This window comes from Parasediminibacterium sp. HNIBRBA5674, from assembly GCF_056745525.1.
In genome coordinates, this window is sequence record NZ_JBQWIE010000024.1 from 1 (window position 1) to 57,671 (window position 57,671).

46 protein-coding genes, 5 tRNA genes and 1 CRISPR repeat array (1 of these 52 running past the window's edge) are annotated in these 57,671 nt (G+C 36.4%); of the genes, 25 read left to right on the forward strand and 26 right to left on the reverse strand.

Annotation, left to right across the window (positions count from 1 at the left end; all coding sequences use genetic code 11):
* Positions 1-261: 261 nt before the first annotated feature.
* Positions 262-3,849: a CRISPR direct-repeat array (repeat unit 47 nt; unit sequence GTTGGTATCAAAGAACGTTAATCTAAAGTTTGAAAGCAAATCACAAC).
* Between the two features lie 218 nt (positions 3,850-4,067).
* The 9 genes from ACT9TX_RS12245 to ACT9TX_RS12285 all read left to right on the forward strand — a co-directional run bounded on the left by ACT9TX_RS12245 (position 4,068) and on the right by ACT9TX_RS12285 (position 11,843).
* Positions 4,068-5,339: a dihydroorotase gene (locus ACT9TX_RS12245; RefSeq protein WP_481338586.1), complete on the forward strand. Its 1,272-nt coding sequence runs from the start codon at positions 4,068-4,070 to the stop codon at positions 5,337-5,339.
* A 30-nt stretch (positions 5,340-5,369) separates the two neighbouring features.
* The gene (locus tag ACT9TX_RS12250; RefSeq protein WP_481338587.1) at positions 5,370-5,882 is read left to right on the forward strand and encodes a DUF4199 domain-containing protein; all 513 of its coding nucleotides are present in this window, start codon (positions 5,370-5,372) and stop codon (positions 5,880-5,882) included.
* A gap of 15 nt (positions 5,883-5,897) precedes the next feature.
* On the forward strand, positions 5,898-6,845 hold the full coding sequence (locus ACT9TX_RS12255) for a glycosyltransferase family 2 protein (RefSeq protein WP_481338588.1): 948 nt from the start codon (positions 5,898-5,900) through the stop codon (positions 6,843-6,845).
* Positions 6,846-6,909: 64 nt separating this feature from the next.
* Positions 6,910-7,287: a GxxExxY protein gene (locus tag ACT9TX_RS12260; RefSeq protein ID WP_481338589.1), complete on the forward strand. Its 378-nt coding sequence runs from the start codon at positions 6,910-6,912 to the stop codon at positions 7,285-7,287.
* Between the two features lie 51 nt (positions 7,288-7,338).
* A complete protein-coding gene (locus tag ACT9TX_RS12265; protein ID WP_481338590.1) occupies positions 7,339-8,460 on the forward strand; it encodes a glycosyltransferase in 1,122 nt (373 codons plus the stop codon).
* A gap of 82 nt (positions 8,461-8,542) precedes the next feature.
* Positions 8,543-9,565: a GHMP family kinase ATP-binding protein gene (locus ACT9TX_RS12270; RefSeq protein ID WP_481338591.1), complete on the forward strand. Its 1,023-nt coding sequence runs from the start codon at positions 8,543-8,545 to the stop codon at positions 9,563-9,565.
* A 33-nt stretch (positions 9,566-9,598) separates the two neighbouring features.
* Positions 9,599-10,174: a D-sedoheptulose-7-phosphate isomerase gene (locus ACT9TX_RS12275; RefSeq protein ID WP_481338592.1), complete on the forward strand. Its 576-nt coding sequence runs from the start codon at positions 9,599-9,601 to the stop codon at positions 10,172-10,174.
* A 52-nt stretch (positions 10,175-10,226) separates the two neighbouring features.
* Entirely contained in the window at positions 10,227-10,781 is a 555-nt protein-coding gene (locus ACT9TX_RS12280; protein ID WP_481338593.1) for a D-glycero-alpha-D-manno-heptose-1,7-bisphosphate 7-phosphatase, read from the forward strand.
* 75 nt (positions 10,782-10,856) lie between these two features.
* A complete protein-coding gene (locus ACT9TX_RS12285; RefSeq protein ID WP_481338594.1) occupies positions 10,857-11,843 on the forward strand; it encodes a hypothetical protein in 987 nt (328 codons plus the stop codon).
* Between the two features lie 3 nt (positions 11,844-11,846).
* Here ACT9TX_RS12285 and ACT9TX_RS12290 read toward each other — a convergent pair whose 3' ends face one another.
* From ACT9TX_RS12290 to ACT9TX_RS12370, 17 genes are all read right to left on the reverse strand, one after another.
* Positions 11,847-12,128, reverse strand: coding sequence for a DciA family protein (locus ACT9TX_RS12290; protein ID WP_481338595.1), 282 nt, complete (start codon positions 12,126-12,128; stop codon positions 11,847-11,849).
* Positions 12,129-12,221: 93 nt separating this feature from the next.
* Positions 12,222-12,827, reverse strand: coding sequence for a transcription termination/antitermination protein NusG (gene nusG, locus ACT9TX_RS12295; protein WP_481338596.1), 606 nt, complete (start codon positions 12,825-12,827; stop codon positions 12,222-12,224).
* A 5-nt stretch (positions 12,828-12,832) separates the two neighbouring features.
* A complete protein-coding gene (gene secE, locus ACT9TX_RS12300; RefSeq protein WP_481338597.1) occupies positions 12,833-13,030 on the reverse strand; it encodes a preprotein translocase subunit SecE in 198 nt (65 codons plus the stop codon).
* Between the two features lie 50 nt (positions 13,031-13,080).
* A tRNA-Trp gene (locus tag ACT9TX_RS12305) sits at positions 13,081-13,151 on the reverse strand.
* Positions 13,152-13,246: 95 nt separating this feature from the next.
* Entirely contained in the window at positions 13,247-14,437 is a 1,191-nt protein-coding gene (tuf, locus tag ACT9TX_RS12310) for an elongation factor Tu (protein ID WP_481338598.1), read from the reverse strand.
* Positions 14,438-14,573: 136 nt separating this feature from the next.
* Positions 14,574-14,645, reverse strand: a tRNA-Thr gene (locus ACT9TX_RS12315).
* A 79-nt stretch (positions 14,646-14,724) separates the two neighbouring features.
* Positions 14,725-14,797 (reverse strand) — tRNA-Gly (locus ACT9TX_RS12320).
* A 49-nt stretch (positions 14,798-14,846) separates the two neighbouring features.
* Positions 14,847-14,929: transfer RNA gene (locus ACT9TX_RS12325), tRNA-Tyr, on the reverse strand.
* A 9-nt stretch (positions 14,930-14,938) separates the two neighbouring features.
* Positions 14,939-15,011, reverse strand: a tRNA-Thr gene (locus ACT9TX_RS12330).
* Positions 15,012-15,255: 244 nt separating this feature from the next.
* Positions 15,256-15,738: a TlpA disulfide reductase family protein gene (locus ACT9TX_RS12335; RefSeq protein WP_481338599.1), complete on the reverse strand. Its 483-nt coding sequence runs from the start codon at positions 15,736-15,738 to the stop codon at positions 15,256-15,258.
* A gap of 17 nt (positions 15,739-15,755) precedes the next feature.
* Positions 15,756-16,346, reverse strand: a complete 591-nt coding sequence (locus ACT9TX_RS12340) for a TrmH family RNA methyltransferase (protein WP_481338600.1) — start codon at positions 16,344-16,346, stop codon at positions 15,756-15,758.
* 1 nt (position 16,347) lies between these two features.
* Entirely contained in the window at positions 16,348-17,364 is a 1,017-nt protein-coding gene (locus tag ACT9TX_RS12345; RefSeq protein ID WP_481338601.1) for a dipeptide epimerase, read from the reverse strand.
* 522 nt (positions 17,365-17,886) lie between these two features.
* The gene (locus ACT9TX_RS12350; protein WP_481338602.1) at positions 17,887-20,601 is read right to left on the reverse strand and encodes a 4-alpha-glucanotransferase; all 2,715 of its coding nucleotides are present in this window, start codon (positions 20,599-20,601) and stop codon (positions 17,887-17,889) included.
* Positions 20,602-20,946: 345 nt separating this feature from the next.
* Positions 20,947-22,227 carry a TolC family protein gene (locus tag ACT9TX_RS12355; RefSeq protein WP_481338603.1) on the reverse strand — a complete coding sequence of 427 codons (1,281 nt, stop codon included), beginning with the start codon at positions 22,225-22,227 and terminating at the stop codon, positions 20,947-20,949.
* 176 nt (positions 22,228-22,403) lie between these two features.
* Entirely contained in the window at positions 22,404-23,987 is a 1,584-nt protein-coding gene (locus tag ACT9TX_RS12360; RefSeq protein WP_481338604.1) for a DHA2 family efflux MFS transporter permease subunit, read from the reverse strand.
* A gap of 84 nt (positions 23,988-24,071) precedes the next feature.
* Positions 24,072-25,112 (reverse strand): HlyD family secretion protein, encoded by a 1,041-nt coding sequence (locus tag ACT9TX_RS12365; RefSeq protein WP_481338605.1) that lies wholly within the window; start codon positions 25,110-25,112, stop codon positions 24,072-24,074.
* A gap of 24 nt (positions 25,113-25,136) precedes the next feature.
* The gene (locus tag ACT9TX_RS12370; RefSeq protein WP_481338606.1) at positions 25,137-25,760 is read right to left on the reverse strand and encodes a TetR/AcrR family transcriptional regulator; all 624 of its coding nucleotides are present in this window, start codon (positions 25,758-25,760) and stop codon (positions 25,137-25,139) included.
* Positions 25,761-25,938: 178 nt separating this feature from the next.
* On the opposite strand from ACT9TX_RS12370, the gene ACT9TX_RS12375 reads away from it, so the two are divergent.
* Positions 25,939-27,276 carry a GH1 family beta-glucosidase gene (locus ACT9TX_RS12375; RefSeq protein ID WP_481338607.1) on the forward strand — a complete coding sequence of 446 codons (1,338 nt, stop codon included), beginning with the start codon at positions 25,939-25,941 and terminating at the stop codon, positions 27,274-27,276.
* Between the two features lie 98 nt (positions 27,277-27,374).
* Here the strand turns inward: ACT9TX_RS12375 and ACT9TX_RS12380 are convergent, their stop codons facing one another.
* Positions 27,375-27,839 (reverse strand): SET domain-containing protein, encoded by a 465-nt coding sequence (locus ACT9TX_RS12380; protein ID WP_481338608.1) that lies wholly within the window; start codon positions 27,837-27,839, stop codon positions 27,375-27,377.
* A 3-nt stretch (positions 27,840-27,842) separates the two neighbouring features.
* Here ACT9TX_RS12380 and mgtE point away from each other — a divergent pair, with 3 nt between their 5' ends.
* On the forward strand, positions 27,843-29,234 hold the full coding sequence (gene mgtE / locus ACT9TX_RS12385; protein WP_481338609.1) for a magnesium transporter: 1,392 nt from the start codon (positions 27,843-27,845) through the stop codon (positions 29,232-29,234).
* 416 nt (positions 29,235-29,650) lie between these two features.
* On the opposite strand, the gene ACT9TX_RS12390 is transcribed toward mgtE, so the two are convergent.
* Both ACT9TX_RS12390 and ACT9TX_RS12395 read right to left on the reverse strand, forming a co-directional pair.
* Entirely contained in the window at positions 29,651-30,274 is a 624-nt protein-coding gene (locus ACT9TX_RS12390; RefSeq protein ID WP_481338610.1) for a hypothetical protein, read from the reverse strand.
* 525 nt (positions 30,275-30,799) lie between these two features.
* A complete protein-coding gene (locus ACT9TX_RS12395) occupies positions 30,800-31,057 on the reverse strand; it encodes a hypothetical protein (protein ID WP_481338611.1) in 258 nt (85 codons plus the stop codon).
* A gap of 254 nt (positions 31,058-31,311) precedes the next feature.
* Between ACT9TX_RS12395 and carA the strand changes: the two genes are divergently transcribed.
* The 8 genes from carA to ACT9TX_RS12435 all read left to right on the forward strand — a co-directional run bounded on the left by carA (position 31,312) and on the right by ACT9TX_RS12435 (position 42,245).
* Positions 31,312-32,412: a glutamine-hydrolyzing carbamoyl-phosphate synthase small subunit gene (gene carA / locus ACT9TX_RS12400; RefSeq protein ID WP_481338612.1), complete on the forward strand. Its 1,101-nt coding sequence runs from the start codon at positions 31,312-31,314 to the stop codon at positions 32,410-32,412.
* Between the two features lie 123 nt (positions 32,413-32,535).
* A complete protein-coding gene (locus ACT9TX_RS12405; protein WP_481338613.1) occupies positions 32,536-34,041 on the forward strand; it encodes a GH3 auxin-responsive promoter family protein in 1,506 nt (501 codons plus the stop codon).
* Between the two features lie 33 nt (positions 34,042-34,074).
* The gene (locus tag ACT9TX_RS12410) at positions 34,075-35,229 is read left to right on the forward strand and encodes a 1-deoxy-D-xylulose-5-phosphate reductoisomerase (RefSeq protein ID WP_481338614.1); all 1,155 of its coding nucleotides are present in this window, start codon (positions 34,075-34,077) and stop codon (positions 35,227-35,229) included.
* 203 nt (positions 35,230-35,432) lie between these two features.
* The gene (rseP, locus tag ACT9TX_RS12415) at positions 35,433-36,788 is read left to right on the forward strand and encodes an RIP metalloprotease RseP (protein ID WP_481338615.1); all 1,356 of its coding nucleotides are present in this window, start codon (positions 35,433-35,435) and stop codon (positions 36,786-36,788) included.
* 530 nt (positions 36,789-37,318) lie between these two features.
* Entirely contained in the window at positions 37,319-37,948 is a 630-nt protein-coding gene (locus ACT9TX_RS12420) for a response regulator (protein ID WP_481338616.1), read from the forward strand.
* 14 nt (positions 37,949-37,962) lie between these two features.
* Positions 37,963-39,849 carry a PAS domain-containing sensor histidine kinase gene (locus tag ACT9TX_RS12425; RefSeq protein WP_481338617.1) on the forward strand — a complete coding sequence of 629 codons (1,887 nt, stop codon included), beginning with the start codon at positions 37,963-37,965 and terminating at the stop codon, positions 39,847-39,849.
* A gap of 90 nt (positions 39,850-39,939) precedes the next feature.
* Positions 39,940-40,308 carry a response regulator gene (locus ACT9TX_RS12430; RefSeq protein WP_481338618.1) on the forward strand — a complete coding sequence of 123 codons (369 nt, stop codon included), beginning with the start codon at positions 39,940-39,942 and terminating at the stop codon, positions 40,306-40,308.
* A 788-nt stretch (positions 40,309-41,096) separates the two neighbouring features.
* Complete coding sequence (locus ACT9TX_RS12435; RefSeq protein ID WP_481338619.1) at positions 41,097-42,245, forward strand: DUF3800 domain-containing protein; 1,149 nt, start codon at positions 41,097-41,099, stop codon at positions 42,243-42,245.
* Between the two features lie 134 nt (positions 42,246-42,379).
* Here ACT9TX_RS12435 and sov read toward each other — a convergent pair whose 3' ends face one another.
* Together sov and ruvA are read right to left on the reverse strand one after the other, a co-directional pair.
* Entirely contained in the window at positions 42,380-49,768 is a 7,389-nt protein-coding gene (gene sov / locus ACT9TX_RS12440) for a T9SS outer membrane translocon Sov/SprA (RefSeq protein WP_481338620.1), read from the reverse strand.
* Between the two features lie 40 nt (positions 49,769-49,808).
* A complete protein-coding gene (gene ruvA, locus ACT9TX_RS12445) occupies positions 49,809-50,390 on the reverse strand; it encodes a Holliday junction branch migration protein RuvA (protein ID WP_481338621.1) in 582 nt (193 codons plus the stop codon).
* A 234-nt stretch (positions 50,391-50,624) separates the two neighbouring features.
* Here ruvA and upp point away from each other — a divergent pair, with 234 nt between their 5' ends.
* Both upp and ACT9TX_RS12455 read left to right on the forward strand, forming a co-directional pair.
* The gene (gene upp, locus ACT9TX_RS12450; protein ID WP_481338622.1) at positions 50,625-51,278 is read left to right on the forward strand and encodes a uracil phosphoribosyltransferase; all 654 of its coding nucleotides are present in this window, start codon (positions 50,625-50,627) and stop codon (positions 51,276-51,278) included.
* Positions 51,279-51,353: 75 nt separating this feature from the next.
* Positions 51,354-52,364: a PorP/SprF family type IX secretion system membrane protein gene (locus ACT9TX_RS12455; protein WP_481338623.1), complete on the forward strand. Its 1,011-nt coding sequence runs from the start codon at positions 51,354-51,356 to the stop codon at positions 52,362-52,364.
* 78 nt (positions 52,365-52,442) lie between these two features.
* Here ACT9TX_RS12455 and ACT9TX_RS12460 read toward each other — a convergent pair whose 3' ends face one another.
* Entirely contained in the window at positions 52,443-52,664 is a 222-nt protein-coding gene (locus ACT9TX_RS12460) for a DUF2795 domain-containing protein (RefSeq protein ID WP_111293716.1), read from the reverse strand.
* A 139-nt stretch (positions 52,665-52,803) separates the two neighbouring features.
* On the opposite strand from ACT9TX_RS12460, the gene ACT9TX_RS12465 reads away from it, so the two are divergent.
* A complete protein-coding gene (locus ACT9TX_RS12465) occupies positions 52,804-53,457 on the forward strand; it encodes an ABC transporter ATP-binding protein (protein WP_481338624.1) in 654 nt (217 codons plus the stop codon).
* A gap of 44 nt (positions 53,458-53,501) precedes the next feature.
* Here ACT9TX_RS12465 and ACT9TX_RS12470 read toward each other — a convergent pair whose 3' ends face one another.
* Complete coding sequence (locus tag ACT9TX_RS12470; RefSeq protein ID WP_481338625.1) at positions 53,502-54,068, reverse strand: cob(I)yrinic acid a,c-diamide adenosyltransferase; 567 nt, start codon at positions 54,066-54,068, stop codon at positions 53,502-53,504.
* Positions 54,069-54,279: 211 nt separating this feature from the next.
* Here ACT9TX_RS12470 and ACT9TX_RS12475 point away from each other — a divergent pair, with 211 nt between their 5' ends.
* Both ACT9TX_RS12475 and ACT9TX_RS12480 read left to right on the forward strand, forming a co-directional pair.
* Positions 54,280-54,666, forward strand: a complete 387-nt coding sequence (locus tag ACT9TX_RS12475) for an HU family DNA-binding protein (protein WP_481338626.1) — start codon at positions 54,280-54,282, stop codon at positions 54,664-54,666.
* A 230-nt stretch (positions 54,667-54,896) separates the two neighbouring features.
* Positions 54,897-55,466, forward strand: a complete 570-nt coding sequence (locus ACT9TX_RS12480) for a hypothetical protein (RefSeq protein WP_481338627.1) — start codon at positions 54,897-54,899, stop codon at positions 55,464-55,466.
* A 282-nt stretch (positions 55,467-55,748) separates the two neighbouring features.
* On the opposite strand, the gene ACT9TX_RS12485 is transcribed toward ACT9TX_RS12480, so the two are convergent.
* Together ACT9TX_RS12485 and ACT9TX_RS12490 are read right to left on the reverse strand one after the other, a co-directional pair.
* Positions 55,749-55,922, reverse strand: coding sequence for a hypothetical protein (locus tag ACT9TX_RS12485; RefSeq protein WP_481338628.1), 174 nt, complete (start codon positions 55,920-55,922; stop codon positions 55,749-55,751).
* Positions 55,923-55,956: 34 nt separating this feature from the next.
* Positions 55,957-56,970, reverse strand: coding sequence for a LacI family DNA-binding transcriptional regulator (locus ACT9TX_RS12490; RefSeq protein WP_481338629.1), 1,014 nt, complete (start codon positions 56,968-56,970; stop codon positions 55,957-55,959).
* Positions 56,971-57,194: 224 nt separating this feature from the next.
* Between ACT9TX_RS12490 and kduI the strand changes: the two genes are divergently transcribed.
* Positions 57,195-57,671, forward strand: the 5' portion of a protein-coding gene (kduI, locus tag ACT9TX_RS12495; protein WP_481338630.1) for a 5-dehydro-4-deoxy-D-glucuronate isomerase. The gene runs 372 nt beyond the window's last position; 477 of the gene's 849 nt are visible here — the first part of the coding sequence; its start codon is at positions 57,195-57,197; its stop codon lies off the right edge, out of view.

The window sequence follows — 57,671 nt, forward strand, 5'->3', positions numbered from 1 at the left end:
GAATCTGCTGTCATCCTGAGCTTGCGAAGAATCTGCTGTCATCCTGAGCTTGCGAAGAATCTGCTGTCATCCTGAGCCTGCGAAGGAACTGCCGTGCAGCGGTACAAAACCCAGCAGATTCTTCCTTCGTCAGAATGACAATGCTGATGTTCAGAATGACAAAAAGCCGTTCTGAATATGTATCAGAACGGCTTTTTAGTAGATTTTTCAATTCTAAGAAACCAACCAAAGCATTGCTACCACTACGTTTCAGCTAAGTCTGTTGGTATCAAAGAACGTTAATCTAAAGTTTGAAAGCAAATCACAACCTTTGCGCCGCCACAAGCTCGGCAGCCTATGTTGGTATCAAAGAACGTTAATCTAAAGTTTGAAAGCAAATCACAACTAGGGAATATTACAATAAGTTTCTTCAAAAGTTGGTATCAAAGAACGTTAATCTAAAGTTTGAAAGCAAATCACAACTGCAAATAATTTGCCCGGCTGTTCTATAAAGTTGGTATCAAAGAACGTTAATCTAAAGTTTGAAAGCAAATCACAACTGCTAAAAAGAAATATGGACAAAATGCAGGGTTGGTATCAAAGAACGTTAATCTAAAGTTTGAAAGCAAATCACAACTTTGTGTAAATAATGAGGTAGCGAATTTTCGTTGGTATCAAAGAACGTTAATCTAAAGTTTGAAAGCAAATCACAACGTGGCATCTGCTACGCTGTAATAAATATTAGTTGGTATCAAAGAACGTTAATCTAAAGTTTGAAAGCAAATCACAACTTGGTATCTATGGTGCTTTCAAATTCGTCAGTTGGTATCAAAGAACGTTAATCTAAAGTTTGAAAGCAAATCACAACCTACATCTACCATTTTCCACCGCATTGCCCGTTGGTATCAAAGAACGTTAATCTAAAGTTTGAAAGCAAATCACAACGAACGAGTAGCATTGATACAAAAACACGAAGTTGGTATCAAAGAACGTTAATCTAAAGTTTGAAAGCAAATCACAACCGATTGCTGTATTCAGCTGGTGGCCTTTGAGTTGGTATCAAAGAACGTTAATCTAAAGTTTGAAAGCAAATCACAACCAATAAATACCAAACTAAAGACGATGCTGCGTTGGTATCAAAGAACGTTAATCTAAAGTTTGAAAGCAAATCACAACAAGGAACTGTTTGCTATCCTCTCTAGCAATGTTGGTATCAAAGAACGTTAATCTAAAGTTTGAAAGCAAATCACAACAGTTGCTGCATAGGCTCTTTCTTCATCTTGGTTGGTATCAAAGAACGTTAATCTAAAGTTTGAAAGCAAATCACAACTACGAAGCAAAAAAGGTAGCAGTAATATGAGTTGGTATCAAAGAACGTTAATCTAAAGTTTGAAAGCAAATCACAACCGCTGTACATGGTGCAGGTAGAATTCAACCGTTGGTATCAAAGAACGTTAATCTAAAGTTTGAAAGCAAATCACAACGATGAATAAGTACCAGCTGTAGTATTATTTGTTGGTATCAAAGAACGTTAATCTAAAGTTTGAAAGCAAATCACAACATATCTTCACCCACTTCAATAATTTGCCTTGTTGGTATCAAAGAACGTTAATCTAAAGTTTGAAAGCAAATCACAACATTTGGTACATGTATCAAGTCACTTTTCTAGTTGGTATCAAAGAACGTTAATCTAAAGTTTGAAAGCAAATCACAACGCCCACTTGTACTTTTTCTTACCTACCTCTGTTGGTATCAAAGAACGTTAATCTAAAGTTTGAAAGCAAATCACAACTTCTCAGGGTCTTTATTCTTTTCAAATCCAGTTGGTATCAAAGAACGTTAATCTAAAGTTTGAAAGCAAATCACAACAGTAAAAATGTGTCCTTTTGCTCTTTGGGTGTTGGTATCAAAGAACGTTAATCTAAAGTTTGAAAGCAAATCACAACATCTAGCGGCAAACTAAAATCACCCGTACTGTTGGTATCAAAGAACGTTAATCTAAAGTTTGAAAGCAAATCACAACGTTTTTATCAAAGTAATTTTCTATGGCCACGTTGGTATCAAAGAACGTTAATCTAAAGTTTGAAAGCAAATCACAACGGGTGAGAGTAAATGACGACGAACTAAAAAGTTGGTATCAAAGAACGTTAATCTAAAGTTTGAAAGCAAATCACAACGTATAGTCAAATGTTAAACCTTCGTTCACAGTTGGTATCAAAGAACGTTAATCTAAAGTTTGAAAGCAAATCACAACAGCTAAAGCCATCTATATACAGTTCTCTAGGTTGGTATCAAAGAACGTTAATCTAAAGTTTGAAAGCAAATCACAACATATGCTACTCGTGGCCTTCAAGAAGATATGTTGGTATCAAAGAACGTTAATCTAAAGTTTGAAAGCAAATCACAACATCTCTCGCTTATTCATGTGTACACAATACGTTGGTATCAAAGAACGTTAATCTAAAGTTTGAAAGCAAATCACAACCTAAAGACACAACACGATTAAGTGAAGTATGTTGGTATCAAAGAACGTTAATCTAAAGTTTGAAAGCAAATCACAACCCCTAATATATTTTGGTTGCAATCTTATTTGTTGGTATCAAAGAACGTTAATCTAAAGTTTGAAAGCAAATCACAACAACTGTGTTAATTTTTTTGCTAATTCCTGTGTTGGTATCAAAGAACGTTAATCTAAAGTTTGAAAGCAAATCACAACCGATGGATTGTACAGCCAAAGCATGTTAAAGTTGGTATCAAAGAACGTTAATCTAAAGTTTGAAAGCAAATCACAACATCTAAAGTTTTACTGGTAATACTGGCGGTGTTGGTATCAAAGAACGTTAATCTAAAGTTTGAAAGCAAATCACAACTGTGTATTAGGGGGTAATTAAATTACTTGTGTTGGTATCAAAGAACGTTAATCTAAAGTTTGAAAGCAAATCACAACACTTACATCAAAATAATAAGCGTATTCTTTGTTGGTATCAAAGAACGTTAATCTAAAGTTTGAAAGCAAATCACAACTCATTTTCTGCGGCAAGTAAAAATTCTAATGTTGGTATCAAAGAACGTTAATCTAAAGTTTGAAAGCAAATCACAACGAGAAAATATACCAAATGAGTATTTATTTGTTGTATCAAAGAACGTTAATCTAAAGTTTGAAAGCAAATCACAACATCACATTGCGGCATTCGTGTAGTAAATTTGTTGGTATCAAAGAACGTTAATCTAAAGTTTGAAAGCAAATCACAACGTTGCGCCCAAGGCTGCAGTACAAAAATTTGTTGGTATCAAAGAACGTTAATCTAAAGTTTGAAAGCAAATCACAACGCGAAATAATCTATCGTCATTAAAAAGTAAGTTGGTATCAAAGAACGTTAATCTAAAGTTTGAAAGCAAATCACAACTTCTATGTCACCGCATGCGTTAGCATGATACGTTGGTATCAAAGAACGTTAATCTAAAGTTTGAAAGCAAATCACAACAGGTGTAATGTTTCTAAAAGCACGGCTGTTGTTGGTATCAAAGAACGTTAATCTAAAGTTTGAAAGCAAATCACAACAAAACCCTAAATACACTGAACAACAAAGACGTTGGTATCAAAGAACGTTAATCTAAAGTTTGAAAGCAAATCACAACCCTATTTTTAACACATGTGTATCGTAAAACGTTGGTATCAAAGAACGTTAATCTAAAGTTTGAAAGCAAATCACAACTTAATTACAGTACTACCAAATGTACCAACAGTTGGTATCAAAGAACGTTAATCTAAAGTTTGAAAGCAAATCACAACACAGGATTGTAGATAGTAATTGCCGGCGAAGTTGGTATCAAAGAACGTTAATCTAAAGTTTGAAAGCAAATCACAACTTTAGTAGTGGCGGCAATAACTTTCAGAAAGTTGGTATCAAAGAACGTTAATCTAAAGTTTACGGATAATTCTTTTATCGTTTTAGGCATCCGTGTATAATATTTGAAAACAAATCACAACGTATTTCAACAGATTCTTCCTTCGTCAGAATGACAACAAGCCAATTATGCAACGTTGTCAATTTCAAACTATATTGCACCAAATTTTCAGATTCTACATGAGGGTGCTGCTTCAACAAGTATTTATTGCCGATACACATTCGCCATACAATGGCCAAGTAAAAGATATTTTAATAGTAGATGGTATTATTGCTGAAATAGCTGATAGCATTGATGCTACAAATAGCAACGCTACCGTAGTTGCTGCTAGTGAAGCGGTAGTAAGTAGCGGTTGGGTAGATGTATTTTCTCACTTTTGCGACCCCGGTTTTGAGTACAGAGAAACGCTTGCAACAGGCGCAGCAGCAGCAGCAGCAGGTGGTTTTACACAAGTGTTTACCTTGCCCAATACACAACCTGTGGTTACCTCTAAAACACAAGTTGAGTATGTGGTAGAAAAATCAAAATCGCTACCAGTAACCGTAAGGCCTTTAGGTGCAGTAACCAAGCAAATTGAAGGTAAAGAACTAGGTGAAATGTATGATATGCGCCTAAGTGGTGCAGTGGCTTTTAGTGATGGCTTGCAAACCATTCAATCATCAGGTTTATTGCTAAAAGCATTACAATACATTAAAGCCTTTGATGGTGTAATTATTCAATTGCCACACGATAAAAGCATTGGTTCTTTTGGTTTGGTGAATGAGGGCATAGTATCTACACAGCTAGGCTTGCCGGGCATACCTGCTATTGCAGAAGAATTGATGATAAAAAGAGATATTGACTTACTAGAATACACTGGTAGCAAACTGCATATTACTGGTATTACTACGGCTAATAGCGTGGCTTTGATTACTGCCGCAAAATCCAAAGGCTTGCAGTTAACTTGTAGCGTAACGCCTTACCACTTATTGTATTGCGATGAAGATTTGGTAGATTATGATACCAATTTAAAAACCAATCCGCCACTACGTTCAAGAGCCGATATGATGGCATTGAGACAAGCAGTGGTTGATGGGCAAATTGATTGCATTGCATCGCACCATTTACCACAAAACTGGGATAGCAAAACCTGCGAGTTTGAATATGCAAAACATGGTATGATTGGCTTACAAACGGCTTATGCAGTGATTAATGCCTTGCTTCCAAGTTTATCAAACGTACAGTTAAGCAATTTATTCAGCAATAACGCAAGGCAAATATTCGGCTTGCCTTCAACTACCATTAAAGAAGGTGCTTGTGTAGAACTGACTATTTTTAGTAGAACTGGCGAAACAATACTTACAAAAGCTACTAATAAGAGTAAATCGGCCAATTCACCATTATTAAATACTGCTTTAAAAGGCGAAGTGATTGGTATTATTCATAAATCGCAGTTACATTTGAACAAATAACCTCTTTTTCCAAAACAAAACAAACCACACATGGAAACGAAAGTAACATCACCTGCATTGAAAGGTACATTGATAGCTTTGGTATTGATTGTAATAGGTTTAGCCACCTATTTTACAGGGCAAACACAAAATAAAGCTGTTGGTTCTATTGGTATGATACTTTACCTTGTTGCTATTGCGTATTCTACAATATTGTATGCAAAACAAAAAAATGGCAATGTAACTTTTGGTAACGCGTTTGCAGATGGCTTTAAAACCTCTGCAGCAGCTACAGCCTTATTTGTTGTTTATACATTTCTTGCTTTTAAATTCATAATGCCAGATGTAGTTGATATATCAATGGAAGAAGCGAGAAAAAATATGGTTGAGAAAAAAATGTCTCAAGAACAAATTGATGCAGCCATTGCTATGACGCAGAAATTTTTTATACCATTTGCTATTGGTGGTGCATTGTTTGTGTACCTAATCGTAGGTCTTATTGCTTCATTAATTGGCGCAGCCATTGCTAAAAAGAATCCAGAAGTTTCACCTTTCGATCAATAGACATTATTAGATTTTATGGATGTTTCTATAGTTATACCCTTACTAAACGAAGACGAATCGCTACCAGAACTGTGTGCGTGGATAGAACGTGTGGTTACGGCACATCAATTAAGCTACGAAGTAATTTTAATTGATGATGGTAGCACTGATGATAGTTGGGAAGTAATTCTACAATTAGCTGCCAAAAATTCTGCGCTTAAGGGTATTAAGTTTCAAAGAAATTATGGTAAAAGTGCTGCCCTAAATGAAGGTTTTAAGGCCGCTCAAGGTGATGTGATTATTACCATGGATGCAGATATGCAAGATAGTCCTGATGAAATACCAGAACTACGACGCATGATTATTGAAGAGAAGTATGACATTGTAAGCGGTTGGAAACAAAAGCGTTTTGACAATAAATTCACCAAGAACATACCTTCTAAGTTGTTTAATGCGGCTGCAAGGCAGAGTTCTGGTATTTACCTACACGACTTTAACTGTGGCCTGAAAGCTTACCGTAAAAAAGTAGTAAAAAGCATTGAGGTATTTGGTGAAATGCACCGCTATATACCTGTATTGGCCAAATGGGCAGGCTTTAAAAAAATAGGTGAAAAAGTAGTAGAGCACCGTGCTAGAAAGTATGGCGTTACTAAGTTTGGTTGGGAAAGATTTATTAATGGCTTCTTAGACTTAATGACCATTACTTTCTTAAACAAGTTTGGTAAAAGACCGATGCACTTTTTTGGTTTGTATGGTACGCTAGCTTTTATGCTTGGCTTTGCAACAAGTGGTTATTTAGTTATTTCAAAATTGATAGACAGAGAATTTTCATTAACTAACAGACCATTCTTTTACATAGCGCTTACGTTTATGATTATTGGTGTGCAGTTGTTTGTAACAGGTTTTATAGCAGAATTGGTTACACGTAATGCAGCCGAAAGGAATGTGTATTTAATAGAAGAGAAATTGGGCTTAGAAGCATGATAGCAACGCTGATGACACAGATAAAGCAGATGAGAACTGATTTTATGTTTTAAAAGAACGCTTTATGTTATTGCACCAAGAAATAACTGATAAAATTCTTAAGTCATTCTTCAACGTTTACAATACACTTGGTTATGGTTTTCTTGAGAAAGTGTATGAAAATTCATTAAGTATTGAGCTATTAGAAAGTAATTTATCAGTAAAGCAGCAAGTACAAATTCCTGTTTACTATAAAGAACAAAATGTAGGAAATTACTTTGCAGATTTATTAGTTGAAAATAAAATTATCATTGAATTAAAAGCTTGTGAGTCAATAGTTGAAGAACATGAAACGCAATTATTGAATTACTTGAAAGCTACCAATTACGAAGTTGGTTTACTATTAAACTTTGGCAAGAAGCCAGAATTTAAACGCAAGATTTTTGCCAACCATTACAAATAATCAGTCAAAATCCGCATTATCAGTTAAATCAGCGTTCCCATCCATTCGCATATGCAAAAAGTAATAATCATTGGTCCAGCACATCCATTGCGTGGTGGTTTAGCGTCTTTTGATGAACGCTTGGCTAGGCAGTTTCAAAACCAAGGCTACGATACCACTATTTATACGTTCTCTTTACAATATCCTAACTTTTTATTTCCTGGTACTACGCAATATTCAAGCGAACCAGCACCCACTGATATCAAGATAAAGGTCTGCATCAATTCGATGAACCCTTTAAACTGGCTAAAAATTGGTACTGAATTAAAAAAACTACAACCAGATATTATTGTAGTACGCTATTGGCTACCTGTAATGGGCCCATGTTTGGGTACTATTTTGCGATTGGTAAAAGGCAATCGTTTTACTAAGGTGATTTGCATTGCAGACAATGTAATACCACACGAAAAACGCCCAGGCGATACACCTTTTACAAAATACTTTTTTAAGCCCATTGATGCTTTTGTAACCATGAGCGAAAAGGTGTTGAAAGACTTAAGCACATTTACTAGCAAACCTGCACAACAAATTGTACATCCTTTATACGATAATTTTGGCGAAGCAATAGACAAAACAGCAGCTAGACAACAATTAGGTTTACCAACAGATGCACCCATTATTCTGTTCTTTGGGTTTATTAGAAACTATAAAGGCTTGGATATTTTGTTACATGCTATGGCTATTCTTAAGTCTCAAATACCACAATTGAAACTATTAGTTGCAGGTGAGTTTTATGAAGATAGAAAGCCTTACGACGATTTAATTGCTGAACTAGGTATTCAAGAACAACTATTGCTAAGAACAGATTTTATTAATGATAGTGAAGTGCGTTTTTATTTAAGTGCTGCAGATTTCGTGATTCAGCCATATAGAAATGCCACACAAAGTGGTGTAACGCCCCTAGCCTACCATTTTGAAAAGCCAATGCTTGTAACCAATGTAGGTGGTTTGCATAGCCTTGTACCAGATGGTAAAGTAGGTGTAATTGCTGAACCAAATGCAGCAGCTATTGCTGAGAAAATACAAGAATTGTATACGTTAGGCGAAGACCATTTTTTACCGCATCTTCGCAGCGAAAAGAAAAAATATAGCTGGCAAATTTTAGCCGATACAATTATTGGACTTTCAAAATGATGCATACAGTACCAGACGTACAAGTGTGCGACGCAACGAAGTTTAATAGTAGTACAACAGCTTGTTCCATAAATAATCAACAATGATTTATCGTAGTAAAGCACCTTTAAGGATTGGTTTGGCTGGCGGCGGTACAGATGTGAGCCCTTATAGTGATGAGTTTGGTGGTGCTATTTTAAACGCTACGTTGTCGTTGTATGCACATGCTTCAATAGAGCCAATTGAAGGCGATAATATAATTATTCAAGCGCTTGATAGAAAAGAGGAAGAACGATATGAGTGGGCAAATGCGCTGCCAATAAATGGCAAACTTGATTTGCTAAAGGGTGTTTACAATCGCATACAAAAAGATTATGGCTTGCCTTTAACGAGCTTTAAGCTAAGTACGTTTGTAGATGCGCCTGCTGGTAGTGGATTGGGTACATCGTCAACGCTTGTAGTGGCTATTATTGGGGCTTTTGCAGAAATGTTGAAATTGCCTTTGGGTGACTACGATATTGCCCATTATGCGTACGATATTGAGCGTAATGATTTGCAATTAAGTGGTGGTAAGCAAGACCAATATGCGGCAACTTTTGGTGGCGTGAACTTTATGGAATTTTATGGTGACAATGTAATTGTAAATCCGTTAAGAATTAGGCCTGAATACTTGAACGAGCTAGAAAATAATTTGGTATTGTATTACACAGCCACAAGCCGTGAAAGTGCTACCATTATTAAAGAACAGCAGAGTAATGTGGTGGCTAAAGACAATAAATCGGTTGAAGCCATGCATCATTTAAAAGAACAATCGAAAATGATGAAGGAAGCTTTGTTAAAAGGTCGCTTACACGAAATAGGTGAAATATTAGATTATGGCTTTCAGCAAAAGCGTTTAATGGCAAAAAGCATTAGTAACAACTTAATTGAAGATATTTACAGCGCAGCAAAAAAAGCTGGTGCAACAGGTGGTAAAATCAGTGGTGCTGGTGGTGGCGGTTTTATGACGTTTTATTGCCCTGGTAATAACCGGTATAAAGTAATTGACGCCTTGCAGAAATTTGGTGGCGAAGTGAAACAATACCAGCTAACACAACATGGCTTAACTACGTGGACGACGAATTAGTTTGAGATTTGTAGTTTGAAATTATTGAACAACATGCAAGACAAAATACAAAGTTTAATACAAGAATCGATAGATGTAAAGCAACAATTACTTCAAGATGCAGCTATTTTAGCCACGCTAGAAAAAGTAGTTGATCTAATTACAGATGCCTTTAATGCTGGCAATAAAGTATTGTTTTGCGGTAATGGTGGCAGCGCTGCTGATGCACAACATTTAGCAGCAGAATTTAGCGGTAGATTTTATAAAAATAGAAGAGCATTACCAGCTGAGGCTTTGCATTGCAATACATCCTATTTAACTGCTGTAGCAAACGACTATAGTTACGATGTGATTTATGCAAGATTACTTGATGGCATAGGTGTAAAAGGAGATGTGATTTTAGGTTTTAGCACTTCAGGCAACTCGGTGAACATAATTAAAGCATTTGAAGTGGCAAAAGAACGTGGCATAGTAACTATAGGACTAACTGGTGCAAGTGGTGGTGAGATGAAAGCTGCAAGCGATTATTTGTTTAATGTGCCGTCTAAAATAACACCTCGCATTCAAGAAAGCCATATTTTAATTGGCCATATCATTTGCGAATTGGTAGAAGAGAAAGTATTTGGCTAAATAATTTTTCAAACAAATTCGTGTAATTCGTAAAAATTTGTGATTTCAAAGTATGATTGATTTAACTGCGATAGATAAAACTTGGACATTGTTTTTAGATAGAGATGGTGTAATTAATGAGGAATCATTGACTGAATATGAATACATTCTTAGTTGGGAAGAATTCAGATTTATGAAGGGTGCTAAAGAAGCAATTAAAATTTTTACTGAAAAGTTTGGTTTGATTGTGATTGCTACTAATCAACGTTGCATAGGTTTAGGCTTACTTACACATGAAGGTTTAAAAGTAATTTTGAACAATATGGCTGAAGAAGTAGCCAAAGAAGGTGGCAAAATAAATGGCTTTTACTACGCACCAGATCAAGATAGAGAATCCATTAATCGTAAACCAGAAATTGGTATGGCGTTACAAGCAAAAGCTGATTTTCCGCAAATAGATTTTTCCAAAAGCATCATGGTGGGTAATCGCGTTTCAGATATGGCTTTTGGTAAAAATGCTGGTATGAAAACTGTCTTTTTAGCTACCACTGATCCTGAAGTTTCAGATCCGCATCCATTGATTGATTTGCGTTTTGATGACTTAATTGGCTTTGCAAAAGCATTATAATTTATTCTTAAAGTTTTGTTTGTTAGACTAAATAGTCAACAGAATTGTAACTTTCAGTTTCATATTAATAAAAAGATGAGATACGCATTTTTATGCCTGCTTGTATTTGCTACAATACATCTGTCTGCTCAAAAAATAAGCAAAGACAATTATAAGCAAATACAAAAAGCTGAAGCCAATATTAAAGAATATGGTAAAGCTATGATTACTGAAAATGAGTGGATTGATAGATTTAGAGCCGATAGTTTTTTTACAAGAGGTTTTGTACAAGCCTTGAAAGTGCAGAATTCATTTTACTATCCTTTCGATTCTCTACAAACGATATCAAAGTTGTATTCACCTGATAGTACATTTAGAATATTCACTTGGCAAGTAGTTAGAGATTTTGAATACAATCGTCAACGTGGTGCTATACAAATGCAAACCGATGACGGTAGCTTAAAACTGTTTCCTTTATTTGATTATTCCGATTTCACAAAAGCACCTAACGATTCTTTGAGAGATAATCAACATTGGATTGGCGCTATTTACTATAAAATTCTTCTGAACACTTTTAACGATAAAAAAATCTACACACTACTTGGCTATGACGATAATAATGCAAGAAGTAATAAAAAGTGGATTGAAATACTAACGTTTAATGCAGAAGGCAAGCCACAATTTGGTGGTAAATATTTTCAATACAAAGTTGATAGTATTAAAACTACTCAACCTGCTTACAGGTTTAACTTAGAATATAAAAAAGAAGCTAAAGCAAGACTAAATTATGATGATGACGCACAGATGATTGTATTTGATCACTTAACAAGTGAATCCAATGAAATTCAAAACAAGTATACCTTAATACCTGATGGCACTTATGAAGCATTTAGATGGCTGAATGGTAAATGGCAGCATATTACTAAATTAGATAACCAAGTGCTAGGTAATGGTAACGCCCCCCTAGAACAGCCACTATACGATGAAAATGGAAATATAAACCAGAAAAAACTAGATGAGCAATCTCAAAAGAATAAGCAGAAAGAACAAATTCCAGCTAAATCAATTAGAAAGAAGCCTTAATTCTTAATTAATAACAACTTCTCTTATTACCTTTTCACCAAAAGCTTCATTTATTCTTTGAATAATTTGCACTTTCTGAAATGACAATTCATTTTTTAACGGCCCAATATGAGTAGTGATAAATAGTGTTTGATTTACTATCTTAATTTTATCAGTGTATTTTGAGATAGTTTTTCCCATTAATTGTTCCCATACTTCTTCTATTTGCACAGCTCTTACACCATTTCGTAAGTTACTTTTACTTACCATACCTTTTATTGCGTCGCCAATATGATACTCACCCATAATGCTATAAAGATACTGTTGATTTTAAATTAAACGGCAATAAAAAAGCTATTGTTTTCACAATAGCTTTAATTATTTTAAAATCAGTATTACTTATGATAATTTCTCAACTTGCATGTAGTTAAGCTCAACAGGTGTACTTCTACCAAAGATTTTTACCGTTACTTTTAATTTCTTCTTATCGTCATTTACTTCTTCAATTACACCATTGAAATCGTTGAAAGGACCTTCGATAATTTTAATGGTTTCACCAATAATAAATGGTTCACTCATTGTCCCACCTTGGTCGTTCATCTCATCAACTTTACCAAGCATTTTGTTTACTTCGCTTTTTCTTAATGATATAATATTACCTTTACTGCCTTTTCCATCGGTTAAGAAATGCATTACGTTGGTAATGTTACTAATGTGCTGAACAATATCGTCAGTTAATTTACCATTAAACACTTCGAGAAAAATATATCCAGGATACAAATTTTTCTCACGCATTATCTTTTTACCAGCTTGTACTTTATAAATTTTTTCTGTAGGCAAAAAAACCTGCTTTACAATATTCGTCCACCCATTACGGCTAATATCCTTATCGAGATATTCCTTAATGCTACGCTCTTTACCACTAACTACACGAAGTGAATAGTATTTAGTATTATCTAACTCTACTGGAACTTCTACTAACGGCTGTACTATTACTTCTTCCATTGTTTTTATCCCTTAAAAAATGAGTAAATCAACTTTAGTAACTGATTGCTACTAAAATCCATAATCCATACCATGGCAGTAATTAATATGGTACCTACAAGTACAATCAATGTACTTTGTTGTAACTGCAACCAAGTAGGCCAAGTTACCTTTTCAACTAGTTCATGGTAACTGTCCTTAAAATATGCTGACACTTTATTCATTGTGTGTTGATTAATGGTTTTAAGACTTTATGAGTCTTCAATATAATCAGCACGGGCACTAGGATTCGAACCCAGATCAAAGGTTTTGGAGACCTGCATGCTACCGTTGCACCATGCCCGTAGAAAACTAAAAGCTATTAGCAATTTTTGCTAACAGCTTTTAGTTTGTGTTGTAAATATAAGGTATTTACTAAAGCCATAGCCTATTTAGCTAGCTTATTTTACAATTTCAGTAACCTGACCAGCACCTACTGTTCTACCACCTTCACGAATAGCAAACTTTAAACCTCTTTCCATCGCAATTGGTTGAATAAGTTTAACAGAGATACTAACGTTATCACCTGGCATAACCATTTCAGTACCCTCTGGTAATACAACTTCACCAGTTACATCAGTTGTACGGAAATAAAACTGAGGACGGTATTTGTTGAAGAATGGCGTATGACGACCACCTTCATCTTTTGATAATACGTAAACCTCTCCTTTAAACTCAGTATGTGGAGTGATAGATTTTGGTTTACAAATTACCATACCACGACGGATTTGAGATTTTTCAATACCGCGTAGTAATAAACCTGCGTTATCACCAGCTCTACCTTCATCAAGTAATTTTTTAAACATTTCAACACCAGTACAAGTCGAAGTAAGTGCAGCTTCCATTAGACCAACGATTTCAACAGCTTCACCAACTTTTACAATACCACGCTCAATACGACCTGTAGCAACAGTACCACGACCAGTGATTGAGAATACATCCTCGACGCTCATCAAGAAAGGCATATCAACTGGACGAGGAGGCAAAGGTATGTAGCTATCAACTGCAGCCATTAATTCTTCAACTTTAGCAACCCAGGTTGGTTCTTCAGCTAAAGCACCAGTTGCAGAACCTTGAATGATTGGTGTATTATCACCATCAAAACCATTCTTAGTTAATAATTCACGAATTTCCATTTCAACTAGTTCTAACAATTCAGGATCGTCAACTAGATCAACTTTATTCATGAAAACAACCATACTAGGTACACCTACCTGACGAGCAAGAAGGATGTGCTCTCTAGTTTGAGGCATAGGACCATCAGTAGCAGCTACTACTAAAATAGCACCGTCCATTTGAGCAGCACCAGTAATCATATTCTTCACATAGTCAGCGTGACCTGGACAGTCAACGTGTGCATAGTGACGGTTATCAGTTTGATATTCTACGTGCGCTGTATTAATAGTGATACCACGTTCTCTTTCCTCAGGAGCCCCATCAATTTCGTCATATTTCTTAGCAACGTTACCCATACCTTTTTTTGATAAGATATTTGTAATGGCCGCTGTTAAAGTAGTTTTACCGTGATCCACGTGACCAATGGTACCAATGTTAACGTGAGGTTTGTCCCTCAAGAAGCTCTCTTTTGCCATTTTATTTGTTTTTTATTTTGTGTTTTTAAAAGTAAAAGTTCATGACTATTGGTCACAAACAGTATTATTCGTGCTAAGCACATTGTATTTTTTCAACATCCTCACTTAACCAACATCACTATTCAATTTCTAAATGAGCCGTTGGTGAGAATCGAACTCACGACCTCTTCCCTACCAAGGAAGTGCTCTACCCCTGAGCTACAAAGGCTTTTTTCAAAGTCTAAGTTCAGGAAGTCAAAATCATCAAGAAAAATGACCAGCAACCCAATGACTGTGACATAAAAATGAGCGGAAGACCAGGCTCGAACTGGCCACCTGAAGCTTGGAAGGCTACCGCTCTACCAAATGAGCTACTTCCGCTTGTCAAAATTTCAAATTTGAAATTTCAAATCTGAAACTCAAAGAACTGTGGGCAGAGTAGGGTTCGAACCTACGTACTCGTGAGAGAACAGATTTACAGTCTGTCGCCTTTAACCACTCGGCCATCTACCCAAAACAAAGAGCCGAAAACTGGAGTCGAACCAGCGACCTACTGATTACAAATCAGTTGCTCTACCAACTGAGCTATTTCGGCTTGTTTTTTTACTTAAAGAACATTCCCTTTTTTTCGGGATTGCAAAGGTAGGAGAAAAGTTTATTTTTCAAAATTTAGTACAAACTTTTCTTGAAGATTTTCAACTTTTTTTTTTGATTGTGCTAAAACCCTTACCAGCGTTGATTTTTAAAGGGTAAAAAAAAAAGGAAAAAAGTGGCAAACAAAATCTATTCCTCAAAACTCAAAACATATTAAATAAAAAATACTAAAAATATCCTAAATTTCATTCAACCAATTTATTTAGAGCAAGCTTTAATTGCCCTTCAGGTAGTTGATGATCGTAAAATTCTCTGTAACCTTTTGCATTATTAACCATTAAGGTTACAGGTATTGTGCCTTGCCATTTTTTATCTACTTTAGCACAAAACATATTGGCATCAGTTTCATTCAACCATACAATTGGTGCCTTATACCCCTTACTTTTAGCAAACTTGGCTATCCCATTAGGATAATCCTCACCATAATCTAAACTCACCAACAGAATATTTACATTTTTATCCTTGTATTCTGCAATGGTCTTCTCAAACCATTTTAATTCATTTACACATGGCCCACACCAAGTTGCCCAAAAATTAATAACCAAAGGGCTTGTAGTTGTATCAGCCATTTTAAGCACATCGGCTATTTTTACTTTTTTTATGGTTTGGCCAAAGCTTAAACTGCTAACTAATAACACTGTTGCTAAAAACAAGCTTATCTTTTTCATTGTTGAATATCTTTAAATTATTTATTCTTATCAAAACCCCACTGCTTTCTTAATTCGCGCATTTGAGGCTCTGGCATGGTAGATTGTTGATAATGACCCGCAATATGCTTTTGTCGGTAAGCCTCGTAAATACTTACAGCGCAAGCTACCGAAATGTTTAAACTCTGTATAATGCCCATTTGTGGGATGATAAAATTACCATCTGCCAAGCTATTGGCTTCATCGCTTACACCGCTATGTTCATTACCAAAAACCAAAGCAATACTTTTTGTAAAATCAATACTATACAAATCAATGGATGTTGATGATAAATGTGTTGTTAATATCATCTCAAACTTGGTACGTAATTCTGTAAAACAATCTGCAACACTATCAAATTGGTGAATAGTTAGCCATTTACTAGAGCTGCTACCACTTTTGTAGCCAAATTTTTCTAGGGTTGGCGCCTTGGTATTTATAATGAAAATATCCTGAATACCAACTGCCTCACAAGTACGCATCACTGCTGTAATATTTCTTGGGTCATGCACATTTTCTAGCACCACTGTTAAGTTGGCTTGCCTTTGGCTTAAAACCTTTAATAATTTTTCGCTTCTTTCTGGTGTCATACTACAAATTTACTTGAATACCCAAACCTGCTTTGCCCAACAATGTTACTTCGCCAAAATTGTATTCTATACCTTTTGCCAAATCTTCTGTTTGCAGCAACGGCCCGTCCATATCTACATGGTCTAGTTGGGGTAAAAAATTAGCGATAGCTGCTGAACCAATAGTGCACTCATTCATGCTGCCCATCATTATTTCTAAGCCAAGTTTTCTGGCTTGTTCTATCATTCGTAATGCAGGTGTTATGCCACTACATTTGGTAAGCTTTATGTTGATACCATGAAAATGACCTGCACATTTTTCTACATCTTGTTCAAATACACAACTTTCATCGGCAAATAGCGGCAAAGGCGATTGTTCATACAATACTTTCATGCCATCCCAATTGTCTTTGGCCAATGGTTGTTCTATGTATTCAACACCTAAATCTTTCAGTAAAGGAATTTTATGCAGGGCTTCTTCAAGCGTCCAACCAGCATTTGCATCTATTCTAAATCTTGCATCGGTGTGTTGCCTCAGGGCTTCCATAATAGCAATATCTTCATCGGTGCCTAGTTTTATTTTGTAAATAGGCCAAGGCTTTGCTTGCATTTTCTCCACCATTTTTTCAATGGTATCTATGCCAATAGTGTAATCAGTTGGTGGTGTGTTTTCCCATTTTGTTTCCCACAATTCGTATAATAGTTTCCCTTTCATTTTGCCAAATAAATCCCAACAAGCCATGTCTAAAGCACATACTAAAAAAGGATTTTTAGGAAATAAATGGTGCAAATAATGCCAATAACGCTGCGGTTCTGTCAATGCAAATTTTTCTATAAACGGCTTTTTGGCTTCCATATCAGCTATCATGTCGTCTACAGTAATGTTGTAGTAAGTAATGGCTGGCGCTTCGCCAAAGCCAATGAAATTGCCTATTTGTAATGCCACCACCAAAGTTGGTTGGTGCGTTTTGGTACGGCCATTAGAAATGGTAAATGGATATTGAAAAGGTAGTTCGTGTTTGCTATAGTAGAGTTTCATTATTAACGCTTTTTGATTGCACGAATTTGAGCGAATTACACGAATTATAAGCTGCTAATTATATTTACACAATTACAAATAGACTTTCCTGATTAAAAAGCAGACTTTAATTATTTATCACCTCACTTTAATGATTTGTCGCTTAACTTTTATGATTTGTCAATGCACTTTTATAGTTTGTCACCTCACTTTAGTCAATTGTCAGTACACTATAATAGTTTGACAGTAGACTTTTATACATTGGTGATACACTTTTGTAATTTGACAGTCAACTTTTGTACTTTGGAAGTAAACTTTTATACTTTGACAGTTAGCTTATATTCTTTCATACCTAGGCTTAATACTTTGATTTAAACCAAAACACCTTACTTGACGGTTTCAAGTAAGGTGTTTTATAAATACGCTTCGATAAAAGCCGCATAGCGAACAGAACGTACAAGTGTAGATGCTTCGTAAACTCAGCACAGGCTACACAGAAGCCAAATGTAGTACTACTGCTAGTTACATAAAAATACTTCGCACCTATGCCCTACCGCTTTGCTGTATGCTATTGGTTAGTTCTTCGTTGAAATTGTGGCTGTTGAGTAAATCTTCTAGCGACAAATGCATTCTGTAACGCCAGTAAAACGGTGTAATGGCGGGCACATTGATGCGCTCATCATTAGGGTTTTGTCTGCGAATGCCTTCGTTGATGCCAAGCAAATCTTGCAATTGAAAAATACTCCACATAGCCGGTGAATACAAGTGCTGGTTGATGATGGCTTTGTTGAGCCAGCCGCTGCAAAATGTAGGCGCAATGCCCCACTGCCCTAGCTGATGGTTGAAAAATTTCTGTATGCGTGGTTTGTCTTCTTCCCACCAACCACGAATGGTGCTCATGTCGTGGGTAGATGGCGTAACCACGCTGAGGTAAGGCGCATCGTTGGGGTGAAAAAATTCGGTGGCAGGGTCTTTAGGCATGCGCTGAATTTCTAAACTGAGCAAGCCTAGTTGCTCCATTACATCTGACACGCAATCTGGCACCAAGCCTAAATCTTCGCCACAAATGAGCATATTGGTGGTACGCTTTAAAGCTGGTAATTTTTGTAGGGCTTCTTCTTTCCAAAAAGCATCTTGGCGGCGGAAGAAATAGTTGACATACAAGGCATTGAGTTTTTCCTGTGTATCGCTAGCCAATTGCTTAAACGATGTGGTATGTGCCATTGAAAAACGGAAATGAAATTGCTGGCCATTACTGCCTTCAACTTCAAATAAAATCACGTTGCTGATTAAGTCATACAAATGTTGCTTAATCACTTGGTTAAAATGCGATGCTTCTTGTGCGGCAAAATATTGCTCAACCTTGCGCTGTGTGTTAAACTCAGTTTTTAACGTATAGTTACCAAAGCCATCGTAATGCAAAAAGTTGTCTTTAATGTAGTCGTTGTTATGACCGCAAATATCCCATAAAGAACCTTCGTTGATTAATGGTTTGGTGTAGCGTTGCAAATCGAACCAAATACCACGTTCGTTAAACTCATTTTTAAACACAGGAAATGCTGGTACAAAATAGCCCATAATGCCTTCAACCGCATGTAAAGGAATGCTCCAAATGCGGAAGAAACCAAGAATATGGTCAATACGAAAGGCATCGAAATAGTGGCTCATTTGCTCGAAACGTTGTTTCCACCAGGCAAAGCCATCTTGTTTCATGCGCTGCCAATTGTAGGTAGGAAAGCCCCAGTTTTGGCCTTTAACGGCAAAATCATCTGGTGGTGCGCCTGCTTGTAATGCCATGTGAAATAACTCTGGTTGCTGCCAAGCATCTACACTATCACGGTAAATACCAATGGCAATATCGCCCTTAACCACCACACCATTTTGGTGGGCATATTGTGTAGCAGCCTTTAATTGTTGGTGCAAATGAAACTGTACGAAATAATTGATAGCCACGGCATCGTAAGTAGGTGCGGCTTCATCTACCAAAGCATCAATATCTGCTTGTACAAATTGGTTATTGGCAGGCCATTGGGTAAATACAGGTGAACCATATTGGTCACGGTAGTAACAGAAGCTAGCATATGGCACTAGCCAATGTTTGTTTTGCTGAAAGAAGGCTTTGTATTCAGCACTCTTAAAAGTAGCTACTTTTTGTAGTGGATATAACTGCCTAATAATAGCTGTTTTTGCCGCCATTACTGCTTCGTAATCTACATCAGCTAAGTAATTGATTTGCCTGCGCCGTTCTTCATAAGCAGTTACAATGTGTTGATTAGCTGCATCAGCAACTTGCGATACATTCAAGTAAATAGGATGCAATGCAAATGCAGAAATAGCTGCATAAGGGTAAGAATCCATCCACTTATAAGTAGCTGTAGTATCGTTTATTGGTAAAATTTGGATGAGCTTTAAGCCTACTTTTTTAGCCCAATCTACCAGCAAATGCATATCGGTAAATTCACCTACACCAAAGCTTTTGTTAGACTTTAAACTGAATACAGGTATAGCCACACCTGCGCCTTTCCATTGGTTATTAGTCAATATAGCAAAGCCATCGTTTACAATGGTTTGCCTGCTTTTAGAGGCTTCGTTAAATAGCAATCTGTTGCTGCCGCCTTCGTAGTATGCAAATTGTTTTTGCTCTACGTTGTACACACCATATTTGTAGCTTAATGGAAAAGTTGCGGTAGATAAATCAATAGCTGCTTCGTAATACGCATCGCCCTCTGCCCTACGCATCAATATTGCTTTTGAGGCGTCCCATTTACCCAAAGCTTTATCATTACCTAGCAAACAAAGTGTTTGTCCTTTAGCAAGCAAAGGTGCTTTTACTTTAAAAATGTGTGTCGCTTTTTTAGGTGCTTTAACGGCAACATCGGTATGATTAGCTTTTAGCAATACTTCTTGAAATGGCACTGTATAAAATGCATTTTCAAAATAACCTGCGTGATTCCAAGCATCAATAATTACCACATCATTTGTGGTGAATGCTGCTGGATTAAAGGTTTTATCGTTACCCCAATCTGTTACAGTGCTGCCATCGCTATTTTTAAGAACGTAATTGTAAGTAATTAACGCATCAATATTGGCTAGTTGCGCTTCTGTAAAACTTACCGACCAGAAATTACCATCTTGGTATTGCATTGGTACGGCTTTATCAAGAGAATGATTGCCTAATAATTCGTGATTACCTGTTATATATAAAGTTTGACCAAACTGAGTACGATACCGAAGTTTAAAGGTTAGTTGTAAAGCCATTGCTAAGTGTTTTCTGTTTCAGACAATCGTTAGAAATTGTTAGGTACAGCAATTAAAATTGCCATATCTAACAAATAATGTGTAAAAAAAACACATTAAAACGATAATCCCAATTTTTTTTCTAAATCTTCAATAACAAGCAACGGATTTTTTAGGATAAAGACGGCTGCGAAACACAACCATAAAGACTTTGATGGTCACGAAAATAGGGAAACGTAAGTAAAGATTTCGTAATTATTTAAGCAAATAGATTTTATAAAGACACTTTATTGCATAAAAAAGGGCTGCATTGCTGCAACCCTAATTACCAATCAAACACAACCAATCTTTAATAATCTTAATTCCTTACCAATATTTATAACCTATCAATTTTGCTAGTTCAACTTTTGCTAAACACAATTGGTATTGGTATTGCAACTTGGTTAACTCTGCACGTTGTACATTGGTACTAGCATTGGTTAACTCTAAATTGGTACCTACACCATTTTTAAAACGTGTAGCAGCTATGGTTTGTGCGTATTTAGCTTGTTCAATTTGGCCTTGTGTATTTTTAATACGTTCAAGGTTAGATTGCACATCGGCTAAAGCCTGTTCAAGGTCTTTTTTATAATTGTTGTTAAGCGTTTCAATGTTTAGTTCATTTTGCTTTACCAATGTTTCAGACAGCTTTACTTGCTTTTTGGTTTTACCGCCTTCGTAAATTGGTATGCGTAAAGCCACACCAGCATTGTAGTTAAAACGAATTTCTCCCACTTTAGGTACATAACCGTTTTTGAAACCTGCACCTGCACCAACACTTACGGTTGGTTTATCGCCAAGCTTACTAATGGCAACATCGCTTAAGGCTTGCTTAATTTTATCTTTCGCCAAAATATAATCTACATTGTTAGCTTGTGTTTCAGCTAAAGCAGCGTCTACATCTTTTAAAGCCACTTCAAAGTCGAAAATATTACCGCTAGATTGCTTAGAACCTGTGGTATAGGCTAATAAGTTTTGTTGTTTTTGAAGACTGTTTTGAAGGTCTACTTTGCGGTTTTCTTCAGCATCTATTTGTGCTTTTATGTTTAGTTGGTCAAACTTTAACGCATCACCATTTTGGTATTTGTTATCAATAACCGTTTTGTTTTCGGCTAAAAAACGCAACACACTATCTTGAATAGCGATGGCATGTTGAAGGTAAATGATGTTGTAGTAAATAGTAGATACTTGTGTAGCCAATTGGTATTTTACAGCATCAACATTGTGTTCTGCCAATAAAATATCTGCTTTTGCTTTTTCGATGTTGGCTTTTAAGCGACCAAAATCGTATAAAGTGTAACTAGCACCAACATTTGCATCAACATTGTGTACTGGTGCAAACTGAAAGTTTTCGCCATTGATAGGAATTTGAATTTTAGGCTCTACAAAACGGTACGATAAGTTACCATCTACAGTAGGTGTATTGGTACTTACCACATCAAGCTTTTGTTTTGCTGTGGTAACGGTATTTTCTACTTCCTTAATTTTTGGGTAATAAGTGAAGGATTTATTAATGAGACTCTTTAACTCACTGTTAACCTGCACTTGCGCTTGTAAGCCACTAGCAGCAAGGCTTGTAAAGAGGGTGATGAAAATTAGTTTTTTCATTGTTTTATGTTTTAATGTTCTGTTGTTCTGGGTTTTGTTGTTTTGAGTTCTATGTTTTGTGTTCTGCGTTTATAGTCAGATGTGTTGTTACTAATCATGACGAACAAAGAACAAAACGATGCAGTGTGGACGCAACGATGTAACATAGTAGTACAAAAGCTGGTTACATACATCTTCTAATGCGCTTCTGACGCGGCTTTCATGGCTGCGGCGGCTTCTTCTTTAGTTTTCTTTTTTACCTTTAAAAAGGCTACCAAAGGCAAAACGATTAAGAAGAAAATACCGATTAAACGAAACGTATCGAGATAAGCCAAGTAATACGCTTGACGCTCTACAGTACCATTCAAAATGCCCAAAGCCTTACCTGCGGCTGTTGCAGCATCGCCAGTACGTGCAATAATACCCTGTGTTATGGTATTCAAACGCTCGGTTAAAGCCGGCGAACCACTAGGCATAGCACTTACAAGATTGCTTCTATGATTGGCATAACGATTAGACACATAGTTATTGGCCATAGCAATACCAAACGCACCACCAAGCTGACGAATCATGTTGTTTAAACTAATACCTGTGGCGTAATCTTTTGGCTGTAAACCAACCACAGCTTGATTTATAAGCGGTAGCTGACAAAATGCAATACCCATGGCACGAACCAATAGTGGCAAAAAGAAATCGCTTTTACCAACATCTGGGCTAACACTTGCACTCATAAAACTGTACACAGAAAACAAGATATAACCGAGAATTACAAATGGTATGGGCGAAACGCCTTTACTCATCAACCTACCAATTATTGGCATTAAAATAACAGCTGCTAATGTTGGTAATAGCAAGGAAGAACCTGTTTCGTAGGCTGTGAAACCTAGTACACGCTGCGCTAATACTGGATAGATGAATACAGAGGTGTACAAGCCAAAACCTGCTACGAACGTGAACACAGTAGTAAAAGCGAGGTTACGATTGCCCATTACTCGAAGGTTTACCGCAGGCTGCTTAATACTGAGTTCGTAAAAGATAAAGGCTATTAAACCAACAGCAGCGATGACAGAGCAAACACGAATAATTTCGCTACTAAACCAATCTTCGCTTTCGCCACGCTCAAGTACAAATTGCAAGCAACCAATACCAGCCATCAGTAACAGAATACCAGTGTAATCAATTTTTATGCTCTCTTTCTTTTTGCCCTCACCTTCTTTTTTATCTATAAATAAGAAGGATAAAACTGTAGCGATAATACCAATTGGAATATTAATCATGAAGATTAATGGCCAAGAAGCATGGTCTATAATATACCCACCAAGTGTAGGGCCAAGTGTAGGCCCAAGAACGATACCCATACCAAACAACCCTGAAGCCATTGGTCTATCTTTTGGTTCAAAAGCATCGAACAAAATAGCTTGAGAAGTTGATAATAAAGCACCACCACCAATACCTTGTATAAAGCGCCAAATAATAATTTCAATTAAAGAATGCGACTGACCACACATGTATGAAGCCAACGTGAATATGATCATTGAGACGATGTAATAATTTTTTCGTCCGAAATAATCACCTAAAAAACTGGTGAGCGGAATGATAATAACGTTAGCAATTGCATAAGATGTAATTACCCAACTAATATCCTCGATGCTTACACCCAAACTACCACTCATATCGTTCAAAGCCACATTTACAATGGAAGTATCTACTAATTCCATAATTGCAGCGGTGATAGTGGTAATAACAATTATCGCTCTCGCAAAACCTTTAGGGGTTGCCATTCGATTTATAATTTATGATGTACGATTTACGATTTGATATTCTTATACTATCGGAAATTTCAAATCAGAAATCTCAAATTGTTTTTACTTCTTTGCCACTACGTACACACTTAAGCCAGCACGTAAAATATTTTTGTACTTAGCCACATCGTTAATCCAGATTTTTACTGGTACACGTTGGGTTACTTTCACAAAGTTGCCACTGCTGTTATCTGGTGGTAATAGCGCAAATTTTGCACCTGTTGCATCGCTAAGGCTAGCTACTGTACCTGTAATTTTTTCATCAGGAAAAGCGTCTACACGTAGTTCTACCGTTTTGCCTGGTGTTAAAGCAGCAATTTGGTTTTCTTTAAAATTGGCAACAACCCAGTAAGTACTATCGTTTACAATAGAAAACAAGGGTGTACCAGCTTGTATAAATTGTCCTTCACTCACATTCTTCTTACCGATTTTGCCAGCTTGTGGTGCGTATACTTTGGTGTAAGTCAACTTTAATTTTACTTGATCAATCTTGGCTTGCTTAACAGCCATAGCTGCTTCTGCTTTTTTTACAGAAGATTCTAAAACTGCGATACGACTTTGTGCAGAACCTAAATCGTTTTTACTGTTGTCTGTAGTTTTAAGAGATGCTTCGTAGTTAAACTTGCTGTCGTCTAATTGTTTTTTGGTAATGGCTTCAGCAGCATACAAAGCTTTGTCTCTATTGTAATCTGCTAAGGCTTTGGCTTGTCTTACATCGCTTAAATCAATATTGCCTTTGTTTACTTTTAGCGATACAATGGCATTGTTTAAAGCCGCTTTAGCATTAATAATATCTACTTCTGCTTGTGCATAATCTGCAGTTAATTCTTGTAATTGACTTTGCAATTCTGCATCATCTAATTCTACTAATAATTGCCCTGTCGTTACACTATCGTAATCTTTCACGGCAATGCTTTTTACATAGCCAGCTACACGTGGTAGTACTGGTGTAATTTGTGTTTCAATCTGTGCATTATCGGTGCTTTCGTGTGTTAAAGCAAAACTGATTTGCTTATAACCAAAATACCCACCTACTAATAATACAACGCCTAAAATGATAGGGCGAATTGGGAAACCTTTTTTTTGATTTGGTGCTTGTTCCATCAGTTAAATTGTTATGTTTTGATATTATTGATTGATTAATAAGTGCGATTGCATCATTTGTTGAATGTGCTTTACCAATCGCTTTTTAAATGCTTCATCTGTGTATGGCTCGTAATCTTGTGGCTTTTCCATTAGTTGGTTACACATGTTTTTCGACATCATTATTTGTGTAATAGAACCAATAATTGATGCCACTGTTAACATTGTATCAACTTTTTTAAATACCTTTTTCTTAATGCCATTTTCAATAATCTTAGCAAAGTTTTTAGTGTTTCTAGCAAATGTGTTTGTCAGTAACTGATTCAAATTCTCCCTATTGCTGCCCATTAATTCTTTGTACAAAAGCTTGTGAAAATTTGGGTTAGACACAATCCTGTTCACATAATCCTCTATCAAAGCGTTCACTTTATCTATTTCAGAAATAGAATTATTGGCATTTAATTCCTCTATTCTGTCCTTCATATAAGCAGCCTTCTCTTCTATTATTGCTTCCATCAACTTCTCTTTACTACCAAAATAGTAATTCACCATTGCCACATTTACATCGGCCACTTTTGCCAAGTCTCTAATACTTGTTGCCTCAAAACCCTTATCTGCAAAGAGTTGCATGGCATGACTTATAATATGTTGCTTCTTATCTACAGCCATTGGTTTTATAATTTGATGGGACAAAATTAAACAACTGTTTAAAACCAAACAAACGTTTAATTAATTTTTAGTAACAATTTCTATTTTCGAAAGTTCACAACTGGCTTTACTTTCTTAAAATTTAATCTTATGGTAATACAGCTTGCCTCAACTTTGATAGTTGTACTAACCAATAATTATGCAGGCCAAACAATTTGGAAACGATTTTTTATGGGGCGTTGCTATTGCCGCTGCGCAAAATGAAGGTGCTTACAATATTGATGGCCGTGGCTTATCTATTTGGGACGCTTTTGCAAGACGCCAAGGCAAAATAAAAGGTGGTGATAAGCCCTTTGTGGCCTGCGATTTTTACCACCGCTATAAAGATGATTTGCTACTTGTAAAAGCACTTGGCTTTAAAGTATTTCGCTTCTCTATTTCATGGAGCCGCATTTTACCAGAAGGAATTGGTAGAGTAAATAAAGAAGGCATTGCCTTTTACAACAAAGTGATTGATGAATGTTTATTGCTAGGCTTAACGCCTTATGTAACCCTGTATCATTGGGATTTGCCACAAGCTTTAGAAAAAGAAGGCGGCTGGGCAAGCCACCAATTATTAAAATGGTTTAACCGTTTTGCAACAGTTTGTGCTGAAGAATTTGGTGACCGTGTAAAAGATTGGATTGTACTGAATGAACCCATGGGCTTTACAAGCCTTGGCTACATGATAGGCAAACATGCGCCTGGCAAAATAGGGCTTGAGTATTTTTTACCAGCCGTACACAATGCAGTAATGGCGCAAGCAGAAGGTGGTAGAGTATTAAGAAACTTGGTGTCTAAAGCACACATTGGTACAAGCTTTTCGTGTAGTGAGGTGATGCCTCTTACTAACAGAGATATAGACGTGCAAGCTGCAAAACGTGCAGATATTTTACTCAATAGATTGTTTATAGAACCTACACTAGGCCGTGGCTATCCAAGCGATGTCGATTTTCCATTAATTGACAAGTTGGTATTGCACAATAAGGCATGGAAATACACCGATAAAATGACTTTTAACTTCGACTTTATTGGTGTTCAGAACTATTTTGCTTTAACGGTAAAACACAATCCATTGATACCTTATGTACAACTGAGTGAGGTTAACGCAAAAACCAGAAAAGTACCTACTACCGATATGGGCTGGGAAATAAATGCAGACAGTTTTTACCGCATGATTAAACGCTTTTGGCTATACGGTAGCGTTAAAGAAATCATCATTAGCGAGGGCGGTGCATTTTTTAAAGACACATTGGTAAATGGCGTTATTAACGATGCGCACCGCATACAATACTTTCAAGATTATTTACAGGCTATGCTAAAAGCCAAGCATGAAGGCGTGAATGTAAAAGGCTATTTTGCCTGGACCTTGATGGATAATTTTGAATGGAGCGAGGGCTACAAAGCTAGATTTGGTCTAGTACATGTTGACTTTAAAACGCAATTACGCACCATTAAAAACTCAGGCTATTGGTGGAGGAGTTTTTTAACGAAATAGTCAGTTCTTAATACCACAAATTAGTACGAATTACACGAATTGTTTTGCTAAAAAGATACATCGCAGTTATTCATTCCCCTTTAGGGGCTAAGGGGTAACTATTTCGCATCAAACCACACCTTGTTTTTGTTATCTGCCTCTGCATTGTAGTTTATAAAAAGTTCCTCGCCTTTTTTAATAGGCTTTACCACTTTAATAGTCATTAAGTTATTATCAAAATCCATTTCGTACTCGCAATTGGCGCTGTAACTGTGGTTGTACATGCTGATGTAACCAAGTGCTAGTGCGGCTTTCTTACGTGTTGGTCCCCATTCAAATACATAGTTGTACAACATGGTTTCTGCTAGATGCAAATACTCTTTGCCAGTGAACACCAATACTGGCGAAATTTCTACAATGGTGCCTACTTTAAATGCCTTGGTGGTAAATACGCCCTTGCCGCCTTTACCACCCTTTTCTGATGGTGCTATTACTAAGTCAGGTAAAATCATAGTGGTAAAAATAAGTGATACATTGATAACAACATACAGTTCTTTAAAACCACTAATCGGCGTAAATTGCACCCCATGAGTTTAGAATTTGAAAATGAGGACATTATGGAGCAATTTGAAAACGTAATTGCTACCGATGATAAGCTACAAATTGCCGACTTTTTAAACGATCAGAACATAAGCGATGTTGCTGAGCTAATAAACGAATACCCTGAATACGAGGCACATATTATTGGTAATATGGCCATCCATCGTGCCGCTAGCGTATTTAAAATTCTAGACATTTCTCAGCAGAAAGACATTGTAAAAGAACTACCCTCTTTTAAAACCGCTGAGCTACTAAACGAATTACCGCCTGATGATAGAACCGACTTTTTGGAAGAACTACCCAAAAATGTGATTCGTGATTTAATAAAACTACTTGACCCAGAAGAGCGTAAAATTACCCTTACACATTTGGGCTATCCAGAAGATAGTGTAGGCCGTTTAATGACGCCTGACTATGTGTATGTGTATGAGCATAATACCATTGAAGAAGTATTTGTAACTATTAGGCGCTTTGCCAAAGGCAGTGAAACCATTGATGTAATTTATGTCATCAACGAGGCTGGCGAACTGATAGACGATATAAGAATTAGAGATGTGATTTTGGCCTCGCCAGATAAGCTTGTGAGCGAAGTAATGGACGACCGTGTGGTAGCCCTAAACGTTACTGACGACCAAGAACATGCCAGTCAGGTATTTAAAATGAATAACCGTGTGGCCCTACCGGTTACTGATGATAACAACATTCTACTAGGTATTGTAACCATAGATGATATGCTTTGGGTAGCTAATGAAGAGTTTAGCGAAGACATACAAATGATTGGTGGTACCGAAGCCTTAGATGAGCCTTATTTGGACATTGCACTACACAAATTATTCCGCAAGCGCATAGGCTGGCTAGTAGTTTTGTTTTTGGGAGAAATGCTCACAGCAACAGCTATGGGCTACTTTCAAGGCGAAATAGAAAAAGCCGTAGTGCTTGCCCTTTTTGTACCATTAATTATAAGTAGTGGTGGTAATAGCGGTAGCCAGGCAAGTACTTTAATTATACAAGCCATGGCTGTAGGCGATATAAGCCTTGCAGATTGGTGGCGTGTTTTAAAGCGAGAATTACTTAGCGGTGTAATGCTAGGTGGTGTGCTTGGTCTTATAGGTTTTATACGTGTAGTAGCGTGGCACAGCATCTCGCCAGCCATGTATGGTCCACATTGGCTAATGATTGCTTATACTGTAGGTTGCAGTTTATTAGGTGTGGTTTTGTGGGGCACGCTCAGCGGCTCTATGTTGCCCATTGTACTTAAAAAACTCGGTGCCGACCCGGCCGTATCTTCTGCCCCATTTGTTGCCACATTGGTAGATGTAACTGGCTTGGTAATATATTTTAGTGTGGCCTTATTGTTTTTAAGCGGTACGTTGTTGTAAGTAGGTTGCTGGCTACAGGTTACTAGTTGCTAGTTTTATCAAGTAGTATTTCCCTTTGGTTACTGCTTTTCTACTACTATTTAGCAGTTATTGCGTCGCACTACCGATAGCGGCTGTACAATATTTGCTGTGCTCTACGAAATTTTCAGTCACAGGTGTTCGAAACATCTAAAATCCCGTAAGGATTAAATATTTGTAGAAGCATTTATACCAATTTGTTCGACCCCTATGGGGTTAAAGATGCTGTTTATTCACAAATTGGCTATAAATATTTCACTCCGATGGAGTGATGAATTATGGTTTCGAATACTTATAACTTGCAGTTTCGTAATTGTTTACTATTACTTTCGGCAATATTGTATTGTTGCTAAAAGCAACTTAATAGTACTTGCGAAACTACAAATTTCACTGAGCTACTACGTCAATAGTTGTGTAATTTGTCCAATGATAACTGGTGTAATTGCATTGCCTGCTACACTTTCTAATAATGCCCTTACAGTTTTTAGTGATTCTGTTATTATAATATTTTTAGGTCGTGGTGATTGCTGTTGAATTTCCAAAGTTTGAATTTCACTTATCAGTTCTCTATGTAAGTCAGTAGAGATTTCTAAAGTGTCTTGAATACTTTTTAATGAATTAATTACTCCTTCTAGGTCAGCAATTTTATTGTTATCAAAATGGTAGTTTATTGTAGAGTTGGTTGTTGATTGTTGCAAGGTAGAATTTTGCATTGTACCAATGTTAATAATATTTATTGGCAAAAAGTGTTCAGTCGGTTTGTCGGGACTATCAAGTGCCTGTTCTACTTCTTTAATACCCCAATGTGTCAATGCAATTCCTCCACCTAAAGCTCTCGGCTCAATTAAGTTTTCGCCAGTTAAATAATCAACAATTTGACTTGTTTCGTTTCTATCAAGTTTTAATTCTTCGCCAACTTCCCACATATTAAACATCGCACCACTGTCGCCATTAGAGTCTGTATAAAGTAGTTTTAAGAATAAAAATCTGTTTATTTTCTTTTGTTTTAAATCTGTTGTCATTTACTTCTATAAATTTAATTATTTACAATTTTTGGTTTCTTAATTAGTAATTTTTGACTAGGTTAATTTCTAGTCAAAAATTATCCCCTGCAATATACACACTTTCTTCTATGGCAAATAGCCTTTTACCACCATATTTCGCATTTGGAACTAAGTCTTAGATGTGGTGAGTTATACTTTTCTTTCCCTTACCCTAATTTTAAAATAGCTGTAGCTTTTAACTACCATTTTTTTCAAGTTGCAATTGTACTTGTAAGTGAGAATAAATTATTGTAAGCTTTGGTAGCAAGCGCCTTTCTTTTAAAATTTGGCTCGTATGCTTATTTGCTAAATGGGTTAGCCTATTTATTTGTATTCTTCAAATAAAAAGTATTAAAATACTACTTTGAAGTATTAAAACACTACTTAAAAGTATTAAAATTATAATTGTAAGTATTAAAATAATACTTTTAAGTATTCGAATTATATCTAAAAGTATTAAAAATATATTTTAGAGTATTAAAACAATACTAATGAGTATTAAAATTATACTTTCTTACAGTTAAATATCTGTGTGGTATTAACCAGCTTTTTCTGATAGGTTTCAATATGCTCGTTTACGGCATTTTGAAAGTTTAGATTTATATAAAAAACCGCCAAAGCCGCTAAAGCTTTGGAGGTTTTTTTTATGAATTTACTGCAATTAAAAACTTTTCTATTAGAGCCATCTATGATAATCATACTAACTAAAAACTCATCTAAGTTTATAAATGTTTCTCTCGTGCCATGAATGAGTAGTGCCATAGAATTTTATTTGTAATAAAACTAAGTGATTGAATAATAAAATTTCAAAGTGAGTAGTGTTTTTTATCTCATTCTTCTTACACCAAATTTTCATTTTGGGTATAAGTTTTAAACTTTAATAGGTATTGTTTAAAAATATGGGGCTTAATTTGCAAAAATTTTGCGCAGCCTAATCGGTCTTGATTTTTCGATAATCATTTTATCATTAAAATCACGCAAATCACAAATAGCAAATCTCAAATCATAAATCAGTAATGGCTACTACACAACAACCTGCAATTTTAGTTTTGGCCGACGGGCACGTTTTTCATGGTAAAGCTTTTGGCTTAATAGGCACTACCACTGGTGAAATTTGTTTCAATACCGGCATGACGGGCTATCAGGAAGTATTTACAGACCCAAGTTACACTGGTCAGGTATTGATTATGAACAATGTACACGTGGGTAACTATGGTGTAAAACCTACCGATGTAGAAAGCGACACCGTAAAAATTAGAGGCTTAATAGCTAGAAATTTAGAAGAATTGTTTAGCCGTTTTCAAGCAATAGGCTCGTTAGATAAATACTTGGTTGAGAATAAAATTGTAGCCATTGAAGATATAGATACAAGAGCTTTAGTAGCCCATGTACGTGAAAAAGGTGCTATGAACTGCATTATCTCATCTGAAATTTTAGATGTAGACCAATTAAAAGCACTACTAGCAAGCTGCCCTAATATGGATGGTTTAGAGCTTGCTAGCACCGTAAGTACCCAAACAGAATACGAACTAGGCGATATAAATTCTGCCATCAAAGTATCTGTACTAGATTTTGGTGTGAAAAAACATATTTTAAACTGCTTAGTAGAGCGTGGTGCGCATGTACGTGTGCATCCTGCAAAAACACCTTTGGCTCGCTTAAAAGAATTTAACCCTAACGGTTATTTTATTTCAAATGGTCCAGGTGACCCTGCTGCTATGCCTTATGCAGTAGCAACCATTAAAGATATTTTGCAAGAAGAAAAACCTGTGTTTGGTATTTGTTTAGGTCACCAATTATTGGCTTTGGCAAATGGTATTCCTACGTTTAAAATGCACCACGGTCACAGAGGTTTAAACCACCCTGTAAAAAATATTATTACTGGTAAATGTGAAATTACCACACAAAACCACGGTTTTGGTGTAGACCCAGAAGCGGTTAAAAACCACGAAAACATTGAGGTAACACACTTAAACCTAAACGATAATAGCATAGAAGGTATTCGTTTAAAAAACAAGCCTGCGTTTAGCGTACAATATCACCCTGAAGCAACACCAGGCCCACACGATAGCCGCTACTTATTTGATGATTTTGTGGCTATGATGACCGCTAATTAATTTTATAGAACGCAGATTATCATGCTTGTCAAGATAAAACAAGATTTATCATCAAAATCATGAAAATCTGCGTTCCATACCTTCGCTAGGTTAATTAGTTTAATCAGCGGTTATATTTGTAACATGAACTTGAAGTCTTTGTTGGCAAAACCATTTGCCAGCTACATCCATAAAAAGATTATTAAAGAATCGCACACGGCCTTGCAAGACCAAGAAGCGATTTTTAAAAACTTACTAAAAGTTGGTAGGAACACTGTGTTTGGTAAAGACCACCAATTTGAAAATATTCACTCTCACAGCGATTTTACCAAAGCTGTACCCATAAGAGATTACGAACAAATTAAAGACTACATCGCTCAAATAAAAGATGGCAAGCACAATGTATTGTGGAAAGGCAAGCCTATTTATTTAGCCAAAACTAGCGGCACTACTAGCGGTGTAAAATATATACCCATTACTAAAGATTCTATACCCAACCACATAGATACAGCACGTAATGCTTTGCTGTGCTACATGGCAGAAACTGGTAACCATGCTTTTGTAAAAGGCAAAATGATTTTTTTAAGCGGCTCGCCAGAGCTTGAACGTATTGCAGATATTCCTACAGGTCGTTTAAGCGGTATCGTTAACCACCACATACCTAAATATTTACGTACCAATCAATTACCTAGTTATACCACCAATTGTATTGATGATTGGGAAACAAAACTAGATGCGATAGTGGGCGAAACCATTAACCAAGATATGACGCTAATAAGTGGCATACCACCTTGGATGCAAATGTATTTTGACAGATTGGTAGAACGTAGTGGCAAAAAAATAAGCGAACTGTTTCCTAATTTTAGCGTGATGGTGCAAGGTGGTGTAAACTTTGAACCTTACAAAGCCAAGCTATTTGATAGTATCGGTAAAACGATTGATGTTGTAGAATTGTATCCTGCAAGCGAAGGTTTTTTTGCATTTCAAGACACACAAAAAGCACCAGGTTTATTGTTAAATACCAATAGCGGTATCTTTTTTGAATTTGTGCCTGCGGCAGAAATTTTTAATGAGCAGCCTACACGTTTAACGCTGAAAGATGTAAAACTAGGCGAGAATTATGCTTTAATCATTAACAGCAATGCAGGTTTGTGGGGCTATAATATTGGCGATACTGTAAAATTTGTAAGTCTTAATCCGTACAGAATTGTGGTTAGTGGTCGCATTAAGCATTTTATATCTGCTTTTGGTGAGCATGTTATTGGCGAAGAAGTTGAGTATGCTTTATTAAATGCAGCTAAGCAATTTGGTGTAAATGTGATTGAATTTGCAGTAGCACCATTTATACAACAAGGCGAAGGTAAAAGCTACCACGAGTGGTTAATAGAATTTGAAACGCCACCAACGGATATGGAAGCTTTTTCGCTACAAGTTGACGCCAATTTAAGAGCTAAAAATGTGTACTACGATGATTTGATTGGTGGTAATATTTTACAAACCTTACAAATTGTACCTGTTCGTAAGCATGGGTTTATAGATTATATGAAGCATATAGGTAAGCTAGGCGGGCAAAACAAAGTGCCACGTTTAAGTAACGATAGGCAATTGGCAGATGATTTGAAAACATTCTTAACGTCTTCTTTACTTTAGCGTTAATTTTATTGTATTTATATTGCAACTCTAATGGTAAAACGCATCGCAATATTTGGTTCTACTGGTTCTATAGGTACGCAAGCTTTAGACGTTATTTCTGCACATGCAGATAAATTTTCGGCTGAGGTATTAACTGCCCAAAGCAACCACGAACTATTAATTCAGCAGGCTTTAAAATTCAATCCCAATTGCGTGGTAATTGGCGATGATAAAAAATATCACGTAGTAAAAGAGGCTTTAGCCAGTACTGATGTAAAAGTATTTGCTGGCGAAAAAGCTTTAGAAGAAGTAGCAGCCATGGATTGCTACGATATGATGCTAGCGGCTATTGTGGGCTTTGCAGGTTTAAAACCTACATTACAAGCCATAGAAAATGGCAAAGCTATTGCCTTGGCAAACAAAGAAACTTTGGTAGTGGCAGGCGATATTGTAATGCAAAAAGCCCTAGAAAAGCGTGTAGCTGTTATTCCTGTTGATAGTGAACATTCGGCTATCTTTCAATGCTTAGTAGGTGAGGGGCGCAATAAAATTGAGCAAATTATTTTAACCGCTAGCGGAGGGCCATTTTTGGGTCGTAAGCCAAATTATTTGGTAAATGTTAAGCGAGACCACGCATTACAACACCCTAATTGGGCCATGGGCGCTAAAATATCTATTGACTCTGCAACCCTCATGAACAAAGGGCTTGAGATGATTGAAGCCAAGTGGTTATTCAACTTAAAGCCAGACCAAATAAAGGTGATGGTGCATCCACAAAGCATCGTTCACAGTATGGTGCAATTTGAAGATGGTAGCGTAAAAGCACAAATGGGCTTACCAGATATGAAGTTGCCTATTCAGTATGCCATGGCTTTTCCACAGCGTATACCAAGCGATTTTCCTCGTTACGATTTTAAAAAACCGAATACTTTAACTTTCGAAGAGCCAGACTTACGTACGTTTAGAAACTTGGTGCTTGCTACCGAAGCCTTGCACAAAGGCGGCAACATGCCTTGCATTTTAAACGCAGCCAACGAAGTAGCCGTGTATGCGTTTTTAAGAAACCGTATTGGCTTTTTAGACATGACTGAAGTGGTAGAACAGGCTTTAAATAAGGTAACATTTATAGAAAAACCTACTTTGCAGCAGTATTACGATAGCGATGGTGAAGCAAGAACATTTGCCGCTTCGCTCATTCAAATGTGATTGCCCCAACCCTAAAGGGAGTATTTTTGGGACGAGCATTTGTATTTCAATGTAGCTGTTTTTGCAAGTTTATACTGAGTTAGCGAAGTACCTACTGCAACGTTTAGTTCTTTTTTCAGCTTTTATCGAAGCGAGTAAATATTTTTTCAACAAACAAAACTTGTTTAAAGAAACAACAAGTTTTAAAACTTCCCTTTAGGGCCATGGTTATGACATTATTAGCGATTGATTGGGGCATCACATTGGTTAAAACAGGACAATTTATTTTGTCGTTTTCAATATTGGTAGTACTACACGAACTTGGGCATTTTGTGCCAGCAAAGTTTTTTAAATGCCGTGTAGAAAAGTTCTACTTATTCTTCAATCCTTACTTCAGTTTGTTTAAAATAAAACGTGGCGAAACTGAATACGGTATTGGTTGGGTGCCTTTTGGTGGTTTTGTAAAAATCTCAGGTATGGTAGATGAAAGTATGGATAAAGAGCAGATGAAACTACCACCTGCAGATTATGAATTTAGAAGCAAACCAGCTTGGCAGCGCCTAATTATTATGATTGGTGGTGTAGTAGTAAATGTAGTATTAGCTATCATAATTTTCATTGGTATTACTTCTTATTGGGGCGATAAAATGCTACCAGTAAAAAATATGCAATACGGTATTGCTACCAACGATTTAGCTAAAAAAATAGGCTTAAAAGATGGTGATAATATCATAGCTATAGACAATAGACCTGTAACGTATTTTGGTGACGAAACTTCTGATGTAGTATTTAAAAGTGCCAAAACATTTACTGTAAAAAGAGATAGCCAAACTATTACAATTGCTTTGCCTAGTGATTTAACTAAAGAGTTAGCAAAAGACGGTGGTAATGCAGATTTTATTGGGGTTCGTTTTCCAGCGGTAGTAGATTCTGTTAGCGAATCTGCTAAAATTGTAGAAGGATCTATGCAAAAAGGCGATGAATTTATTAGCATTAACAACCAGCCTACTAAGTATTATAACGAGGTAGTTGCTACAGCCCAAAAGCTAAAAAATGAAACAATAACTATTCGCTTTCTAAGAGGTAAAGACACCGTAACTACTAAGTTGACTTTAAAAGAAGGTAAGCTTGGTTATTTTACAAAAACACCAGACCAATTTTTTGCCTACGAAACTATAAAATACACCTTTGCACAAGCTATACCAGTTGGTATTGAAAGATGTAAAGAAACCTTAACCAAGTATATTGCTGGCATTAAAAAGATATTTACAGGCGAAGTAAATGCTAATGATAGCCTAGGTAGTGTAGTGAGCATTACAAAAACATTTCCTAGTGTATGGATTTGGCAGCGTTTCTGGGAACTAACAGCCATTTTCTCTATCATTTTAGCCTTTATGAATATACTACCAATACCAGCTTTAGATGGTGGTCATGCATTGTTCTGTATTATAGAAATGATTACAGGTCGTAAGCCAAGTGATAAGTTTATGGAATACGCACAAATAGGTGGTATGGTGCTGCTATTAAGTTTGATGGCTTATGCACTAGGTCTCGACTTTTGGCGCATGTTTAAGCACTAAAAAAACTCCATTTTATTGGCATAAAACATTACCCCTCATTTGAGGGGTTTTTTATTGCCCTGAAACGAAACATTTTTACATCGTTAAATATCCAGAAAGCCAACGCCTAAACAGCGAAAAAAATCCAATATTCTAAAGCCCGTTGTTAAAAAAGTACCCTATGAAAACAAGCTTTTAAAACACCGGAAAATAAAAAGATTGTATCCAATATCCTATATAAAAACCAGCATCCAATAACCCTTTAAAACCAACTAAGTATCCAATATCCTTGAACAAAACCAAAGGACACTTTTGATTAGCAAAAAATCCAAATTGTAGAAGAACTAATGAACCAATTGATGAATTACGAAGGTTCAATATCCACGAAAAGCTTAAACGTATTATCCAATACCTGATAAGCCCAAAACTGAAAGAAGTCCTTTGTCCAATATCCTTTGAAAAACCAATTTTTACTAAATCCTAAAAAAGAAAACGCAAGAAGTCTCGTTTTAAAGTCCAATAGCCTATTTGAAACTACTTAATTTTAAACCATGATTACAGTAGGTATAATAGAAGACGACCGCTCACTGCGTAGAAATCTAGAAGCGTTTATTGAGCTAGAAAAAGATTTGCTGATTACTTTTTCATGTAACAGCATGGAAGATTTTTTAGAAAAACGAACCAAACTTGACGAGCCATTTATTGTGTTTATAGACCTAGGCTTGCCAGGTATTTCTGGTTTAGAAGGTATTACGTTTATCAGAGAAAAATGGGCCGATGTTCATTTGGTGGTGATAACTGGTAACGATGATGAAGCCGTAATATTCGATTGTATTCAACGTGGTGCAAATGGCTATTTACTAAAGCCATTTAAAATAGATGAGCTGAGAAAGAATATAGACATTATAAGAAGTGGTGGTGCTTTAATTACACCCGATGTGGCTATGAAATTGTTTAGAAAAATTCATAAGCCACAAGAAAGATACGAAGACCATTTAGCCAACCTTACCCCTAGAGAAACTGGTGTGGTAAACGAGTTGCTAAAAGGCCTTACTTACAAAGAAATTGCTATTGCATTAGGCATATCGGCCACTACGGTAAACGACCATTTAAAAAATGTGTATTTTAAAATGGGTGTGCGTACTAAGTCTGAGTTGATAGCCAAAGTGCTGCGTAAATAATTACCAAAAACTGAATGGATTTTTCCAATACATACCAACATTTATTGCATAAACAAAAACAGCAGCTAATATTTAACAGCCTTGCTGATGCGGTGTTAATTGAAACTGTCGATAGGCGAATTGAATTTGCCAATAATAGCTTTTGCCAATTATTTAAACTAACAACTGCGCCTGAAGAGTTGGTAGGCAAGCCCACTATAAACAGCGGCTTTGCATCTAGCTTTTTATTTAAAAATCCTTCAAAATTTATTTACCGCGTAGAGGAAATCATCGAAGATGCCAAGCCTGTATCGCAAGAAAAAGTGGTACTTTACGATGGCACTACTTATCTAAGAGATTATTTTCCATTAATAATTAATGAGGCCATTACTGGCCATTTGTGGCTGTACAAACCACTTACCATAGCACATTTAGATAAAGCTAGCAAAGTGCATTTACTACCTGTTTTTGAAAAGGTGCTAGAAACAATTTCGGTGCCTATTGCAATTTTTGATGCCGAAAAACGTTATCTCTTTGTCAATAAAATAAGTTTACCAAACGCAGATAAGCGCAAGCTAATTATTGGCAAAACATCGCTAGAGTATTGTAATTTTTACAATTTACCTACCAATATTGCTTTGCAAGAAGCCGAATGCTTTAACCAAGCAATAGACCAGCAAACTGCCGTTCGCTTTGAAGAAGAGCGCATTGCAAAAGATGGTAACGGTACTTGGTGGCAGCATATTTTATATCCCATATCTACTAATGATGCCCCTAATACCTATATTGTAAAATATAGTATTGATATTACTGCGAGCAAACAAAGTGCGCAAGTATTGCAGCAAACCATTGCCAGCTATACCCATGTATTGAACAATTTGAGTGAGGTGGTAGTATTAGCAGATGACCAATTGCGAGTGGACTTTTTAAATAAAGTGTGGGAAGATTTTGGTAGCAATGCTGAGCATGAAAACTTGTTTGGCTTAATTGGTATTAAAAACTACGAGTTTTACAGGCAAGCATTTGCAGTGCTTGGCAATACTGCAAGCAATGCTAAAGGCAGATTGAAACTTGCACAAAAAGATGGTAGTAAAAAATGGTTTCAGTATCATATAACAGAAGGCATAAAAAGCCCTACAAACGATAAAGGTATAGTGGCAATTTTAAACGATATTACCAATGAAGTGCACCTTGAGGAGAATCTGCTCGAGGTGGTAAAGCGTGAAAAAGAGCTAAACGATTTAAAGTCAGCCTTTGTAAATATGGTATCGCATGAATTGCGTACACCTTTGGCCGTAATATCTTCTGGGGCAGAAATCATACAAATGATGCTTGAAGTGGGTAAGCCTGCCGACGACATAACGCCATTTACAACCCAAATAATTACTGAGGTAGAACGTATGACTGCTTTTATGAACGACTTACTCATGGTAAGTAAAATAGAAGCTGGAAAAATTGACTTTCATGCAGAATCAACCGACTTACAAAGCTTTATAGGCAATATTGCGGCTAACGCTTATCAGCCTTGGAAAGATGGTAGACAGTTGATTATTACTACAAAAGGCGAAGCACAACCAATAGCCGTCGATACTAAAATGCTACGCCATATTTTGCAGAATTTGATAGACAATGCGTTTAAATATTCTAGCAACAAACCTGCACCTACATTGCGTGTGCGATACAGTAACAGCTATGCAACTATCTCGGTTGTTGATGCTGGTATTGGTATTCATCACGAGGATATTGTAAAATTATTTGCCTCTTTTTCTCGTGGTAGAAATGTAGCCAATATTGCTGGCACAGGTATGGGCTTGGTAGTGGTAAAATATTTTGTGCAGCAACATGGCGGCAGCATTACCATAAAAAGCAAGCTAGATGCAGGTACTATTTTCTCGGTAAAATTGCCTTACAACAAAATATAATTTGCTCGCAGAATTTACAGAATACAGAAGAAAAATATCTGCGTTTCCGGCGATTTCTGCGAGAGATATTTTTTCTAAACGGTAAGAAACATGAGCACACCCACCACTGTTTTAGTAATAGAAGACGAAGAGAATTTACTACAAAATATTAGCTCAATATTAAGCTTGTATGGCTTTAGAGTATTACAAGCTAGTAATGGTGAACAAGGGCTTGCGCTTGCAAATGAACTACCCAATATTATTGTGTGCGATGTAATGATGGAAGGCTTAAATGGCTTTGATGTGATTACACAAGTACGTAGTAACCCTGCTACACAGCATATCCCTTTTATATTTCTTACTGCTTGGGCTGATGTAAACGACAAAGAAAAAGGCCTAGCCTTAGGTGCACAAGCTTACCTTACCAAACCCTTTGTAGCTAAAGATTTGGTGAAAGCCATTAATGAATTTGCTAGGTAATCTCACGTAAACCTATAAGGTCTTAAAGACCTTATAGGTTTATGCGGCAAATGCTCTACAAAGTATCTAACCGTAAAAGTGTGCGACAACAAACGTTCAATAGTAGTACGACTGCTGGTTATATTATAAAAACAAAACCCCAAAGTTTTAAAGCTTTGGGGTTTGTCATGTAATTCAAAGCTTTAAGATGATATACTAAAGACATTAGAAAAAGAGGCTGATTAATACCACACAGACGTTCGACTGTAAGAAAGTATCAAACTAATACTCAAAAGTATTATTTTACTAACCTAAAATATAATTTCAATATTTGTAAATATCATTTTAATATTTAAAAGTATTATTTTAATACTCTAAAGTAGTATTTTAATACTTAAAAATAGTGTTTTAATACTTCAAAGTAGTATTTTAATACTTTTTATTTGAAGAATACAAATAAATAGGCTAACCCATTTAGCAAATAAGCATACGAGCCAAATTTTAAAAGAAAGGCACTTGCTATCAAAGTTTACAATAATTTATTCTCACTTACAAGTACAATTGCAACTTGAAAAAAGTGGTAGTTAAAAGCTACAGCTATTTTAAAATTAGGGTAAGGGCAAGAAAATTATACCCTGCAGCATCTAAGACTTAGCTTCAAATGGGAAATATGGTGGTAATAGGCTATTTGCCATAGAAGAAAGTGTGTATATTGCAGGGAATAATGATCGATAACAACATTAAAAAACTTGAGTTGATGATTCAGCTAAAGAGTTGAGTTGAAGGTAATTTTAAACAAAATCCCTAAAATGACAAAAGGAATATTAGCATTTGCTGACGAGTATGGAAATAATTCCTTTGACTTTACAAAGCAAGGAACTCATTTTATAGTTGTAAGTATAATCATCAACGAATCTGAAAAAAAATCTATTGAATCATCATTAGAATTAATAAGGAAAAAATACTTTCAGACTGGAGAAATTAAATCACAAAATGTTGCAGATAATCATTCTCGAAGGTTAAAAATATTAAAAGATTTATCTGAATTGAACTTCAATGTATATGCACTTGTTGCTGACAAACAAAAACTTTTTGGGGAAGGTTTTAAATACAAAGAATCTTTTTATAAATTTTTAAATGGGCTTTTATATAAAGAACTTTTCAAAGCTTACCCCAAATTGAAATTACATGTTGACGAACATGGTGGAAATGATTTTTTAAAGAGCTTTAAGAAATATGTAGAAAAAAATCACATAAGAGATTTGTTTTCTGGTTCAGAATTTCAAACAAGTGACAGCAAACAAAGCATAATAATACAACTGGCTGATTTTATTGCAGGAACTTTGGGGCGTTGTTATGACAAACAAAAAGATTTAACAGCAAAAGACAGATTTTTAAAAATTCTTGAGCCAAGAATATCAAGTATAAATAATTTTCCTAAAGAATACAATGCTTATACTTTAGAGCAAGAAACCGCAAGTGAATTTGATTTTAAAATTTCTCAATACGCAACAAATTTGGCAATTGATTTTATCGAAACTAAAAAAATAAAATCACAAACTGACATAGATCAAATTAATTGCTTAAAACTCTTCCTAATGCACCAAGACGCTTTTGGAGCAAAGAAATATTTATCCGCCAAAGAGCTAATGCGACACTTAGAAATTGGTCGAACAACGCCTCTTCAAGAACAACAGTTTAGAAGTAGTGTAATTGGCAATCTAAGAGACAAAGGAATCTTAATAGCTAGTAACAGCAAAGGAGATAAAAAAGGGTATAGACTTCCAACAAGTGCTTCTGACTTAATGAAATTTTTAGACCATAGCAACGGCTTAATTTTGCCGATGTTAAATAGAATTAAAATTTGTAGAGAAAGAGTTAATTTGGCAACACAGAATGAGTTTGATATACTTGATTACGATAAATTCAGCAAGTTAAGACAGATGTTAGACCGCTAGATAAGCCTCTGTTTAGCTCTAGAAAACTTGTAGTTTCATAGAGCACAACAAATATTCTACAGCCGCAGTGTGCGCAACAAAAGCATCATAGTAGTACCACTGCTGGTTACATAAAAATAAAAGCGCCGCCAATATTACGGTGCTAAACTTACCCTTACACTTAGCCCTGCCCTTGTGTTAATGGTAGGTGCAGAGGTGGAAATGTATGGTGTTACACGTCTTTGATCGAAGAAGAATTTGAGGTTGATTTTTTTGTTCAGTACATAGTCTATAGATGGCTGTATGGTTACTACACGTTGGCCACCTGTACCGTAAGCGTTTTGCTGGTCAAGGCGGCTATTACTGGTAGCATCGTTACGCACACCTACATCTAGTTTAAAGCTTAGGTCGTTATCTAGCTTGGTGTTTTTCATAAATGGCAGCTTAAATGGTAAGCGCAGGCCTTTTATTCTATAACCACCACCTATTACAATTTCACTACTATTGGTTTCGCTTAGCTGATAGTCAACAAGGCTTAAACTTAGTTGGCGGCTTTTGTTGTACATAAACTTAATGTTCAGCTGCTTGGTGGTGGTAATATCTATACCTACTAGCGGGCCAAATTCTTCCTTAATGGTAATATTTGGCAATAGGAAGAAAGGTATGTAGTTACCACTAACCGTATCTATAAACTGCGGCGCACCAAGGTGCAAAGGATCGAAATAGTTTAAAGCACTGGTGTAGCTGTTCATGCTTAACTCGCCTTTGTAGCTGTGCGTTAAAGTAATGCTGGTAAAGGTTTTAGACAATGATGGCAACTTAGATAAACCTGTGTAGGTTAAGCGCCAATTTGGTTTTGGTAAAATGCTTCTAAAAGGATTCTTTTTAATGCTACCATTATCTTGGCTGATTAAGCCAATAGTATTAGGGTCTTTGCCTGTGTAAGCGGCTAAAAACGCAGGTATTAATACATCTTGCGAGTAACGGCCATAACCTTTGGCATAACCATCTGCACCTACTGCACCTGTGTAATAAGGGTTAGCAGCAGCTACTCGGTTAGAGATAATTAAACGGTTGTTTTCAAATTGCTTAAATGTAGCTGATACTTCGTTTGGATTACTGCTTTTAAACAAGGTACCAAATGAAATGTAAGACACGCTGAAACCGCCACTTGCATAAGGGCTTAAGTGTTGTTTTCTACCGCCATTATTGCTGAGGGTATCTTTAAACAATTCAGAATATTCTTTACTAAAGCTCTTGTCTAAATTAAGGTCGATGGTAAATTCTCTAATTGGTTCTAGCTGCGCTGTTAAGCTGAGTGTTTGCTGGAAGTTTTGACGATAAAAATCGTTGAAAGAACTATCACGAGACAACACACCTGCTGCTGCTTTTTGGTTTAGCCACATAGTATCTGGCTGACGACCAAATACATAATCTAAACCAGGTTGGTTAGTCTTAAAGTTTTGACCCAAAATCTGTGTGCTATCCATGTAACCTGGTACACGGCTGCGATAGTTTTCGGTATAGTTAATAGAAGCACGTTTTACCATCGTGATGGCTTTACCTACACCTCTTGCCAAGCCACCCATTTCAACAGGTTCATTGGCTCTTTTTAATCGCTCAGCAGTGCGTAAGTCACGCTTTTGTTGACGCCATTTTTGTAAGGCTTGCTTCTTAGCTTTTCCTACCAATAGCTTACCATCTTTATCATGTATTACTTCGTCTCTTGTTCTAATAGTTAAGCCTAATGCATTTGGTTGTTTAGGATTGGCAATAGCATTTGTTGCAGGCTTGGTATTATTGGCAGCAGGTCTTGGCATTGGCACATTATCTACTGCACGTAACCAACGACTTTTGCTATAAAGCCTTGTAAAATCTAGCTCGGTAGTAAGGTTGTTACGTTGACCATTTTCCAATACATTACCTATACTTATAGCCAAGCGACTAGCAGCTACCCAACTAAACGATGTGCCATAGTTGTAACGAGCAGTAATCCAATCTGTTATTGGCAGTTTGTTAATAGGTAACGTGTAGCTAAAAATAGCTTCTTGGTTATACTGAATATTACGACCGCCTTTAAAGAAATTGTTACGTACTGTATCACGTTTTGCCTTGGTATCAAGTGCACCAAAAGGCTCATCCACAAAAGCATTATTGGTAGCTTTAAAATCGAAGTTTAAGCTACGGCTTAAATCCCAACGTAGATTGTAAAATCTATCGAACCTAAAGTACTTATCGTAAGTGGTATCTACTTTTTCTACCTTGCTAGAAGAGAAATCTGTATTTACCACACGAGGTATGTACTGACCAAATTGTCTATTTACATCGGCTCTAAACGTTAGTAATGATGGCTTTAAGTTAAAGTTGAAATCACGCACTGGTGCAAACCAAGGATTTCTATTTTTAATAAGCTTTTTAAATGGCTCGATATACTTTGTAGGATTGTTGTACGTATAGCCAAGATTACCTCGATACTTATTCATTTCGTTACGTGCAACGGTAGGGTTTATTTGTACCGTTTGGGTAAATGAATAGCTGACATCGAAGTTACTAATGCTTAACAACTTTGGTTTACCCTTAGGCATTACACGTACATTGGTAAAGTTTAAGGTTTTGATGGTTGTTTGGTCAAGCGCTGCATTTTTAATAGAGTCTCTCTCTGCTTGCGATTTAGCTTGGCTTGTTTTGTCTTTAAACAATACGTCTTTATCAAATGGATCGTACTTTGGTGTTCTCACAGTTTTGTTGATACTAGCATAGATAGGTATAGATAAACGTGCTGCTTTAGGTACTAATTTGCCCGCATCTATACTTAAAGCTGCATCAAACTGCGTCATTGTTTCTTGTGCACGTTCACCTATTTTTTGCTCAATGCTACCCCAGCCTGCTGTGTGCATATTGCCAGAAACAGTTAGTCTACCTAAATCTGCCAATTGCATATCTACCCTACCAACGGCTGCATAAGAACCATCTTCATTAGCACTTGATAAGCGCAACTCATTTATCCAAACCTCTGTACTTACTGGTGCGGTATTGCCATCTTTAGCATTTTCTACACCCACAAGCATACCAGTTACTTCACCAAGATTTGGATTACCCAAAACGCTGAAAGTTTTTGTACCAATCAGCTCACGGTAGATGTCTGTCACATTAGTACGAGAGCCATTTCTACGTTGCTTTAGTGTTACTAAATCTTGCAAACTAAAGTCGAGGTTATTATCAGTAGGCCATACTTTTTCAGCATCGGCTTTAGGATAGAGACCTGGTGGAGTAATTTTTAAAGGAATTTTTATCTCGTAGTAATTGTTCAAGAAGTCTTGGCCAATTCTTACTACCAAGTTTAATTCTTTGTCTTTAACAGGCGTAAACTTAGGTACACTTTCTGCGTGGGCAAACATAGATAGCGTACCGTACTGACGCATATCTAAGTTCATGGTTTTAAATACTGCTCTTGCATCACCATCAGCTAAGTTTCTTACTTGCATACTTAGCGCTTGCTCATTTTGCAACAAATTCACACCATTGTTACTTAACACTTGTACACGCTCAATACCAGGTGGAATAACATAGTTTACAGGCGTTCTGCTACTATTTTCTTCTAGGTTCACAGCCAGTGTATTAAAATAGGTAGTGCTTGTATTTACAGGTGTGTAAGAACCTGTAGTATCTAAATTGTAAGTAAAGCCACGCCATTGGTTACGCACCAAGTCAAGCTTAGCAAAACGTAATACTGTTGAATCTTCAAAATCTGTTAAGTACATTCTTACAAATCGGATAGATTTGAAGTCTGGTATTTGACCAATTTTTCTAGTATAATTCTTTACTGGTACTCTAAACAAATACCAAGTTTCTGCACCAGTAGTACCGTTGGCATAAGTAACGTTTACAACCTTAGAATCGGTGATGTAAGGTGTAACACCAGCAGCCATACCTGGTTTTAAATCAAACTCATATTCATAGTACTCTTCTGTTTCGTTTAATGTATTGTCTCTGTTCAAATCCTCATTATCAGGATATAAAGTAGCCGCAGATGAAAACTGAGAACTTGTGCTTGCCACAGGCGAGTTGCCTTGTGGGTTGTTGTAGTTTTTATATCTACCTAAAATACCAGTATTTGCTGCATCAAAAGCAGGGTCACGGTACCAAGCGTAGTCATCATTTGAAGGATCTTGAATGGCTCTTCTATAAAGTGTTGAGTTAGTACCAAAGTTGGCAGCAATACGGTTTAAATAAGCAGCACGTTTACGCTTTTCGCCTTCGTTATCTAAACCATCATAACCAACATCTTGATAAGCCCTATCATCTACATTATTACTAAATGCCTGCGTAACTTGAATTGGGTTTACAGGCGTTTTACCCCAAGTATTACTGCTATCAACAGCCGCAGGCGATGTTGGTGTGTTTAAACCATTTTCATAAAAGCGCTTACCATCTTTTAAAATGTCTTCGCTTATATTACCTAGGTTAATACGCAATTTACCACCTGTGCTTGTTTGGTTTTTAATAAACGGATCTTGCACCCAAAACTCAATATTCTCAATATTATTGGTTTCAAAATCGGTTTGGTCTATGCTACGCATAATACCGCCCCATCTTGTTTTAGGGTTCTTTAATTTACCATTACCATCTATTTGCGAAGGATTGGTTTCAAAGTTGTAAGGTCCTAAGTCAGTAGGGTAATAAGCAATATCGAAAGTAACTTGCTGTGTATTGGTAATATTGGTTGTTTGCTGAGGAAATAATTCACTTGTGTAAACCAATCTTGTAGTTGGCTTACTCAATTCATTCAAGTCTTTACGTAATGGATTGCTACTGCTATTCTTGTCTTGTAAAGTAGGCTCAATATTGTACCAAGCAAGTTTTGCACGGTTTTTACCATAGTCAATACTATCAGTTAAAGTGGCTTCAGGAAAAGCCGTTGTACCTTGTGGTGTACTTGCTAAAGCCCAAGCTACCAAAGGAAAGCGTAAATCTAAACTACTTCTTGTACCTTCAAAATCATCTACATAAAACAACCCACTACTACCACTGCCTATTTGTGCCGGATGGCCTGGTTTTAGGTAAGCACCTTCAGCATAAGCATTAATGGTACTCATGGTTTTAGTGGTGTAGAATGGTAGTTTATCAAGCAATCTTGTAAGGCCAGGTAAGTCAGATTTATAACTTACATCTGCACTGTACATGGTGTTTCTTATTGGATCTTCACCAATATTTACTTTGGTAAAAAATGGTCGTTCATTCAAGCGCACCATCGATGCACCAAATTGCAACTTCTTGCTCGCATTATAATCTGCTCGTAAGCCTAAGAAGCCACGCTGCTGCAAACCAAATTGCGCATTGTTTTCGTAAGATACATTTACTGGCACACCAGAATTTAAAATAGCTTGGTTTAATATTTTTACTTGCCCCAAGTTGTAATCAATACTATAGTCTACACCTTCTAGTAAGTTTTGCCCGCCAGCAGATACTTTAACCGAACCTTGTGGAATATTAAACGCACCTAAGTAAATTTCACTACCACCACCACTACCCTTTGCCTGCCCTTGCATCACAAAGCGGTTAAGGTTAGCATAGGTTTGTGCAATGGCTTTAATACTATCGTACAATTGTTGGTACACATATTTTTGTTGCAAAGCAGGAAAGCCATTAAAGGCCAATCTTGCTAAGTCGCTACCAAAAGGTTCTAACACCGGAAACACAATTTTACCCTGTTGCGACAAAACAGTATAACCTTCTACATAATCGTAAATACCATCAGGTTGCGGATCGTTGCGGCTATTCAATCTATCTAAGCCCAAAATATTCAACAAGTTTTTACCATCCACACTTGGTGCTGCTTCTGGTAAATATCTTTTTAAACCACCACTTGGTTCTTGGTACAATACATTTAGCTGAAAACCATCTTTGCTTAAACCAAACACATCTAAGCTATACACGTTTTTCATCATCAATTTCCAAATTGGCAATGTAGTGCGTGCAGATGTTGCTTTTAATAATTTTAGGAACAATACCTTTTGTACACCTGATGTGTTCTTGTTGGTGTCTAACGCAACATCTTGGCTGAACTCACCCACTTGGTACACACGACCATTATTGGTATATTGGTAAGCTACTGCCAACACCTCATCTGGCTGTAACTGGCTATTTAATGATATAAAACCTGCCTGCGGATTAAAAGTGTATTCGTTAGTAGTAAGCTTTCTTGCAAAAGTTTTTTCAAAGTCATTTACCGGTGTTAAACCTCTTGCAATTAATCGGCTATTAATTTGTGAAGGATTACGGTTATTAGGGTCACTTGTTAAAAAACTGTACAAGTTATTGGCACCATTTGCAGGTAAAGTGCTAGTGGTTAAAGAACTATTGGCAGGGTTACTCGGCTGATTTTCACCTAAATCCATTAAACCCACAATATCTCTAGCATCAGTAGTAGCACCAGTTCTATTAGTTACCCAAACTTCTATACGTTGTATTTGTACTTGGCTATTTACAAATGGCAACTTAGACATGGTAGTATTGTAGTTGTTTCTAAAATACTGACCCATTAAGAAGTGGCGGTTCTCTTCGTAATCATCCAATTTCTTTTGAAACGTGGTAGACGCTGCACCACCTTTTAAGGTTTGACTTTGCCTTTGGCTACGTTGAGTTGCTATTGCTGCAGTTAAAAATAATTTACCAAATTGCAACTGCGTTTTTAAACCAAATAAATTTTGAGAAGAAGGCACCAAAGTACCTTTTGACTGCCAAGACATATTACCAGCTTCAATGCTTTTTAATATCTCATCGTCTTTGCCTTTGTAATCGAGTTTCAACTGATTTAGATAATCAAAATTGGCTAGCGTATTATAGCTAATTGGCAACTTTAATTTATCGCCAATATTGGCATTAACGTTAAAGTTGGTGTTCATGTTAAAATCAAAACCACCATTTCTTCTTGCTGCTTCAGGCAATGTAGGGTTCAAAGTTTTTTGCCCTTGATAGCCTGCCATAATATCTACCGAACCTTGTGGTTTGATATCTACATTTAAGGCATTATTCTTAGCATTTTTTACACCGCTTTTTAAGCTGTCTAATTTTACACCAGCACCACCCAATAAATCTTTTGCACCAAAAATTCTATCAAACAAACTATTGTAAACCGTGAGTTTTGGTCGTTGTTGTTTTTGATTTAGCTGTGTTAAAGCATTGGCTCGTTCTTTAAAATAAGCCTCTTCGTTAAGCTTGTTTTGTAGGGCATAATATTGTTCAAATGTTAGTGTTGTTGGTTTTCGGTAAATGGTATTACCAATTTTTTCTACAATAACATAAGTATTTGTTACAGGATCGTACTCAATTTTTTGCTTGATTAAAGAGGTGTCTTTAATGTCAAAAGGGTTTCTGTTTTGGTACGTAAAGCGGTCACCACGTCTATCGCTTATAGGAAAGCGCAACGTATCTTTTTTGGTGCCAACAGAATCTTTTTTTTGTGCTTGTACAGGTGCAACAAAAAATAACCACCCAAAAACGGTAGTTAGAAAATAGAATAAATAAGATGGATAATGCTTCAAGAGACAGCTACACTGGTTACGTAAAATTTACTCCAATAAACTATAAATTTTTTAATGCTTGTTTAATCATGTCTTCCAAAGCGATATCAGGATTTGACAATATTACCTTTTTTACTGCATTTTCCGCCATTGGTTTACTAATTCCTAGTGAAACTAAGGCATTTACTGCATCTGCATCTAGTGATTGTATATTTAAACTGGTTAAAGGGCTTTCCATTGCTTGCTTACCCAGTTTATCTCTTAGTTCTACAATCAATCTTTCAGCACTTTTTTTACCTATGCCTTTGATGCCTTCTAGCTGTTTGGTGTTGCCTTGTACAATTGCTTTTACAATCTCATCAGGCCTCATACCAGACAGCATCATTCTTGCGGTAGCTGCACCAACACCAGATACACTTATTAACTGTAAAAAAATATCTTTTTCTGCAACTGTTGCAAAGCCGTACATGGTTTGCCCATTTTCATACAAATGGATATAGGTGTTTAATAAGCCATCCTCTAAGTTAGCAATAGCGCTATACGTATTTAGGCTTATCTGCAAATCGTAGCCTACACCATTTACATCTACCACTACTCTAGCGGGTGTTTTATTTACAAATTTTCCTCTTACAAATGCGATCATAATCAAAACAAAAATAGTGTTTTTGACAATGCAGAATATACTGCTTTTTTATTATTGTACTTGTTTTCTTACATATTTATTTGTTATGGTAGTTTGTATCGAAAAATTGTTTAAAAGTTTACATTTTAGTAATACTAATTATTATTCTGATAGAAACAGTAAATGTTACTAAAGGAACTACTATTTTATTTACTTTCGAGCGTTTTCACACTTTTCTATCAAATAATTTTTAGTATGGTTATAAACTTAAGTGAGCAACATAGTTTGCTAAGCAATTGGGTATCTGAGTTAAGAGATATAAATGTTCAGGGCGATAGATTACGCTTTCGTAGAAACTTAGAACGCATTGGTGAAGTTGCCGCTTATGAAATTAGCAAACAATTACCTACAACTACCGTAGATATTCAAACGCCACTTGGTATTCATAATAGTAAAGTATTGGCTGAACAACCAGTTTTGGCAACCATTTTAAGAGCTGGTTTGCCATTACATAATGGTATGCTCAATTATCTTGACAAAGCTGACAACGCTTTTATTTCTGCCTACAGAAAACATTTTCCTGATGGTAGCTTTGAAATTAGCTTAGAATACATGAGTTGCCCTACTTTAGAAAACCGCATCATTATTATTAGCGACCCAATGTTGGCTACAGGTTCTTCTTTAGTGAAAACCATTCGCTACATGAAAGAAGAAGGCAAGCCAAAAGCTATTCACGTGGTTTGTGCTATTGCTTGTTCAGTAGGTATAGAATATATTAAAAGCCAATGTGGTGAAGATATTACCATTTGGTGTGGCGATATTGACGAAGAAATTACTGCTAAAGGTTATATTGTTCCTGGTCTTGGTGATGCTGGTGATTTAGCATTTGGTACAAAAGTTCAAGCATAATTTGTTAAATTCTTATAGTAATAATTTTTTATTACCGCATTTGCCTTAATTTAGTTGTCTGATATCTTGATATAAATGAGAAGATTAATTACAATTAGCTGTTTTTTATTGATGGGCTTATTGACGTATGCGCAAGATCCACACTTTTCGCAGTTTTTTTCGTCGCCATTAACCTCAAATCCAGCTTTTACAGGCAAGTTTTCAGGATCTTTTAGGGCAGCAGGTAACTATCGTAATCAGTGGCCCACTATTAACAATGCCTACATTACCACAACAGGTTCAGTAGATTTTCATTTAAGAGAAAACCATATTCCTCAAAATGATACTTGGGGCCTTGGTGGTTTGTTTTACAGCGATAATAGTGCAAATGGTGCTGTACGTTTTAATTATGCCACATTATCTACGGCTTATCATAAAGGCTTAGATGAAGAAGGTTATCACCAATTGGGGCTTGGTTTTCAGGTTACTTCTGCAACCATGTCTATCAATACCAATGTGCTGCAGTTTGAGGACCAATTAACAACTAATGGCTTCACAGATGTAACGAAAGAAATTTTTAATGGTGCTACTTTAGCTGCCAATTATGTAGATGTAAATGCAGGTATTTTATACAGTGGTAGCACAACCGATAGAAATAACTTTTACTTTGGTGTGAGTTTATATCATATTAATAGGCCAAAGCAAAGTTTTGTAGGGGGTAATTATGTCCTCAATCCTAGGGCTACTGTACATGCAGGTACTTATTTTCCTTTGGGGACAAATGGTAATACCATTTTACACTTAAGTGGTATGCAAACCTTTCAAGGCGGTGCTTCTGAAACGGTAATTGGTGGTGCGGTTCAATTAGTTGCTAATCCTGAAGAAACAAAACCTACAAGCATTTATGTAGGTAGTTGGATGCGTTTTAAAGATGCTATTATACCCTATGTAGGTTTAGAGTTTGGTGACGTAAGATTAGGCGCTACTTACGATATTAATAGTTCTTCATTAAAAACAGCAAGTGAAAGACAAGGTGGTATCGAAATTTCTTTGGTTTACATCTTTAAAAGAGATACCGATAAAAATATTCCTTGCCCAAGATTTTAATATTAATCAAAATACCAAACATAAAAATAGCCGCTTGATACAAGCGGCTATTTTATTTACTTAATTCATCTGATGTAATTAGTATTCGTCTTCGTTAAACATAAAGTCTTCCTGACTAGGATAGTCTGGCCAAATGTCTTCGATGCTCTCATAAATTTCACCTTCATCATCTAATTCCTGAAGATTTTCAACCACCTCAATAGGTGCGCCACTACGAATAGAGTAATCAATTAACTCATCTTTGGTAGCTGGCCAAGGAGCTTCTTCTAGGTAACTTGCTAATTCTAAAGTCCAAAACATACTTCAAAAATTTGTGCAAATGTAACCGTATATCCGAAACTACCAAATGTAAGTTTTATTACAGCCTTATTAAATTATGAAAGATGTAAAAAAGTTGCCACACTGGTTGTATGTTTACAGCCACTAAGCACCCAATTGCATGTTACAGGCCAATAGTATTACAAAGCAATACGAACAACTACAAGTATTAAAAGGTGTAGATATTAGCGTAGCCAATGGCGAAATTGTATCTATTGTGGGCAGTTCTGGTGCTGGCAAAAGCACCTTGTTGCATATTCTTGGCACATTAGATACGCCTGATAGTGGCAGTATTATTTTAAACCAACAACCTGTACACCTGCTTAAAGGCAGACAATTGGCTGCTTTTAGAAATAAGCACATGGGTTTTGTATTTCAGTTTCACCATTTACTGCCAGAATTTAGTGCACTAGAAAATGTGTGCATACCAGGCTGGATAGCTAACCGCAGCAAACCACAAGTAGAAAAGGAAGCGCTAGAATTATTGAATTTATTGGGCTTAAGCGCTGGGGCGCAAAATAAACCGCAACAACTAAGTGGTGGTGAACAACAACGTGTAGCCGTTGCAAGAGCCTTAATTAACAAGCCATCCATTGTATTTGCAGACGAACCTACAGGCAACCTTGATAGTGCCAATGCAAAAGACTTACATGAATTGTTTGTGCGCTTAAAAAAAGAACTTGGACAAACGTTTTTAATAGTAACGCACAACGAAGAACTAGCCGCCATGAGCGACAGAACCGTACATATGAAAGATGGAAAAATAATTAGCTAATGTGCTGATGTGATAATGGATAACTTAAAAATTCCCTTTAGGGGTTAGGGGTTAACCCTCGGTTTCCAAGCTACTTCTGCTACTTGTAATTCATGCGCAATAAAACGCCCAAGCACAAATAAATAATCGCTTAGTCTATTCAGGTATTTAATTACCAAAGGTTCTACAAACAATTCATGCTCTTGCATGGCAACACAACAACGCTCGGCACGGCGACAAACACAGCGAGTTACGTGTGCAGTGGATACCGCCGCATGACCACCTGGCAATACAAAAAACTTCATTTCTGGCAACACGTCGTTCATGTGGTCTATTTGGTGTTCAAGAAATGTGATGTCGGTTTCCTTAAGGTCAGGAATTTTCATCAAAGGCTCTTTATCTGGGTCGCAAGCCAATGATGAACCGATTGTAAACAACCTATCTTGGATTTCTTTTAAAGTAGCGTTAGATGGTGCATAGTTAAAATGGTCGCCCAGTAAGCCAATGTACGAGTTCAACTCATCGATAGTACCATAAGCATCTATACGAATATGACTCTTGGGTACTTTGGTACCGCCAATGAGTGAGGTTTTGCCTAAATCGCCAGTTTTGGTATATATTTTTAACGCCATTGCTTTATTTGAGATTAGTGATGTATAACGTGAAATGTAAAGAGACAACAAGATTACTAAGGATTGGTTCAGTTAGCCCCATTTAATAGCTGTAAAAAATTATTCACAAACGAACAAGTTGATTTTATGTAATACCATTTTTGTTTTAATATTGTAGAAAAGAACATTACTGTATCAAAATCATTCAATCACACTTTAAAACAAAACAATTATGGCAGTAAAGTACAAAGTAATTAAGAAAGCTGAGCCTGGCGTTAAAGGCGGTGGTAATAGCAAATACTATGCAGCACCTGTAGTGCAGGGTGAACGCAGCCTTGAACAAATAACAAAAAGTATAGAAAAGATAAGTACTGTAAGCGGTGCAGATATACGTGCTGTATTGTATGCCATGGTAGATGTAATTACTGACGACCTATCCAATGGGCTAATAGTACGCATTGGCGATTTGGGTAGCTTGCGCCTAAGCCTTAGCAGCGAAGGCTTTGCTAAAGAAGCAGATGTAACGGCAAAAGCCATTAAAAACAGTAAAATACTATTTACACCGGGTACAAAATTAAAGGACATGCAGAAGAACCTAAAGTTTGAAAAAGAGCAATAAAAAATACCAACCTAGGGCTTTAGAATTTCCTACCTAGGAAAAAAAATTAGCAAGCTAGGAAAATACATTTTCCTAGCTTGGAAAATAAATTCCCTAGGCAGGAAATTTTTAGGGTGTAATTAGGTCTTTGTTTTTAGTTTGTGAAAGGAACACCAACAAAAACGAAAAAAAATTACGAAACTACAAGTTTCATAGGGCAGAGCATTTTAAGACAACAGAAATAACTAAGAATGAATACACTTTCGTTTGCCATATTACCAACTGACGAATCTCAAGACCATGAGGTCAGAATTATTGTTGACAATTCTGACATTCTTGGGAAAGACCATTTGGGAATAGAGCCGCCAGATTTTTTTAGACAAAACAACCTATTGTCTAACGGACAAATATTAATAGGAAGATGCTCTTGTGGCGTTGTAGGTTGCAATGATTATTGGGTTGACATGAATGTTTCTAATGATAAAGTCACTTGGACAAATAATAACGGACTTAATTTAGAATTTAATAAATCAGCTTATGAAAAAACAATTTCAAATGCAAAAGTTGACCATAGTTGGGAGAACAAAGAAAGACGAGTTGAAAGACTAACTGCTGCTGTATTGAAAAACACCAAGACTATAGACAACTATAAATTTAACTGGACCTCATCAAGAATAAAAGAAAATACAATCATTATAAGTTATAGTAAAGCCGAAAAGCAAAAACTATTTGAATTTAATTGGGACGGTCAAATGGACCAAGATGCAGTTAACGGAGCAAACAATTTTCTGACAAACGAACAAATAAAAATCGCCAAATAACACTAACTGTTTGAAATACCCAACTATTCTTTCACCTTAGTATTTTCACCAACTACTTAACCTGCTGCACTTTGCGTAAGGGATGGCAGTGGATAGCCCACAGTACTGCGAAGCAGTGCGAGGTCTCGATAGCTATCGGGAGGGAACGAACAGCCCGACCCGCCACAAGCGGGAACGCCATAACAATTTGTGATTTGAGATGTGAGATCTTTATCACGTCCTGAAAAAAGTTTACAGATTATTTGTTTAATACTGTATTAAGTTTACTGTTTGTGTTTACGCCTAGATTTGGTTTACTACAGTAGTTTTTTTCTGATAATAGTTCTTCCATAGTTTTTCTGTTTTAATGAGGTTACTAGTTTGATGTATTTGATTAGGCGTTAAGTTGCCGAAGCTCATATATGGTCTTTCGTTGTTGTAGAGTTTTACAGCTTTTTTTAAATAGAGCTTTAGCATTGGGTGTTGTAGAACAATACCTATGGTGTGGCTATTAGGTTTTAATAGAAGACTCTCGCACTATTAATGTTGAGGGAAATACACTGTCAATAGGTTGTACACCTCTTTTCTTCTTTTCTAACTGCTGAAATAAGGTAGCCGCAGCAGCTTTACCTATCTCAAAAGCAGGCTGTGTAACGGTGGTTAATGCAGGTACTAAAAACGAAGCAGCATCCATATTGCTAAAGCTTACAAATTTTAGTTGCTCAGGCATTTTAATACCAAGATCTTTACACACTTTATAGGGGTACAAAGACAGGGTTTCTACAGATGAGAAAATACCATCGGGTCTGTCTTTACTTTTTAAAATGTCTACCAAAGTAGGCTCTACTACAGCATCATCGTTTAGCTCAAGTACCCAACTGTCTTCTATGGGTAAATGGTAATCTTTACAAGCTTGTACAAAGCCTTTTCTACGGTACTTAGTATTGGTTTGGTGCAAAAAGCGTGTAATGTGCAATGGCTTTTTACAGCCTTGTTCTATCAAGTGTACGGTAGCTTTATAGCCGCTATTATAGTCGTCTGTGGTAATTTTTGTGGTTGAAAACGATTCACCAATTCTATCAAAAAATATTACCTGAATACTAGCTTGTATCAATTCTTCTATATGTGCGTGGTCTTTGGTATTAGAGGCAATACTTAAAATAACACCATCTACCCTACCGCTTTGCAAGTGGCGTAAAATAGATTTCTCTTTGTCGTAGTCATCGTGGGTAAGGTAAATGAGCGCATGGTAGTTGTTTTCTTGCGCCACTACTTCTATACCGCTAAATACTTTTGCAAAGAAATTATTAGATACCTCAGGTACTACAATGCCAATGGTTTTGGTTTTGTTTTTGCGTAAGCTACCTGCGTATGGATGTGGTTGGTAATTGAGCTTTTCGGCTAGTGCTTTTACCTTATCTATGGTTGCTTTACTAATCTCATGGCTGTCTCTTAAAGCACGAGATACCGTTGAAGCAGAAATATTTAACTCTCTAGCAAGCCCTTTAATATCAATCTTCGCCATAATCGTTAAGTCTATGCCTTCAAAGTAACGATATTGCTACTACATATTTTCAAACTAAGGGTTAAAAAAGTAGAATTGTGTTTAAATTTAGATAAATTATAAACCGAAAACGTTTCCGCAAAAAAGTTATTCACTACCATTTATTTTAATCAACTTACGCCGCAATTGCTTGATACAGGCTTGGTTCAGGCGTGTGCAAATTATCTTAACTAAAATACTTTCTAATGAGTGCTACTTCTCTAAAAACCTTGCACAGCGTACATTATAACGACGCCAAACATTATACTACACAACAATTAAGAGAACAATTTTTATTAAGCGGTTTAGAAAATGACGGCGCTATTGAGCTTACCTATATGCACTACGACCGTATGGTGGCTGGTATAGCAAAACCTACTAGCAGTGTACTGAGCTTACCTACTTATGTAAACCTAAAAAGTGACTATTTTTTAGAAAGAAGAGAAATAGGTATTATTAATACTGGTAGCGGTAAAGGCACTGTAACGGCTGATGGCGCTAGCTATAGCCTAAGCAAGCACGACTGCCTATACATAGGTAAAGGTGTAAAAGAAGTAACATTTGCAAGCGACAATGCTAGCGAGCCTGCTATCTTCTTCTTACTATCTACACCGGCACACCAAACCTACCCTACTACTTTAATGACCATAGCAGAAAGCACGGTACTAGAGCTTGGCGCTAAA

Excerpts from the sequence above, each read along its gene's own strand:
- ACT9TX_RS12245 (WP_481338586.1), top strand. The coding sequence starts at position 4,068 with ATGAGGGTGCTGCTTCAACAAGTATTTATTGCCGATACACATTCGCCA.
- ruvA (WP_481338621.1), bottom strand. The coding sequence starts at position 50,390 with ATGATCGCATTTGTAAGAGGAAAATTTGTAAATAAAACACCCGCTAGA.
- ACT9TX_RS12290 (WP_481338595.1), bottom strand. The coding sequence starts at position 12,128 with ATGGGTGAGTATCATATTGGCGACGCAATAAAAGGTATGGTAAGTAAA.
- ACT9TX_RS12355 (WP_481338603.1), bottom strand. The coding sequence starts at position 22,227 with ATGAAAAAACTAATTTTCATCACCCTCTTTACAAGCCTTGCTGCTAGT.
- ACT9TX_RS12410 (WP_481338614.1), top strand. The coding sequence starts at position 34,075 with ATGGTAAAACGCATCGCAATATTTGGTTCTACTGGTTCTATAGGTACG.
- ACT9TX_RS12260 (WP_481338589.1), top strand. The coding sequence starts at position 6,910 with ATGTTATTGCACCAAGAAATAACTGATAAAATTCTTAAGTCATTCTTC.
- ACT9TX_RS12275 (WP_481338592.1), top strand. The coding sequence starts at position 9,599 with ATGCAAGACAAAATACAAAGTTTAATACAAGAATCGATAGATGTAAAG.
- tuf (WP_481338598.1), bottom strand. The coding sequence starts at position 14,437 with ATGGCAAAAGAGAGCTTCTTGAGGGACAAACCTCACGTTAACATTGGT.
- carA (WP_481338612.1), top strand. The coding sequence starts at position 31,312 with ATGGCTACTACACAACAACCTGCAATTTTAGTTTTGGCCGACGGGCAC.
- ACT9TX_RS12405 (WP_481338613.1), top strand. The coding sequence starts at position 32,536 with ATGAACTTGAAGTCTTTGTTGGCAAAACCATTTGCCAGCTACATCCAT.
- ACT9TX_RS12345 (WP_481338601.1), bottom strand. The coding sequence starts at position 17,364 with ATGAAACTCTACTATAGCAAACACGAACTACCTTTTCAATATCCATTT.
- ACT9TX_RS12335 (WP_481338599.1), bottom strand. The coding sequence starts at position 15,738 with ATGAAAAAGATAAGCTTGTTTTTAGCAACAGTGTTATTAGTTAGCAGT.
- ACT9TX_RS12285 (WP_481338594.1), top strand. The coding sequence starts at position 10,857 with ATGAGATACGCATTTTTATGCCTGCTTGTATTTGCTACAATACATCTG.
- ACT9TX_RS12395 (WP_481338611.1), bottom strand. The coding sequence starts at position 31,057 with ATGGCACTACTCATTCATGGCACGAGAGAAACATTTATAAACTTAGAT.
- ACT9TX_RS12470 (WP_481338625.1), bottom strand. The coding sequence starts at position 54,068 with ATGGCGTTAAAAATATATACCAAAACTGGCGATTTAGGCAAAACCTCA.
- ACT9TX_RS12475 (WP_481338626.1), top strand. The coding sequence starts at position 54,280 with ATGGCAGTAAAGTACAAAGTAATTAAGAAAGCTGAGCCTGGCGTTAAA.
- ACT9TX_RS12435 (WP_481338619.1), top strand. The coding sequence starts at position 41,097 with ATGACAAAAGGAATATTAGCATTTGCTGACGAGTATGGAAATAATTCC.
- ACT9TX_RS12270 (WP_481338591.1), top strand. The coding sequence starts at position 8,543 with ATGATTTATCGTAGTAAAGCACCTTTAAGGATTGGTTTGGCTGGCGGC.
- ACT9TX_RS12420 (WP_481338616.1), top strand. The coding sequence starts at position 37,319 with ATGATTACAGTAGGTATAATAGAAGACGACCGCTCACTGCGTAGAAAT.
- nusG (WP_481338596.1), bottom strand. The coding sequence starts at position 12,827 with ATGGAAGAAGTAATAGTACAGCCGTTAGTAGAAGTTCCAGTAGAGTTA.
- ACT9TX_RS12485 (WP_481338628.1), bottom strand. The coding sequence starts at position 55,922 with ATGCTAAAGCTCTATTTAAAAAAAGCTGTAAAACTCTACAACAACGAA.
- ACT9TX_RS12455 (WP_481338623.1), top strand. The coding sequence starts at position 51,354 with ATGAGAAGATTAATTACAATTAGCTGTTTTTTATTGATGGGCTTATTG.
- ACT9TX_RS12460 (WP_111293716.1), bottom strand. The coding sequence starts at position 52,664 with ATGTTTTGGACTTTAGAATTAGCAAGTTACCTAGAAGAAGCTCCTTGG.
- ACT9TX_RS12430 (WP_481338618.1), top strand. The coding sequence starts at position 39,940 with ATGAGCACACCCACCACTGTTTTAGTAATAGAAGACGAAGAGAATTTA.
- ACT9TX_RS12490 (WP_481338629.1), bottom strand. The coding sequence starts at position 56,970 with ATGGCGAAGATTGATATTAAAGGGCTTGCTAGAGAGTTAAATATTTCT.
- ACT9TX_RS12425 (WP_481338617.1), top strand. The coding sequence starts at position 37,963 with ATGGATTTTTCCAATACATACCAACATTTATTGCATAAACAAAAACAG.
- ACT9TX_RS12250 (WP_481338587.1), top strand. The coding sequence starts at position 5,370 with ATGGAAACGAAAGTAACATCACCTGCATTGAAAGGTACATTGATAGCT.
- ACT9TX_RS12350 (WP_481338602.1), bottom strand. The coding sequence starts at position 20,601 with ATGGCTTTACAACTAACCTTTAAACTTCGGTATCGTACTCAGTTTGGT.
- ACT9TX_RS12265 (WP_481338590.1), top strand. The coding sequence starts at position 7,339 with ATGCAAAAAGTAATAATCATTGGTCCAGCACATCCATTGCGTGGTGGT.
- ACT9TX_RS12255 (WP_481338588.1), top strand. The coding sequence starts at position 5,898 with ATGGATGTTTCTATAGTTATACCCTTACTAAACGAAGACGAATCGCTA.
- upp (WP_481338622.1), top strand. The coding sequence starts at position 50,625 with ATGGTTATAAACTTAAGTGAGCAACATAGTTTGCTAAGCAATTGGGTA.
- mgtE (WP_481338609.1), top strand. The coding sequence starts at position 27,843 with ATGAGTTTAGAATTTGAAAATGAGGACATTATGGAGCAATTTGAAAAC.
- ACT9TX_RS12465 (WP_481338624.1), top strand. The coding sequence starts at position 52,804 with ATGTTACAGGCCAATAGTATTACAAAGCAATACGAACAACTACAAGTA.
- ACT9TX_RS12370 (WP_481338606.1), bottom strand. The coding sequence starts at position 25,760 with ATGGCTGTAGATAAGAAGCAACATATTATAAGTCATGCCATGCAACTC.
- ACT9TX_RS12480 (WP_481338627.1), top strand. The coding sequence starts at position 54,897 with ATGAATACACTTTCGTTTGCCATATTACCAACTGACGAATCTCAAGAC.
- secE (WP_481338597.1), bottom strand. The coding sequence starts at position 13,030 with ATGAATAAAGTGTCAGCATATTTTAAGGACAGTTACCATGAACTAGTT.
- ACT9TX_RS12365 (WP_481338605.1), bottom strand. The coding sequence starts at position 25,112 with ATGGAACAAGCACCAAATCAAAAAAAAGGTTTCCCAATTCGCCCTATC.
- ACT9TX_RS12340 (WP_481338600.1), bottom strand. The coding sequence starts at position 16,346 with ATGACACCAGAAAGAAGCGAAAAATTATTAAAGGTTTTAAGCCAAAGG.
- ACT9TX_RS12375 (WP_481338607.1), top strand. The coding sequence starts at position 25,939 with ATGCAGGCCAAACAATTTGGAAACGATTTTTTATGGGGCGTTGCTATT.
- ACT9TX_RS12360 (WP_481338604.1), bottom strand. The coding sequence starts at position 23,987 with ATGGCAACCCCTAAAGGTTTTGCGAGAGCGATAATTGTTATTACCACT.
- ACT9TX_RS12390 (WP_481338610.1), bottom strand. The coding sequence starts at position 30,274 with ATGACAACAGATTTAAAACAAAAGAAAATAAACAGATTTTTATTCTTA.
- rseP (WP_481338615.1), top strand. The coding sequence starts at position 35,433 with ATGGTTATGACATTATTAGCGATTGATTGGGGCATCACATTGGTTAAA.
- ACT9TX_RS12280 (WP_481338593.1), top strand. The coding sequence starts at position 10,227 with ATGATTGATTTAACTGCGATAGATAAAACTTGGACATTGTTTTTAGAT.